The sequence below is a fragment of the Streptomyces polyrhachis genome (assembly GCF_042663125.1).
GTDB lineage: Bacteria > Actinomycetota > Actinomycetes > Streptomycetales > Streptomycetaceae > Streptomyces > Streptomyces polyrhachii.
Window position 1 is genome coordinate 18,197 of sequence record NZ_JBHSZO010000004.1, and the last position, 57,257, is coordinate 75,453.

At 71.0% G+C, this 57,257-nt stretch carries 50 protein-coding genes and 4 pseudogenes (1 of these 54 cut by a window edge); 17 read left to right on the forward strand and 37 right to left on the reverse strand.

Translation table 11 applies throughout. The features are described from left to right. Positions 1–84 precede the first annotated feature (84 nt). The 20 genes from ACFQLX_RS03475 to ACFQLX_RS03570 all read right to left on the reverse strand — a co-directional run bounded on the left by ACFQLX_RS03475 (position 85) and on the right by ACFQLX_RS03570 (position 15,938). Positions 85–666: a hypothetical protein gene (locus tag ACFQLX_RS03475; RefSeq protein WP_386411770.1), complete on the reverse strand. Its 582-nt coding sequence runs from the start codon at positions 664–666 to the stop codon at positions 85–87. Positions 667–701: 35 nt separating this feature from the next. Then, a complete protein-coding gene (locus ACFQLX_RS03480; RefSeq protein WP_386411772.1) occupies positions 702–2,381 on the reverse strand; it encodes a hypothetical protein in 1,680 nt (559 codons plus the stop codon). A 159-nt stretch (positions 2,382–2,540) separates the two neighbouring features. Next, positions 2,541–2,966 (reverse strand): DUF3592 domain-containing protein, encoded by a 426-nt coding sequence (locus ACFQLX_RS03485; RefSeq protein ID WP_386411774.1) that lies wholly within the window; start codon positions 2,964–2,966, stop codon positions 2,541–2,543. A 199-nt stretch (positions 2,967–3,165) separates the two neighbouring features. Then, positions 3,166–3,483, reverse strand: a complete 318-nt coding sequence (locus ACFQLX_RS03490) for a hypothetical protein (RefSeq protein ID WP_386411776.1) — start codon at positions 3,481–3,483, stop codon at positions 3,166–3,168. Between the two features lie 61 nt (positions 3,484–3,544). Then, complete coding sequence (locus ACFQLX_RS03495; RefSeq protein ID WP_386412107.1) at positions 3,545–3,808, reverse strand: XRE family transcriptional regulator; 264 nt, start codon at positions 3,806–3,808, stop codon at positions 3,545–3,547. Positions 3,809–3,886: 78 nt separating this feature from the next. Then, positions 3,887–4,540: an OmpA family protein gene (locus tag ACFQLX_RS03500; RefSeq protein ID WP_386411778.1), complete on the reverse strand. Its 654-nt coding sequence runs from the start codon at positions 4,538–4,540 to the stop codon at positions 3,887–3,889. Then, a complete protein-coding gene (locus ACFQLX_RS03505; RefSeq protein WP_386411780.1) occupies positions 4,540–5,136 on the reverse strand; it encodes a hypothetical protein in 597 nt (198 codons plus the stop codon). Before ACFQLX_RS03505 ends, ACFQLX_RS03500 begins: the two co-directional genes overlap by 1 nt. 30 nt (positions 5,137–5,166) lie before the next feature. Continuing rightward, positions 5,167–5,796, reverse strand: a complete 630-nt coding sequence (locus tag ACFQLX_RS03510; protein ID WP_386411782.1) for a pilus assembly protein TadG-related protein — start codon at positions 5,794–5,796, stop codon at positions 5,167–5,169. An 11-nt stretch (positions 5,797–5,807) separates the two neighbouring features. Then, positions 5,808–6,005, reverse strand: a complete 198-nt coding sequence (locus ACFQLX_RS03515; RefSeq protein ID WP_386412109.1) for a hypothetical protein — start codon at positions 6,003–6,005, stop codon at positions 5,808–5,810. 261 nt (positions 6,006–6,266) lie between these two features. Beyond that, positions 6,267–7,136 (reverse strand): response regulator, encoded by an 870-nt coding sequence (locus ACFQLX_RS03520; protein ID WP_386411784.1) that lies wholly within the window; start codon positions 7,134–7,136, stop codon positions 6,267–6,269. Then, positions 7,133–8,497, reverse strand: coding sequence for a sensor histidine kinase (locus ACFQLX_RS03525; RefSeq protein WP_386411786.1), 1,365 nt, complete (start codon positions 8,495–8,497; stop codon positions 7,133–7,135). Before ACFQLX_RS03525 ends, ACFQLX_RS03520 begins: the two co-directional genes overlap by 4 nt. 4 nt (positions 8,498–8,501) lie before the next feature. Further along, complete coding sequence (locus ACFQLX_RS03530; RefSeq protein WP_386411788.1) at positions 8,502–9,392, reverse strand: DUF5936 domain-containing protein; 891 nt, start codon at positions 9,390–9,392, stop codon at positions 8,502–8,504. Positions 9,393–9,407: 15 nt separating this feature from the next. After that, complete coding sequence (locus tag ACFQLX_RS03535; RefSeq protein WP_386411790.1) at positions 9,408–10,346, reverse strand: type II secretion system F family protein; 939 nt, start codon at positions 10,344–10,346, stop codon at positions 9,408–9,410. 3 nt (positions 10,347–10,349) lie between these two features. Beyond that, a complete protein-coding gene (locus ACFQLX_RS03540) occupies positions 10,350–11,690 on the reverse strand; it encodes a CpaF family protein (protein ID WP_386411792.1) in 1,341 nt (446 codons plus the stop codon). A gap of 19 nt (positions 11,691–11,709) precedes the next feature. After that, entirely contained in the window at positions 11,710–12,144 is a 435-nt protein-coding gene (locus ACFQLX_RS03545) for a TadE family protein (RefSeq protein WP_386411794.1), read from the reverse strand. A 3-nt stretch (positions 12,145–12,147) separates the two neighbouring features. Next, positions 12,148–12,585 (reverse strand): TadE/TadG family type IV pilus assembly protein, encoded by a 438-nt coding sequence (locus tag ACFQLX_RS03550; protein WP_386411796.1) that lies wholly within the window; start codon positions 12,583–12,585, stop codon positions 12,148–12,150. A gap of 40 nt (positions 12,586–12,625) precedes the next feature. Continuing rightward, positions 12,626–13,786, reverse strand: coding sequence for a CpaE/TadZ family protein (locus ACFQLX_RS03555; RefSeq protein ID WP_386411798.1), 1,161 nt, complete (start codon positions 13,784–13,786; stop codon positions 12,626–12,628). Between the two features lie 94 nt (positions 13,787–13,880). Then, complete coding sequence (gene cpaB, locus ACFQLX_RS03560) at positions 13,881–14,582, reverse strand: Flp pilus assembly protein CpaB (RefSeq protein WP_386411800.1); 702 nt, start codon at positions 14,580–14,582, stop codon at positions 13,881–13,883. Between the two features lie 124 nt (positions 14,583–14,706). Next, positions 14,707–15,579, reverse strand: a complete 873-nt coding sequence (locus ACFQLX_RS03565; RefSeq protein ID WP_386411802.1) for a hypothetical protein — start codon at positions 15,577–15,579, stop codon at positions 14,707–14,709. A gap of 224 nt (positions 15,580–15,803) precedes the next feature. Next, the gene (locus ACFQLX_RS03570) at positions 15,804–15,938 is read right to left on the reverse strand and encodes a hypothetical protein (protein WP_386411804.1); all 135 of its coding nucleotides are present in this window, start codon (positions 15,936–15,938) and stop codon (positions 15,804–15,806) included. A gap of 81 nt (positions 15,939–16,019) precedes the next feature. Between ACFQLX_RS03570 and ACFQLX_RS03575 the strand changes: the two genes are divergently transcribed. Beyond that, positions 16,020–16,982: a helix-turn-helix domain-containing protein gene (locus ACFQLX_RS03575; RefSeq protein WP_386411805.1), complete on the forward strand. Its 963-nt coding sequence runs from the start codon at positions 16,020–16,022 to the stop codon at positions 16,980–16,982. Between the two features lie 72 nt (positions 16,983–17,054). Then, positions 17,055–17,639 carry a Uma2 family endonuclease gene (locus ACFQLX_RS03580; RefSeq protein WP_386411807.1) on the forward strand — a complete coding sequence of 195 codons (585 nt, stop codon included), beginning with the start codon at positions 17,055–17,057 and terminating at the stop codon, positions 17,637–17,639. A gap of 22 nt (positions 17,640–17,661) precedes the next feature. Here ACFQLX_RS03580 and ACFQLX_RS03585 read toward each other — a convergent pair whose 3' ends face one another. Beyond that, entirely contained in the window at positions 17,662–19,998 is a 2,337-nt protein-coding gene (locus ACFQLX_RS03585; RefSeq protein ID WP_386411809.1) for a serine/threonine-protein kinase, read from the reverse strand. Between the two features lie 183 nt (positions 19,999–20,181). Between ACFQLX_RS03585 and ACFQLX_RS03590 the strand changes: the two genes are divergently transcribed. The 6 genes and pseudogenes from ACFQLX_RS03590 to ACFQLX_RS03615 form a co-directional block, all read left to right on the forward strand. Continuing rightward, a complete protein-coding gene (locus ACFQLX_RS03590; protein ID WP_386411811.1) occupies positions 20,182–21,423 on the forward strand; it encodes an alanine racemase in 1,242 nt (413 codons plus the stop codon). An 80-nt stretch (positions 21,424–21,503) separates the two neighbouring features. Then, positions 21,504–22,715 carry a pyridoxal phosphate-dependent aminotransferase gene (locus ACFQLX_RS03595; protein WP_386411813.1) on the forward strand — a complete coding sequence of 404 codons (1,212 nt, stop codon included), beginning with the start codon at positions 21,504–21,506 and terminating at the stop codon, positions 22,713–22,715. Between the two features lie 233 nt (positions 22,716–22,948). Beyond that, positions 22,949–23,182 (forward strand): annotated as a pseudogene (locus tag ACFQLX_RS03600) (Fic family protein); the annotation flags it as partial. Continuing rightward, a complete protein-coding gene (locus ACFQLX_RS03605; RefSeq protein WP_386411814.1) occupies positions 23,179–23,526 on the forward strand; it encodes a Fic family protein in 348 nt (115 codons plus the stop codon). The pseudogene ACFQLX_RS03600 and the gene ACFQLX_RS03605, both read left to right, overlap by 4 nt. Before the next feature lie 178 nt (positions 23,527–23,704). Beyond that, on the forward strand, positions 23,705–25,978 hold the full coding sequence (locus ACFQLX_RS03610) for a tetratricopeptide repeat protein (RefSeq protein WP_386411816.1): 2,274 nt from the start codon (positions 23,705–23,707) through the stop codon (positions 25,976–25,978). A gap of 126 nt (positions 25,979–26,104) precedes the next feature. Continuing rightward, positions 26,105–26,281: pseudogene (locus tag ACFQLX_RS03615) on the forward strand (DUF255 domain-containing protein); the annotation flags it as partial. 389 nt (positions 26,282–26,670) lie between these two features. Here the strand turns inward: ACFQLX_RS03615 and ACFQLX_RS03620 are convergent. The 8 genes and pseudogenes from ACFQLX_RS03620 to ACFQLX_RS03655 form a co-directional block, all read right to left on the reverse strand. Beyond that, positions 26,671–27,475, reverse strand: a pseudogene (locus ACFQLX_RS03620) (IS5 family transposase). Positions 27,476–27,698: 223 nt separating this feature from the next. Continuing rightward, positions 27,699–28,046 (reverse strand): hypothetical protein, encoded by a 348-nt coding sequence (locus ACFQLX_RS03625; RefSeq protein WP_386411818.1) that lies wholly within the window; start codon positions 28,044–28,046, stop codon positions 27,699–27,701. A 99-nt stretch (positions 28,047–28,145) separates the two neighbouring features. Next, entirely contained in the window at positions 28,146–28,895 is a 750-nt protein-coding gene (locus tag ACFQLX_RS03630) for a type I-E CRISPR-associated protein Cas6/Cse3/CasE (RefSeq protein WP_386411820.1), read from the reverse strand. After that, positions 28,892–29,791 carry a type I-E CRISPR-associated protein Cas5/CasD gene (gene cas5e, locus ACFQLX_RS03635; protein WP_386411822.1) on the reverse strand — a complete coding sequence of 300 codons (900 nt, stop codon included), beginning with the start codon at positions 29,789–29,791 and terminating at the stop codon, positions 28,892–28,894. Before cas5e ends, ACFQLX_RS03630 begins: the two co-directional genes overlap by 4 nt. After that, positions 29,788–31,140, reverse strand: coding sequence for a type I-E CRISPR-associated protein Cas7/Cse4/CasC (locus tag ACFQLX_RS03640; RefSeq protein ID WP_386411824.1), 1,353 nt, complete (start codon positions 31,138–31,140; stop codon positions 29,788–29,790). Before ACFQLX_RS03640 ends, cas5e begins: the two co-directional genes overlap by 4 nt. A 55-nt stretch (positions 31,141–31,195) precedes the next feature. After that, positions 31,196–31,750 (reverse strand): type I-E CRISPR-associated protein Cse2/CasB, encoded by a 555-nt coding sequence (casB, locus tag ACFQLX_RS03645; RefSeq protein WP_386411826.1) that lies wholly within the window; start codon positions 31,748–31,750, stop codon positions 31,196–31,198. After that, on the reverse strand, positions 31,743–33,374 hold the full coding sequence (locus tag ACFQLX_RS03650; RefSeq protein WP_386411828.1) for a type I-E CRISPR-associated protein Cse1/CasA: 1,632 nt from the start codon (positions 33,372–33,374) through the stop codon (positions 31,743–31,745). The genes casB and ACFQLX_RS03650 overlap by 8 nt, the downstream gene beginning before the upstream one ends. 768 nt (positions 33,375–34,142) lie before the next feature. Then, the gene (locus ACFQLX_RS03655; RefSeq protein ID WP_365071779.1) at positions 34,143–34,319 is read right to left on the reverse strand and encodes a hypothetical protein; all 177 of its coding nucleotides are present in this window, start codon (positions 34,317–34,319) and stop codon (positions 34,143–34,145) included. Positions 34,320–34,543: 224 nt separating this feature from the next. Between ACFQLX_RS03655 and ACFQLX_RS03660 the strand changes: the two genes are divergently transcribed. Beyond that, positions 34,544–38,503, forward strand: a complete 3,960-nt coding sequence (locus ACFQLX_RS03660; RefSeq protein ID WP_386411830.1) for a helix-turn-helix domain-containing protein — start codon at positions 34,544–34,546, stop codon at positions 38,501–38,503. Between the two features lie 359 nt (positions 38,504–38,862). Beyond that, positions 38,863–40,910: pseudogene (locus ACFQLX_RS03665) on the forward strand (thioredoxin domain-containing protein). An 81-nt stretch (positions 40,911–40,991) separates the two neighbouring features. Here the strand turns inward: ACFQLX_RS03665 and trhA are convergent. Then, positions 40,992–41,657 carry a PAQR family membrane homeostasis protein TrhA gene (gene trhA, locus ACFQLX_RS03670; protein ID WP_386411832.1) on the reverse strand — a complete coding sequence of 222 codons (666 nt, stop codon included), beginning with the start codon at positions 41,655–41,657 and terminating at the stop codon, positions 40,992–40,994. 340 nt (positions 41,658–41,997) lie between these two features. Here trhA and ACFQLX_RS03675 point away from each other — a divergent pair, with 340 nt between their 5' ends. Together ACFQLX_RS03675 and ACFQLX_RS03680 are read left to right on the forward strand one after the other, a co-directional pair. Then, on the forward strand, positions 41,998–43,821 hold the full coding sequence (locus ACFQLX_RS03675) for a phosphoenolpyruvate carboxykinase (GTP) (protein WP_386411834.1): 1,824 nt from the start codon (positions 41,998–42,000) through the stop codon (positions 43,819–43,821). A 199-nt stretch (positions 43,822–44,020) separates the two neighbouring features. Beyond that, the gene (locus tag ACFQLX_RS03680) at positions 44,021–47,365 is read left to right on the forward strand and encodes a tetratricopeptide repeat protein (protein WP_386411836.1); all 3,345 of its coding nucleotides are present in this window, start codon (positions 44,021–44,023) and stop codon (positions 47,363–47,365) included. A 417-nt stretch (positions 47,366–47,782) separates the two neighbouring features. Here the strand turns inward: ACFQLX_RS03680 and ACFQLX_RS03685 are convergent, their stop codons facing one another. From ACFQLX_RS03685 to mca, 3 genes are all read right to left on the reverse strand, one after another. Next, on the reverse strand, positions 47,783–48,499 hold the full coding sequence (locus tag ACFQLX_RS03685) for an ANTAR domain-containing protein (protein ID WP_386411838.1): 717 nt from the start codon (positions 48,497–48,499) through the stop codon (positions 47,783–47,785). A 100-nt stretch (positions 48,500–48,599) separates the two neighbouring features. Further along, a complete protein-coding gene (locus ACFQLX_RS03690; protein WP_386411840.1) occupies positions 48,600–48,830 on the reverse strand; it encodes a hypothetical protein in 231 nt (76 codons plus the stop codon). A gap of 4 nt (positions 48,831–48,834) precedes the next feature. Then, the gene (mca, locus tag ACFQLX_RS03695; RefSeq protein WP_386411841.1) at positions 48,835–49,707 is read right to left on the reverse strand and encodes a mycothiol conjugate amidase Mca; all 873 of its coding nucleotides are present in this window, start codon (positions 49,705–49,707) and stop codon (positions 48,835–48,837) included. A 161-nt stretch (positions 49,708–49,868) separates the two neighbouring features. On the opposite strand from mca, the gene ACFQLX_RS03700 reads away from it, so the two are divergent. Next, complete coding sequence (locus ACFQLX_RS03700; protein WP_386411844.1) at positions 49,869–50,279, forward strand: DUF4307 domain-containing protein; 411 nt, start codon at positions 49,869–49,871, stop codon at positions 50,277–50,279. 217 nt (positions 50,280–50,496) lie between these two features. Then, positions 50,497–50,994: a transcription elongation factor GreA gene (greA, locus tag ACFQLX_RS03705; RefSeq protein WP_386411846.1), complete on the forward strand. Its 498-nt coding sequence runs from the start codon at positions 50,497–50,499 to the stop codon at positions 50,992–50,994. 145 nt (positions 50,995–51,139) lie between these two features. Here greA and ACFQLX_RS03710 read toward each other — a convergent pair whose 3' ends face one another. The 3 genes from ACFQLX_RS03710 to ilvA form a co-directional block, all read right to left on the reverse strand. Next, positions 51,140–51,967 (reverse strand): ABC transporter permease, encoded by an 828-nt coding sequence (locus ACFQLX_RS03710; protein WP_386412111.1) that lies wholly within the window; start codon positions 51,965–51,967, stop codon positions 51,140–51,142. Positions 51,968–51,990: 23 nt separating this feature from the next. Continuing rightward, on the reverse strand, positions 51,991–53,025 hold the full coding sequence (locus tag ACFQLX_RS03715) for an ATP-binding cassette domain-containing protein (protein WP_386411848.1): 1,035 nt from the start codon (positions 53,023–53,025) through the stop codon (positions 51,991–51,993). 194 nt (positions 53,026–53,219) lie between these two features. Beyond that, complete coding sequence (gene ilvA, locus ACFQLX_RS03720; RefSeq protein WP_386411850.1) at positions 53,220–54,440, reverse strand: threonine ammonia-lyase; 1,221 nt, start codon at positions 54,438–54,440, stop codon at positions 53,220–53,222. A gap of 169 nt (positions 54,441–54,609) precedes the next feature. Between ilvA and ACFQLX_RS03725 the strand changes: the two genes are divergently transcribed. The 3 genes from ACFQLX_RS03725 to ACFQLX_RS03735 all read left to right on the forward strand — a co-directional run bounded on the left by ACFQLX_RS03725 (position 54,610) and on the right by ACFQLX_RS03735 (position 56,159). Continuing rightward, positions 54,610–55,176 carry a MarR family winged helix-turn-helix transcriptional regulator gene (locus ACFQLX_RS03725; RefSeq protein WP_386411852.1) on the forward strand — a complete coding sequence of 189 codons (567 nt, stop codon included), beginning with the start codon at positions 54,610–54,612 and terminating at the stop codon, positions 55,174–55,176. Between the two features lie 207 nt (positions 55,177–55,383). Next, on the forward strand, positions 55,384–55,914 hold the full coding sequence (locus tag ACFQLX_RS03730; protein WP_386411854.1) for a sigma factor-like helix-turn-helix DNA-binding protein: 531 nt from the start codon (positions 55,384–55,386) through the stop codon (positions 55,912–55,914). Continuing rightward, positions 55,911–56,159, forward strand: coding sequence for a hypothetical protein (locus ACFQLX_RS03735; protein ID WP_386411856.1), 249 nt, complete (start codon positions 55,911–55,913; stop codon positions 56,157–56,159). Before ACFQLX_RS03730 ends, ACFQLX_RS03735 begins: the two co-directional genes overlap by 4 nt. A gap of 105 nt (positions 56,160–56,264) precedes the next feature. On the opposite strand, the gene ACFQLX_RS03740 is transcribed toward ACFQLX_RS03735, so the two are convergent. Next, on the reverse strand, positions 56,265–57,257 hold the 3' portion of the coding sequence (locus ACFQLX_RS03740) for a cystathionine gamma-synthase (RefSeq protein ID WP_386411857.1). The gene runs 162 nt beyond the window's last position; 993 of the gene's 1,155 nt are visible here — the last part of the coding sequence; its start codon lies beyond the right edge, outside the window — the gene reads right to left on this strand; it ends in the stop codon at positions 56,265–56,267.

Genomic DNA, 57,257 nt, shown 5'->3' on the forward strand with positions numbered 1-57,257 from the left:
GTAGCCGTGCTGTGCGTGTGCTGTAGCCGTGCTGTGCGTGTGCTGTAGCCGTGCTGTGCGTGTGCTGTAGCCGTGCTGTACGCGCTACTTGACGGTGATGCTGTCGATGATCTTCCGGGTGTCCCCGGCGCTGAGGCTGCCCTCGCCCGCCTCGATCCGCACCGCGAAGATCTTCTTCTTGGAGTCCAGCCCGGTGAGGACGAGGCCGTTGACGACGGTCCCCTCGGGCGCGGTCCCGTACTCACCGGAGGACTTGTAGGTGAAGTCGACGCGCTTGGCCTCGGTGCCGTGCAGGTCGACCGTCTCGGTGCCCTCCTTGACGGTGGTGGTCTGCATGAGGCCGGCGGTGGCGACCCCGGCGGCCTCCGTCACGGTGGACACCTTCTGGAAGTCGCTCTGCACGGAGATCGCACCGGTGTAGCGCCCGCCCGCCTTGAGGTAGACGAACACGTCGTTCTCCTCGGCGCGTTCGCCCGCGGGCTGCTCGCTCCAGGCCGGCGGGTAGGCGAGGGTGACGGTGGGGGCGCTCACGCTCTTCCAGCCCTCGGGCACGGGGGCGTCGGCCGCGTCCTTCGCGCCGGAACCGCAGGCCGAGGTCAGGGCCGTCGCGGCGAGGAGGGCGGCCGCGGACACCAGGGGGCGGCGCGGGGCCGGTCGGTGCTTCATGGGTGGTTCCCTACTTCCGTTTCGCTGCTGCCGTCTCACTTCGCGCAGTACGAGGAGGGTACGTACGCGCGTTCCCCGTTGCGGGGCGCCCCCAGGAACTCCGTCTTCTCCAGGTTCTTCTCCTGGCCGGAGGTCGTGTAGTAGCCGCCGATCCCCGCGACGCCCACGTCGACGCCCAGGCCGGTCTCGTCCGAGGTGGAGACGTTGGAGTAGGTGCTGCGGCTGGTGACGCCCTTCTCGAAGAGGAGGTGCCCGAGGGGGTCGCCGGGGCCGGGGTCCTTCGTGACGGCGGGGTTCTGGAACATGTACGTGAACGCGCCGCCCGGTCCGCCGCCGACGAACAGCAGCGCGCGCAGCTTGTTGGCCTCGGCGCCCGACAGCTCACCGGGCTTGAAGCTGACCGTGGTGGTGACGACCTCGATGTCGGTGGAGCCGGCCTTCTCCTTGGCCTTCTCCTTGCCGCCGCGCCGGTCCTCGTCCTCGGAGTCCTTGCCGTTGCCGACCTGGACCTTGCCGCTCACGTCCCCGTTGGCGCCGGTCTCGACGGTCTGCGTCATCGTGAGGCCGATGATGTTGCCGTCCTTGTCCTGCTTGAGGGTGAAGGCCCCGGCGCGCGATCCGGTGAGCTCGCCGTTGGCGCCGACGCCGACATCGACGGTGTTGGGGACCTTCACGCCCGCCTCGGCCTTCCCGTAGAGCGAGCCCTCCAGCTTCGCGGTCCAGGTGAAGGACTGCTCGCCGGTCTTGTGGTTCTGGGTGAAGGCGACGTCCTCGGACACCTTGCCCTTGATGCCGCCCTCGACGGTGAAGTAGCCGCCGGGCTCGGGATCGGCGGCGGGCGCGCCCTCCTCCGGCTCGGGCTTGCCCTTGGGGCCGAACTGGATGCCGGCCTTGCCGTTGATGTTGCCGCTCACCTTGTACGTGGAGGAGGTCTTGCCGCCGAGGGCCTTCTCCAGCTTGGCGCGCAGGCGGTCCTCCTCGGCCTCGGGCCCCTTGCCGAACCAACTGCCGACCTCGGTGACGACGTTGACGCCGGGAACGTCCGTCATCCGCTGGAGGTTCTTGTACCTCTTGAGGTCCGCGCGGAACTCGTCGGCCTGCTCGGGGCTGTCGAACGTCCAGGAGTCCCCGGCGGACAGCGAGACGCCGGCGCCGATCTCCAGCTCGGGCGTGGCCTTGGCCTTCCCGATCTCGACACCGGGCTTCTTGAGCCCGACGGTCCCGCCCAGGCTCCCGGTGTCGGTGAAGGTGAGCGTGACCTTGGTGTCCGGCTTGCCGTCGCCGTCCTTGTCCTCCTTGGTCTGCGTGACCGTCTGCTCGAAGCCGTACTCCAGACCGGCCTCGACGCCGAAGCGCAGGAAGGACACCTCGGCCTTCCCGCCCTCCGTCGCGGCGGTCACGTGGGTGTCGCAGCTCGCGGGCTCGAAGGTCGCGTCGGTGGTCTTGGCGACCTCCTCCGCGACGGTGCAGTCGCCGCCGGCTACCTGGCAGACGAGCGCCCGGATCGAGGCGTAGATACGGGTGCCCAGCTCGCTGCCCGTGAGGGCGGCGATGAGCACGGCGACGAGGACGATCGTGCCCAGGTACTCGGTGGCGGTGGCACCTCGGTCGCCGCGCGGGCCGCGCAGGGCGCCGTGCGGGCGCGCCGGTACGCGTGTGCCCGGCGTCCGTGCGCCCGGTATCCGTGTGCGTCGTCCCGCTGCTGGTCTCGACATCCTCGCCCCATCCCCTGGCCCCAAGGTCTGTGAGCGTAAGGGGAGGTGACGTATCCGGTCATGGGCCCCCGGGCCCAATTACGGGCCCGGCGCGCAGACCCGGCGGCGGGCGGGCAGCGGGTGGCTCAGCTCAGGGCGCAGGTCAGCCCAGGGCGCGGATCAGCTCAGGGCGCGGACCAGGAAGAGCGTCGCCGCCGCCGAGACGAGGAGGAGCACGGCCACGATCGCGCGCGGGCCGGCGAGGCCGTACTGGTCGGTGGTGGCGGTGGCGCGCGGGTCGGCGGCCAGGTAGTACACGGTGACGGCGTCGCCCTCGCGCAGGGAGAGCGAGGACTCCTCCTGGAACTCCGTCCACTGCCCCCGCGCGTCCGTGAAGCCGATGCGGTGCCGCAGCTCGGCGCGCTCGTCACCGAAGTGCGAGGTGCGCCGGTGGACGCGGGCCAGGCAGCGCCCGGGCGCGCTCAGGCCCTCGCGCCGGATCCGCCCCCGGCGGCGGATCTCACGGCCGTACACGAGGGCGATGAGCGCCGGGAAGAGGGCGAAGCCCGCGGGCAGCGCGATCGGTATGACGGTCTTGAGGTCCATGCCGCCCCTTCGTTCTGCCGGTCCGGCCGGTCCGGACCCGGCGCTGGGCGGCCCAGCGTAGCGTCCCGGCCTAAGCTTCCCGGCCGCCGCAGTGGTTACGGCAGGAGGGTCAGCGTGGCATGTTTCGGCTTGACGGCACGGAAGTGCCTGTGGTCGATGGTGGCGATGCGGTCCACGCCGTACCGTTCGGCGATGGTGATCACAGAGGCGTCGGTCGCGCCGAGCGGGAAGTCGGCGTAGAGGTGCGCGGGTGGCGCCGTTCCATGCGCTCGCGGAAGTAGTCGTCGTGGTTCTCGGCCACGTCGGTGCGTCCGGTCTCCACGGAGCCGATGAGAGCGAGCAGTCCCGCCGGAACCTCCTCGGACCCCTGGGCGGAGGGCTCTACCTCGGCAAGGGCGTCGGCGACCTGGGAGAGCTCCTCGTCCTGGCTGATGATCAGCCGCAGTCGCCGCACCTGGGGCGGGCTGAGGTGCTCCAGCAGGTGCCGCATGTCCTCGTAATCGCGTGCTGCCGTCATGACTCACGTCTGGCACGGTCACGGCCTGGCTGTCCCGGGTCCCCACTATGGGTCTCTTCGTTCACGCCACGGTGTACTCGGTGTCGCCGAAGTCGGCGACGACCCGGAGCCTGCCGCCGAGCGCCTCCACGTAGGACCGAAGGGTCGCCACCTCGGTACGGTCCACCTCGCCGTGCTCGATCGAGGAGACGCGCGGCGCCGAAACCCCCATCGCCGCGGCGACATCACGCTGCGTGAGCTCCTGGTCGCGCCGCACCTCGGCGGCCAGCCGGTCCATGGCCGCCCGCTTCTCCTCCGTTAACTTCGGGGAGCGGGATACGGGCAGCTCACGCCTTCGAGTGAACGCGGTCGCAGCCCGTATCCGGGTGCCCGTACCTGAGGTCCGTGGCACTTCTCAACAACGTCAGGGGGCGGACCTGGGGAAGGAGACCTCCACCCTGCGGTTCTTCTTGCGGCCCTCCTCGGTCGCGTTGGACGCGATCGGGTAGTCCTCGCTGTAGCCGCGCACCTGGTAGGTGACCCCCGAACCGAGGATCTTCGCCAGCTCGCGGTTCACCGCCATCGCACGCTGCTTGGAGAGCACCTTGCCGTGCTCGTACGAGCCCAGGTTGTCCGTGAAGCCGAACACGTTGACCTTCGTCGCGTTCTGCTTGCCGATCTCCGCCGCGACCTCCGCGATGAGGCCCTTGGCCTTCGCGCTCAGCTCCGCGCTGTCCTTGCCGAAGAGGACCTCGGCCTGCAGGGAGAACTTCAGCGTCGTGTTGGACTCCTCGCGGCGCTCGTCACCGCCCTCGACCTCCACGACGGACTTGATGTCCAGCACCTTCGCCGGCGCCAGCACCGCGCCGTCCGCCAGCTTCAGGCCCTCGGCCTCTCCGTCCACCTCCACGGGCGGGCTCGCGGACTCCACCGCGTTGGGGTCCGGCTCGTCCTGCGCCAGCGCCGTCGAGGGGACGAGCAGACCGGCCGCCAGCACGGTCGCCAGTACGGACGCGCGGACGCCGGTGCGGGTCAACTGTCGTGACGCCGGGGTGAGTTCGAACGTTGCGCGCCCCATCAGGAGAGCTCGATCGTCGCGGTGGGGTACGTGGGGATCTGGAGGCCCACCTTGGTGGTGGAGTCGGGGGGTGCGGGGAACTGCATGTAGACGGGGATGGACTCGCCCGCCTTGATGGACGAGGAGAACTTCGTCGCCAGCGGGCGGCCTTCCGTGTCGCGCAGGATGTAGTAGCGCTTCTTGCCCGCGCTGTCTACGAGGGTAGCGCCGCCCAGGGTGACGCCGTGCTTGATGATCTCCGTCTCGTCGCCATGCAGCGCCACAGCAGGGCGCTCACTCCTACCGGTGGTGTTCTTCATCTGCCCCATGACGGTAATGAAACCGCCTTCATCACGCGTGGCCGAGTTGACGATGACGTCCAACCCATCCGACCCCTTGATCGTCACCAGCACCTGGCTCGTGTCCGGCACCGTCTCGCCGCCGCCGTCGTCCGAGCCGCTGCCCTTGCCCTCCGACTGGGCGGTCTTCTTCTTGTCGTCCGTCGGCGTCTTCCCGGCGTCGTCGCTGCAGCCCGCCGTACCGGCGAGCGTCAGTCCGGCGGCGAGCAGGGCCGCGAGCGCCGTGCTGCGCGCTCCGGTGCGGCGGATGGTCGTCATACGGGCGCTCCTTCGTCGGGTCATGCGCGGTCAGTCCTTGAGGTGTACGGAGAAGAGGTCCTCGGCGCTCGGCAGCAGGGCGCGGACGGCCTCCGGCGGCATGGTCGCCAGGATCTCCAGGTCGATCGGCGGCCAGGGCACACCGTGGCAGACCAGTTGCATGAGGGGCAGCACGCGCGGGGCGCCGGTGGCGCCGATCGGCGCCGGGATGGGCACGAAGCTGCAGCGCGGCTCGATGACGGCCGTGGCGGCGGACTTCACGGGCGCGTTCTCGGTCCCGGGCACGAGGGAGTCGCCCACCCGCTTGTCCGCCAGGGTCTCCACCCGTATACCGGTGGGCCAGAATACGCGCTCGCAGGCGGTGACCCGGGAGTCGTTCTCCGCCGCGAACTCACTGGCGCGCGCGCAACCGCTCTCGGGGCTGCGGGCGTTGAGGTAGTGGTCCCACTGCTCGGCACGGGTGATGTTGTTGATCCAGCCGAGGTGGAGGCCGCGCCTGGCGTCCTGGGCGGCGGCGAGGGCGGCGGCGTCCGCCGCGCCCTGGTCCTTGTTCTTCCCGACCGCGCTCTGCGCGACGGCGAAGAAGACGAACGCGAGGAAGAGCAGGCCCCCCACCGCCGTGAGGTAGATGGGAAATGCCTGCCCTTCGTCCTTGCGCATGGTGCTCCGGCTCAGTTGCCGGCGACCTCGTCGACCTTCTTCTGGATTGCTTCGAAGATCGTCTCGCCGATGTCCGTGCCGACGATCACGGCGATGATCGCCGCGACCACCGCGATGATGCCCAGGTACTCCACGGCCGTCTGGCCCTTGTCCGAGCGGCGCTCGGCCGCCGCGGTCAGGGCGAGCTGCCAGGCGACGACTGCCTTCATCGGGTTGATCGACTTCATGGTGTGCCCCTCCGTCAGCGGCCGGCCGCTGGTCGGCCGACACGTGCGTGTACGTCTGCTCCGCAGCGCCCCCGCCCACTCGGTCCCCCGTGGCGGCCGGGTCGCTGTCGATGACGTAAACGTACGTGCGACCCGGGGTCCCGGTGCAGGGCCCATGGGCCCAATCCCGGGCCCAAAGGCCGGATTGGGCCTGCGGGTTGGGGAGGGCCCAGACCTCGGGCCCGGCGGTTCTCCTGTGCGTACTCACCAGCGGGACCCCCGTCCTCGACCGTCCGTGATGCCCAGCCAGCGGGCGACCGCCTCGCTGCGGCTTGAGCTCTGCAGTTTCGCGAAGATGCGGTTGATGTGGTTCTTGACCGTCTTCTCGCTGATGAAGCAGGTGGCGGCGATCTGCGCGTTCGCCATACCCGAGGCGATCAACTCCAAGATCTCCACCTCCCGTTGGCTCAGTCCGTAGCGGTCGGCCTGCGACTGCCGGGCCGCCCCCGACGCTCCCCCCGCTCCCCCACCGCCTGCTACAGACGCGGAGTCTGCCATATCCGGTTGCACGTGCGAAGGGCGTACAGGTGAACCTGCGGGGTGCCGGGCAGGCGGATCGGGAGCGGGCGGGTGCTGGTCCGGGAAGCCCGGCGGGAGGGGCGCCGCCGGGGCGCCCCGCAGGTGGGCGAGCAGCGCGGTGGCCGCCGTGGGGCTGAACTGGGCCTGCCCGGCGCGGACGGCGGCGAGCGCGCCGACCAGCTGCTCCACGGTGAACTCGCCGTGGACGAGGTAGCCGGAGGCGCCCCGGCGCAGGGCCTCGCGCACGATGGCGTCCTCGCTGCTGTAGGTGAGCATCAGCACGGGGGCGAGGGGCGTGAGGTGGGGCAGCGCGGAGAGGCCGTCGACGCCGGGCATGCGGACGTCGAGGAGGACCACGTCGGGGCGGTGGGCCTGCACGACCTGCACCGCCTCGCGGCCGTCGGCGGCCTCCGCGACGACGCATATGTCAGTGCGGCCGGCGAAGAGGCTGGTCAGGCCGGCGCGCACCACGGGGTTGTCGTCGGCGACCACCACGCGCAGGGGGGCGGGGGGCGGGAGCGGGGGGAGCACTCCGGGGAGTTCGCCGGCCGTCACGGTCGGTCTCCTTGCGTAGGCGTGGCTGCGGGTGCGGCTGAGGGAGCGGGCGTCAGTGCCGCCAGGGGCAGGTCGAGGCGCACCTCGGTGCCGGAGTCGGTGCGGCCGCGGCCCAGGCGGATGCGGGCGCCCACGGACAGGGCGCGTTCCACGACGCCCACGAGGCCGAAGTGGCCGGCCTCGCGCAGCTGCCGCAGGTCGAGGCCGGCCGGGAGGCCGCGGCCGTCGTCCAGGACGCTGATCCGCAGCAGGCCCGTCTGGGGGACGAGTCCGGCCTCGACGACGACGTGGGAGGCGCGGGCGTGGCGGCGGGCGTTCTCCAGGCACTCGCCGACGATGACCGTGAGCTGGCGGGCGACGGCGTGCGGGACGGCGGGCAGCGCCGCGCCCTGGGCGGACAGGCCCGCGAGGCGGAACTCGGCGGGGGGGTCGCCCCGGCGGCTGAAGTCCTCGGTGGCGGCGCGCAGTTCGGCCGTCAGGTCGGTGGCGGTGGCGGCCTGCTCCGACTGGCGGCGCAGGTCGGCGAGGAGTTCGCGGGACTCGGCGGCGGCGCGGCGGGCCGCGCGGGCGACCAGGTCGGCCTGGGAGGCGACGGCGGCGTGGTCGGTGCGGGGGTCGCCGGCGCGGGCGGCGAGGCCGTCGGCGGCGAGGGCGACGCCGTGCAGGGTCTTGGCGACGGAGTCGTGCATCTCGCGGGCCAGGCGGGCGCGTTCGTCCGCCACGGCCCGGTCCACGGCGAGGCGGGCGCGGGTCTCGGTGAGGGCCTCGCTGGCGGCACCGAAGCGCAGCAGCAGGTTGCGCAGGGTCACGCCCAGCGCGCCGGCGACGACGCACAGTCCCGGCAGGAGGACGGCCGTGGCGGGGGAGACGGGGCCGGGGACGGCCCCCTCCGCGAGGAGGATGAGGAATCCCTGGGCGGCGGCGAAGAGCGCGGCGACGCGCCAGCCGTAGCCGAGGCCCGCCAGCAGGGGCGTGCACAGGCAGACGAAGGCGATGCCCGAGCGGGGGGTCGCGGTGATGAGGAGGAGGCTGCCCAGCAGCATGTCGGCGGCCAGCAGCCAGGGGTGGCGCAGCAGGAGGGGCCCCACGCGCTCCCAGTCGCGAAAGCCCGCGTAGCCGCCCATGAAGGTGGCGAGCACCGCTGCCGCCACCAGCCAGGTCGCCGGGCCCGGGCGGGCGCCGCCCAGCGCCAGGGGGGCCGAGAGCGCGGTCATGACCAGGCGCAGGCCCAGGATCTGGCGGCACATGGCCTGGAGGGCGGAGACCTGCAGGCGCAGGGTGGGGGCGGTGGCCGCGCTGTCGTCGTCCGGGTCGTGCCGGCCGGCGTCGAAGGCGGTGAGCGGGGCTGCTGGCGGGGGCACGGGGTCAGCCGCCCAGGATGCTGCCGAAGTCGACGTCCGAGCCGTAGATGAAGCCCGCGACGAGCAGGATCATCGTGGCGGGCACCATGATCGAGGTGATGACCATGGTGGACTTCGGTACGGCCTTCGCGGCGGCCCGGCGGGCGAGCTGGGCGTCGGTGCGGCGCATGTCGTTGGCGAGCTGGATGAGGGTGTCCACGATGGGCGCGCCCAGCTCCTCGCCCTGCTGGAGGGCGGTGACGAACATGGCGACCTGCTCGGAGTCGTTGCGCTGGCGCAGCTCCTCGAAGGCCTTGCGCCGGGACATGCCCATCTCCATCTGCCGCAGGGTGATGCGCAGTTCGTCCGACCAGGGGCCCGAGTACTTCTCCGAGACGCGGGCCAGCGCCTCGCGGAAGCCCAGGCCGGCGGAGACGACGACGGCCAGGACGTCGAGGAAGTCGGGCAGGGTGCGCTCGATGTCGGCGCGGCGCTGGCGTACGGCCGACCAGATGCCGACCTCCGTCCACACCGCGCCGAAGGCGGCCATCATCAGGGCGAGGAGGACGTTGCCCTTGCTGAGCATCGACAGGAAGCCCAGGACGCCGAGGATGGCGTAAACGGCGCGGCGGGCGGCGTAGCGGTCGATGGTGAGGCCGCCGGGGTTGCCCGCCATGTCGATGCGGCGGCGGGTGGCGTCGACGCGCTTGGGGCCCATCAGGCGCAGCACGGTGGGGGCGAAGCGCATGCCGAGGCGGTCCACGAGGGAGCCGGCGGCGTTGACGCGGCTCGCGCCGACCTCCAGGGCGACGGCCAGGTCGGCGGGGAGTTTCGCGTCCGCGCGGTACATGCGCAGGCCGGCGAAGGCGCCGTACACGGCGAGGCCGACGGCCAGGGCGAGGGCTAGGGCGAGCATGGGTGGCGTTCTTCCTTAGACCTTGATCTTGGACATGCGGCGGATGATGAGGAAGCCCAGGCCGTAGAGGGCGAAGGAGACCACGACGCAGGTCTGGCCGACGAAGGAGCCGGTGAGGCGGTCCAGGGCGCCGGGCATCGCCGCGTTGAGCAGCAGGAGGGTGCCGACGCCGAGCATGGGGACGGCGTAGGCGGTCATGGTGACCTGGGAGAGCTGGGTACGGACCTCGCGGCGGGTCTCCTTGCGCTCCTCCAGGGTGATCGTGAGGTTGCGCAGCGAGCCCACGACCGTGCCGCCGGCCCGGTTGGAGAGCACGAGGGTGGAGACGAGGACGACCAGCTCGCGCGAGGGCAGGCGCTCGGCCAGCTCGGCCAGGGCGTCGTCGATGCTGCGGCCCATGTCCAACTGGCGTGTCACCCGGCGCAGTTCCTCCCCCGCCGGGGCCTCCATCTCCTCGGCCGCCATCGCCAGCGCGGAGCGCAGCGCCAGTCCGGCCTGGGTGCCGTTGGCGAGGACCCGGGAGAGCTCGGGGAGCTGGGCGATGAACTTCTCGGTGCGGCGGGTGCGCTGCCAGGTGAGGAAGTTGGAGCCGCCCCACAGGGCCAGCAGGCCCGCGATGGGGCCGAAGAACGGCGCGAAGACGGAGGAGGCGGTGAACCACAGCAGGGCGACGGCCGCGACCACGTAGACGAGGAACTCGCCCGGGGTGAGGTCCAGGCCGGTGGCGGCGAGGCGCAGTTCGATGCGCTTGCCCAGGGCCGTGCGGCGCAGTCGGCGGTCCACGCCGGTGAAGCGCTTGCGGCGGCCGGTGAGGTTCTCGAAGACGCCGGTGTTGGCGAGGCGGTCCTCCAGCGCCTGGCGGGCCGCGCGGCCCTGGCTGAAGGCATGGGTGCCCGCCACGGCCAGGGTGCACGCCACGAGGGCGGCGCCGATCGTCAGCAGGGATATGTCCACGGCTTACCGTGCCTCTCGGATGGCGAGCTGTTCCTCGTACTGGGCGACGCCGAAGGCCGCCGGGATCGCCTCGCCGCGCATGCGCAGGCGCTCGGCGGCGCGCGGCGGCAGCGGGAGGTGGGTGAAGTGGCCGGGCACGCGCCCGTCCGCGCCCATCGGTCCGGCGTCGAAGCGCGCCAGCGACACCAGGCGGTACTCGTCGCGGCCGTGGCTGTCCAGCACGGCGATCTCGCTGATGCGGCGGGAGCCGTCGGCGAACCGCGTCAGCTGGACGAGCACGTCGACGGCCGAGTTGATCTGGTCGTGGAGCGCGGCGAAGGGGATGTCGACGTCCGACATCGACGCCAGGGTCTGCAGCCGGGTGAGGGCGTCGTCGACGTTGTTGGCGTGGACGGTGGCCAGGGAGCCGTCGTGGCCGGTGGACATCGCCTGGAGCATGTCCAGGGTCTCGCCGCCGCGGACCTCGCCGACGATGATGCGGTCGGGGCGCATGCGCAGGCTGTTGCGTACCAGGTCGCGGATGGTGATCTGGCCGTTGCCCTCGACGTTCGCGGGGCGCGACTCCAGGGTGATGACGTGCGACTGCTGGAGCTGGAGCTCGGCGGAGTCCTCGATGGTGACGATGCGCTCGTGCTCGGGGACCAGTCCGGACAGGGCGTTGAGGAGGGTCGTCTTACCGGAGCCGGTCGCCCCCGAGACGATGATGTTGAAGCTGGCGCGCACCAGCGACGACAGCAGCATCACCATGTGCTCGTCCAGGGAGCCCAGCGCCACCATCTCGTGCAGGGCGTAGGCGCGGGGGAAGCGGCGGATGGTGAGGATGGGGCCGGTGAGGGACAGCGGCGGGATGATGACGTTGACGCGCTCGCCGGTCTTGAGGCGGGCGTCGACCATGGGCGTCGACTCGTCCACGCGGCGGTTGACGGTGGAGACGATGCGCTCGATGGTCTGCATCAGCTGCTCGTGGGAGGTGAAGCGCACGTGGTGCAGGCGCTCCAGGCGGCCCGAGCGCTCCACGTAGACGTGCTCGGGGCCGTTGACCATGATCTCCGTGATGGAGGCGTCCTCCAGCAGCGGCTCCAGCACGCCCAGGCCCAGCGCCTCGTCGACCACGCGGCGCACCAGCTGGGCGCGTTCGGCGGTGGACAGGACGGGGCCCTCGCGGCTGATGATGTGGCCCAGGACGCGCTCCAGGCGCGCGCGGCGCTCGTGGAGGGAGAGGGTCGACATCTCCGCGAGGTCGATCTCCTCCAGGAGCTTCACGCGGTAGCCGGAGACGAGGTGGCTGTCGTCGAGCCGGCTGCTGTTGTCGCCGTGGTTGGCGATACGCGACTGGAGACTCATGGTGTGGGTTCCTTACTCCCTAGCGCTCGCTCTTGGGCATGACGGCGGTCTTGGTCGTCGTGCCGAAGCCGACGCCGGGGATGATCGAGGGGATGGTGACGGTGACGGTCGCGCTCGTGCGGTCCAGGCCCCTGTCGCAGGAGGCCGGCCGCATCCCGTCGCGGACGTAGTCGCTGACCGCCGCGTAGGCCGCGGCCTCGCAGCTCTTGAGGAACCCGTCGCGGGTGTCCGCGCGGGCGGCGGCGCGGGCGGCGGTGCCGGCCTGCTGGACCGTGTAGGCGGCGATGCCCAGTTGGATCACGGCCAGGGCGACGGCCAGCAGGATGGGCAGGAAGCCCAGGAACTCCAGGGAGACCTGGCCTCTGTCCCGGGTGGCCCGGGGGGCTCGGGTGGTCCTGGTGTCCCGGGGGGCTCGGGTGTCCCGGGTGTCGGTGCTGCGCGGTGTCTCGGTCATCGGTCAGTCCTCCCGTACCGCGCCGGCCGTGCCCGTCACGTGGCCCCAGGGGAAGTCGACACCCGGGAAGAGCACGGGAACCGAGAGGGCGACGCGTACCTTCACCAGCTGGGGGTCGGACTCGTCCACTCCCACACCGCCCACGCTCCAGGCGTCGGGCAGGTCCTCCAGCACGGCGGCCCGCGCGGCCGTCCCCCGGGCGTAGAAGGGCTCCACGGCCGCCGCGCGCGCCGCCTCGTCGGCCGCGTGGCCGGCGAGGGTGTAGGTGTAGCCGACCAGCACGAACTGCCACAGCAGCACCAGCACGGTCAGGATCAGCGGCGTCATGCCCAGGAACTCCACCGACACCTGGCCGGCGTCGCGCCGCCGCCGCTCGCGCCGCCCCCGGCCCGCTCCCCGCGTGCGGGGGACGCCGGGTATTCGGGTCCTCTCCCGTGCCATGTGCCTCACCCTCCCTGGTGCCGTCTGCCGATGTCCGTGCTCAGCGCTTGGCGCGTTTCCCGCCGCCCGACGCCGGTTTCGCCGGTCCCGCCAGGCCCAGTTCGCCCGCCAGGGCCCACAGTGCCTGCTTGATGGTGCTCTTCGCCTCCAGCTCGTACATGCGGCCCGCGTCCAGCACCCCCTGGAGCTCCTTGAACGCAGCCGGGACCGTGGTGCGGGCCATGTGCGTGCCCACCGCCCGCTGGATCAGCGGGGGTTGGATCTCGGTGGCGCGGTTGTGGCGGTTGACGACCGTGAGGACCTCCTCCGCCTTGCGTACCCGCAGCCGGCCCCACATCCGCACCATGCGCTTGGCGCCGCGTACCGACACCACGTCGGGGGTCGTGACCAGGACGGCGATCCCGGCCATCTCCACGGCGGCGGCGTTGGCCGCGTTGAGCTGGCTGCCGACGTCCACGACGACGACCTCGTAGCGCGAACGCAGCGCCGAGACGATCTGGCGGGTGGCGCGGTCGGTGACCGCCTCGCCCCGCTCACCCTCCACCGGGGCCAGCAGCAGCGCCAGACCGGTCGGGTGGGAGAAGGTCGCGTCCTGCAGGATGCGCGGGGAGATGTCGCCCTTGACGCCCGCGAGGTCGGCGATCGAGCGGCGGAACTGCACGTCCAGGTAGGAGGCGATGTCACCGGTCTGGAAGTCCATGTCCACCAGGGCCGTGGCGCGCCCCGACGCCTGTGCCGCCAGGGCCAGTTGGACGGCCGTGACGGTGGCGCCCACGCCGCCCTTGGCGCCCGCGACCGTCACCACCGTGCCGGCGACCCCCGCGTACTCCTCACCGCTGCCCAGGTGGCGGCGCACCCCCGAGGCCCACTGGGCGGCGGCCTGCACGCGGGCGGACAGCTCCTCGTAGTTCAGCGGGAACGTGATCAGGCCGCGCGCGCCCGAGTCCATCGCCTGCGCGTACAGCCCGGGGCTGGTGTCGGCCGTCACCAGGACCGCCCCCACCGCCGGGAAGCGCAGCGCGATCTCGCGGATCAGCTCCAGCGCCGGGACCGGGGCGATGGCCTCGTGGATGAGGACGACCTCCGGAAGGTCGACCAGGCTCTCCGCCGCGACCCGCGACAGCAGGTCCACGAGCTGGGTGGAGTCCGCCACCGGCGGCAGCGGCTCGATGTCGGCGAGCTGGCTGAGCAGCGTGGTCATGGACCGTGCCGCGTCAGGAGCGCTTACCGCCGGAAGTACCCGAGTGATCGCCATGCTGTTCCTGTCCCCCTCGTCCGTGCCCTGTCCGACCCGCTCAGCTGTCCTCGTCGAGGGTGTACGTGCGCTCGCTGCCGGAGATGCTGGCGTCGCTGCCCGGCGCGACCAGCGCCAGCCGCACGTGGCTGGCGAAGGACTCGGCGTAGGCGACGCGCTGGGCGTCGGTCGTACCGAGCGCGAACGTGATCGGCACCGCCTCGCCGCCGCGGCCGCGCTCCTCGGTCGGCTCCAGCGCGGTCAGCCGGCCCACGTCGATGACCTGGGCGTTGCTGACGATGACCTTCGAGGCGGGCTTCGTCCTCTGGTTGTCACCGGCGAAGGTGGCGTAGATGTTGACGGTGGAGCCCGGGTTGATCTTCCCCGCGACACCCGTCTCCGCGTCGATCATGATGGCGATCTCCTGCTGGCCCGGCTTGAGCGCGGGGCGCTCGGCCATCATGTCCTGCTGGAGGAGGGAGCCCTTGCGCAGCGGGTTGACGGCTATCTTCCCCTCCAGCTCCTTCAGGTCGGTCACCGCGGTGCTGGAGAGCCAGCGCTTGGGCAGCTTGATCTTCTGGACCTTCGACTCGTCCAGCGCCTGGTAGGCCGGCACGTCCGTACGCAGCTCGTAGGCGGTGACCTCGGGGCCGACCTTCGACTCTGCGTCGCTGATCACTGACAGCACCCCGGCGAAGGCGGCGAAGGCCACCAGGACGGAGACGAGCAGCAGGATGATGCCGCGTCGCTGGCGTGAGTTCATGGCGCGTGGTTCCTCGTTCGCTCGGGGGGACTGTTTTCCACGGGGCTTGCTGGACTTGCCGGATCTTGCTGGGTCTTGCCGGATCTTGCCTGGTCTTGCCTGGGCTGCCTGTGGGGCTGCGTGCTCAGGCGCTGTGATGGGGGACGCTGTCCGAGACGGCATGGTTCGCCGCGGACACGACAGGTGTGTCACACAGCACGCAGTGCTCGCCGATCAACTCCACGCCGCACCAGGGGCACTGGACGCGCATCACCCGGGCCACCGCCTGGTACAGCACGGCGGGGTCGGCGATGAACGCGGCGAACTCCGTCAGCTTGGACGTACCCCACCAGCGCACGGAGTCGCTGGGCAGGTGCACCCGGTCGACGGCCCGCACCCCCCAGGCCGGGGCCAGCGACTGCACCACCCAGTCCGTCTTCACCTGCTGGCCGCCGGCGTAGACGAGCTGGGTGGGGAAGGCAGGGCCGGGGAGGCGGGCGGCGGCCTGCGCGTCGAGCTTGAGCAGGACGGGCTGGGGGGAGGCGAGCGCGGCGTACTGCGTGCCGGGCGCCCAGCCCTTCAGATGGGACTTCAGGTCCACGGGGACGCGGTCGAGCTTGGCGACGGAGGCCAACTGGGCGCCGGTGTGGATGTAGTGCGCGAACAGCCGGGCCGCCGAGGCGATGACGCCGGGCCCGAAGTCGTACACACTGAGCTGGCGCAGCTGGCGGGCGAGCACGGCGTTGGCCAGCGGGGGCAGACCGGTACGGATCGGCACGATCCGGCCGCTCTCCAGCACCGAGCGCAGGGTGTGCAGCCGGAGCAGCCGCTCCCGCGGCACGGCGTCCGTCACGGGTACGAGCACGTACGTGGAGCGCTCCAGCAGCGCGCCCATCTCCGCCAGCGCGGCCTCCAGCGGAAGCTGGTCGGGCGCGCGCAGGACGACACCCGGCGGTGCGCTGCCCTGCGGGAGGGGAAGCTCGTCCTCCTCCCCCAGCACGGCGACTATGACGCCCATCCCGTTCCCCCGTGTCTCACTCGACCACCGATCACCCACACGTGATTGGTTCGTTCCGGTCGCGGGACGACACTATCGGGGACATCTCCACATGGAAACCGCCCCCCACTGATCACTGCGTGACCAGCCGGTTCCACTGGGCGAACCGGGAGGGGCGGGAGGGGGCGGGACAGGGGCCGGGACGGGGGCGGTGCGGTGCGGTTGCGGGATCCGCCGCGGTGGTCCTAGTTCCGCGCGGCGGCGCGCAGTTGGCGGTCGATGCGGAGCTCGCGGATCGCGCCGGCGATGGCCGGGGCGCCGACGGCCGCGGCGAGGGCGAGGGCGAACAGGGAGCCGAGGAGGTTCTGTACCGAGGTCATGGCTCAACCCTCCCGGATCCATGCGAAGTCAACCAGTGGCAGGACTGTCGCCGAGCATCGCATTACTGCCACACTGGGGGCATGCTGCAGAACATCGCCTGCGTCCTGGTCAACGGCGTCAACACCTTCGAACTCGGCGTCGTCTGCGAGGTGTTCGGCGTCGACCGCACCGACGCGGGGCTGCCCGGCTACGACTTCGCGGTGGTCGCCGCCGAGCCCCCGCCCCTGCTCCTCAACCCGGGCCTGCGCATCGACACCCCGCACGGCCTGGAGCGCCTGGAGAGCGCCGACCTGATCGCCCTGCCCGCCGGCGGCGACTTCCACACCCGCGACTACCCGCCCGAGCTGCTGGCGGCGCTGCGCCGGGCCGCCGACCGGGGCGCCACCCTGCTCAGCATCTGCTCCGGCGCCTTCGTCCTGGCCGCCGCCGGCCTCCTCGACGGCCGCCGCTGCACCACCCACTGGCGCTACACCGACCTCCTCGCCCGCGCCGTCCCCGGCGCCCTGATCGAGCCCGACGTGCTGTACGTGGCGGACGGCGGGATCGTCACCTCCGCCGGCACGGCCGCCGGCATCGACGCCTGCCTCGCGCTCGTACGGGAGGAGCAGGGCACGAGGGTCGCCAACGGCATCGCCCGGCGGATGGTCGTCCCCCCGCACCGCGAGGGCGGCCAGACGCAGTTCATCGAGACCCCGGTGATCCCCTCCTGCCGGGACGACGTGATCGGCGCGGCGCTGCGGCACCTGCAGCAGCACCTCGCCGAGGAGCACACCGTCGAGCAGCTGGCCGCGCGGGCGCACGTCGCCCCGCGCACCTTCGCCCGCCGCTTCCAGCAGGAGACGGGCACCACGCCGTATCAGTGGCTGCTGGGCCAACGGGTGCTGCTGGCCCAGCAGTTGCTGGAGGAGTCGGACCTGCCCATCGAGTCGATAGCCTCCCGCACCGGCTTCGGCACCGCAGCCGCCCTGCGCCAGCACTTCACCCGCCGGGTGGGGACGACGCCGCACGCCTACCGACGCACCTTCCAGGGGGTGGCGGGGTGACCCCCGTACGGCCGGACGCGCTCCTCGGGCATCGCCTCGCTCGACGGCCGCCGACGTCGTTAGAGTGGACGTATGACCGTCTTGCCCGAGTGGATGCACCCGCCCCGCGAGGAAGGCTGGTTCGCGGAGGATCTGGACCGCCTGCCCGAAGCCCCCCGCCACACCGAACTGATTGACGGAGCCCTCGTCTTCATGATGTCCCCCCAGCGCCGGTGGCACGGCCGACTCGTCACCCGGCTCACCGTGGCCCTTGAGACGCTGGCCCCGGAAGGTTTCGCCGTCGAGCGCGAGATGACCGTCCGCCTGGACACCCGCAACCGCCCGGAACCGGATCTCCTCGTCACCACTGCCACGGCATACGACCCCGACCGCACCTGGTTCGCCCCGGAGGAGGTCGAGCTGGTGGTGGAGGTCGTCTCCCCCGAGTCCGCGCACCGCGACCGCACCGTCAAGTTGCGCAAGTACGCGGAGGCCGGCATCCGGCACTACTGGCTCGTCGAGGACGAGGACGGCGCCCCGGTCGTCCACGTCTACGAGCTGGACGAACCCACGGGCTCCTACACCTCGGCCGGCATCTTCCGCGACGCGCTGCGCCGCCCCCTGCCGTTCGACGTCGACCTCGACCTCACGAAGCTGGTGCCCGCCCCGCCGCGCTGAGAGCACGCGGCGGAACCCGCTCTCACCCCTCCACCGCCGCCAGCCGCTCGCGTGTCGCCCGGGTCAGTTCGTGGTGGACGCCCAGCGTGTCCGTGAGGTCCGGGTACAGGGCGCGCCACAGCCGCAGCCCCTCCGCCTCGCGGCCCACCGCGTCGTAGCCGCCGGCCAGGGCGAAGCGGCCGTGCAGGTTCAGCGCCTCCTGCGCGCCCCGGAGGACGATGCGGCGGCGCAGGGCCGTGTCGAGCAGGGACAGCGAGTCGTCCGCCGGGGCGACGGAGGCGCTGTGGACGGCGAGGTGGAAGCGGGCGTCGACGGCCAGCTCGTGCCCCTCGCCGTACGTGTGCTCCAGGTCGCGCACGAGGCGGTGCCAGTCGGGCAGCGAACGCGAGACCTCCTCCCGGTCGCCCGGTAGGCAGGCTGCCCGCAGCGCCGCCAGCCGGGCCGTCAGGGTCAGCTCGTGCTCGTCGCCGAGGACGGCGGGGAACGTCCGGCACAACTGCTCGAACTGCCTGCGGGCCGCCTCGTGCTGCCCGGCCTCCTGCGTCGCCTCCGCCAGCCAGAAGCGCACCCGCAGCGTCAGCTCGTGGTCGGGGCCCAGCACCCGCACCAGGTCCGAGCACAGCACCCGCCAGGAGGGCAGCGCCTCCTGCGCGCCGCCCGTCTCCGCGACCCAGCGCACCAGCACCGAACGGGCGGCCAGCCCCTGCTCCGACTCGCTGTCGAGCAGGTTGACCAGCCGGGGCACCGCCTCGCGCATCCGGCGCGCCTCGACCGTGCCGTACGCCTCCAGCAGGCAGGCGGCCAGCTCCCGTTGGGCCTCGGGGAGCATCCCCCCGGGCAGCTCCTCCCGCGCGGTGCGCTCCCGCAGCAGGGGGACGAGCGCCTGCCAGGCCCGCACGGCGCCCACCGGGTCACCGGCCGCGCGCAGCTGCACGGCCTGCTGGAAACGTACGCCCGCGGTCACGCCGTGGGTGTCGCCGAGCACCGAGCGCAGGGTGGGCAGCACCTCGCCGAACAGCTCCACCGCCTGCTCGGGGCGGCCGGCCTGCGCCCAGTACCAGGGGTGCAGCGTGGCCGCGTACAGGGTGCGCTCGTCGAGCTGCCCGTAGCTCTCGCGCATCGCGGGGACCAGCTCCGCCAGCATCCGTGCGGCCCGCTCGGGGCTGCCGTGGCGGGCGGTGGCGCAGGCCAGGTCGAAGGCGACCTCCAGCAGGAAGGCGTCCTGCGGTTCGAGGAGTTCCTCGGAGCGTACGAGCAGGTCCTGCAGCTGCAGCACCGCGTCCCAGGCGGCGGAGGCGGCCAGTGCCTCCCGGTGCGCGCGCCGCAGCTCCTCCCGTACGGGGACGCGCGGGTCGTCGGCCTCCGGGGTGCGGCCGTCGGGGCTCGGCGGCTCCTCGTCCTCCGTCCACTCCTCCAGGACGATCACCTCGTCCGGGTCGAACGCCTCTGCTCCCTGGCCGACTTGGCCCGTACCCTCCCCGGTCGGCGGGGGCGCGGCCGGGGCGCGCCGCAGCATCGTCCGCAGCCGGTCGACGACCTGCGAGGCGCCGTCCGGGCGGCCGGCCGGGTCCTTCGCCAGCAGTTCGAGCACCAGCCGGTCGAGGGCCTCGGGCACCTCGGGCCGCAGCAGGCTCGGCGGCTCGGGCAGCTCGTGCACCTGCTGGTACATCACCTGCAGGACGCCCCGGTCCTGCGGGAACGGCGGCTGCCCGGTGAGCATCGCGAAGAGCAGGCAGCCCAGCGCGTACAGGTCGGTGCGGCCGTCCACGGGGCGCGCCATGCACTGCTCGGGCGCCATGTAGGACGGGGTGCCGACCATCCGGGCGCCGGTAAGCCTGGTGTGCTGGGTGTCGTTGCCCTCCATGAAGCGGGCGATGCCGAAGTCGCAGAGCTTCACCAGGCCGCCGTGGGTGATCATCACGTTGCCCGGTTTGAGGTCGCGGTGCACCACCCCCACCTCCGGGGCGTGGGCGGCCTCCAGTGCGAGCGCGATCTGCGCGGCCCACTCCACCGCCCGCTCCACGGGCGGGAGTTCCCCGCTCAGCTCGGCCGCCAGGGAGCGTCCGCGCACCAGCTCCATGACGATGTAGACCAGCGGCTCGTCGCCGCCCCCGGTGCTGTTGTAGTCGTAGACCGCGACGATGTGCGGGTGGGCGAGGCGCCCGGCCGCGGTGGCCTCCCGGCCCAGCCGGGTGACCAGCTCGTCCAGGACGGCCGGATCGGCCTCCTCGCGCATCATCTTCACCGCCACCGGCCGCCGGATGCGCCGGTCCACGCCCTCCCAGACCTCGCCCATCCCGCCCGCGTCGAGCCGCCGGACGAGTTCGTAGCGCCCGTCGAGCACCTCACCTGCCTGCAATGCCGCCCCCTCGCCGCATCCGCCGGCCCCCTGCTGACACACTTTCCAGCGCCGACGGTCAGCAGGACCCTAGCGCTAGGCGCCCGGAAAACCACCCCTTCCCCCCGCCTCGCCCCCTCGGTAGCATCCTGCGCCCGGCCCGTCGCCACGGCGGCCGGGTCGCCGCGACAGGGGAGCAGCGCCTTGGACGAGCTGGTCGACTACCGCTTCAAGGGGCTCCCCCCGGACGCCGACGGGTTGACGCTCGGTGAACTCGCCGCACAGCAGCGGTCGTTGTTCACCGGCGGCTTCACCACCCCGGTGCTCGCCCTGTCCGCCGAGGCGCTGGCGCACAACCTCGCCGCCCTCGCCCGCTACTGCGCCGCGCACGGGCTGGCCTTCGCCCCGCACGGCAAGACCTCGATGGCGCCGCAGCTCTTCCAGCGCCAACTCGACGCCGGGGCCTGGGGGATCACCGTCGCCGTCCCGCACCAGGTGCGCGTGGCGCACGCCCACGGGGTCCGGCGGATCTTCCTGGCCAACGAGCTGGTCGACCCGGCGGCCCTGCGCTGGCTGCGCGAACGCCTGTGTGCGGAGGCGGACTTGAGCGTGGTCTGCTACGTCGACTCCCCCGCCGGCGTGGACCTGATGGCGCAGGCGCTGGCGGGGACGGCCCGTCCGCTGGACGTCGTGGTCGAACTCGGCGGCGGTCCGGGGGCGCGCACCGGGGCCCGTACCGAACAGGAGTGCTTCGCCACCGCCCGCGCCGCCGCAGCCTCCCCCGCACTGCGGCTGGTCGGCGTGGCGGGCTACGAGGCCGAAGTCCCGGGCGCGGACGGTGAGTCGGTACGGGCCTGGCTGGCCCGGCTGACCGCGCTGGCCGCCGACCTCGACGCCGCCGGGCTCTTCGCCGACGCCGGGGAGATCATCGTCAGCGCGGGCGGCAGCGCCTGGTTCGACGCGGTCGCCGAGGTCTTCGCCGCGCTGCCGCCGCTCTCGCGCCCGGTGCTGAGACTCCTGCGCTCGGGTGCGTACGTCAGCCACGACGACCTGCACTACACCCGCCTCACCCCCTTCAACCGCGTCCCCGCCGAAGGCACCCTGGAGCCGGCCTTCCGGATCTGGACACAGGTCCTCTCCCGACCCGAGCCGGGCCAGGCGTTCGTCAACGCCGGCAAGCGGGACCTGGCCTACGACCTGGACCTGCCCGTCCCGGTCACCGTCCGCGGCCGCGACGGACGCCCGCGCCCGGCCGCCGGCCTGAGCGTGCGCCGCCTCTCCGACCAGCACACCTGGCTGGACGTGGCGCCGGGCACGGAGCTGGCGGTCGGCGAGTGGGTCGCGCTGGGCATGTCGCACCCCTGCACGATCTTCGAGAAGTGGCAGGCCATCCCGCTGGTGGCGGCGGACGGGACGGTCACCGACTTCGTACGGACGTACTTCTGACCACCTTCTGACCACGTGAGGTCCCCCTCACTCCCCGCCAACCACGCGCGTACGCCGGACCGTGCCCGTAAAGTGACGGCATGCCCGAGGTGATCCAGTCGACCAAGCTCGCGAACGTCTGCTACGAGATCCGTGGCCCGGTGATGGAGGAGGCGACGCGGCTGGAGGCGGCCGGCCACCGCATCCTGAAGCTGAACATCGGCAACCCGGCCCCGTTCGGCTTCGAGTGCCCGCCGGAGATCCTGGAGGACTTCCTGCGCGCCGCCGGCGACGCGCACGGCTACGGCGACTCCAAGGGCATCCTCCCGGCGCGGCGCGCGGTGATGCAGCACTACCAGACCAAGGGCGTCGAGCTGGACGTCGAGGACATCTACCTCGGCAACGGCGTCTCCGAGCTGATCCAGATGTCGATGCAGGCGCTGCTCGACAACGGCGACGAGGTGCTCGTCCCGGCTCCGGACTACCCGCTGTGGACGGCGTCCGTCGCCCTGGCCGGCGGCACGGCGGTGCACTACCGCTGCGACGAGGGCGCGGACTGGATGCCCGACCTCGCCGACCTGGAAAGCAAGATCACCGACCGCACCAAGGCGATGGTGATCATCAACCCGAACAACCCCACCGGCGCCGTCTACAGCAACGAGATGCTCCTCGCGCTGACGGAGATCGCCCGCCGCCACGACCTGGTGGTCTGCTCGGACGAGATCTACGACAAGATCCTCTACGACGGCGCCACCCACACCTCCACCGCCGTGATCGCCCCCGACCTGCTGGTCCTCACCTTCAACGGGCTGTCGAAGTCCTACCGGGTGGCCGGCTACCGGGCCGGCTGGCTGGCCCTCAGCGGCCCCAAGGAGCACGCCCGCTCCTACATCGAGGGCCTCACCGTCCTGGCGAACATGCGCCTGTGCGCGAACGTCCCCGCCCAGCACGTCGTCGCCACCGCGCTCGGCGGCCGGCAGTCGGTCAAGGACCTGGTCCTCCCGGGAGGCCGCCTCCTCGCCCAGCGCGACGCGGCCTACGAGGCGCTGTCGGCGATCCCGGGCGTGAGCGTGGTCAAGCCCAAGGGCGCGCTGTACATGTTCCCGCGCCTGGACCCGAAGGTGTACCCGCTCAGAGACGACGCCCGCATGGTCCTGGACCTGCTGCGCGCCGAGAAGATCATGGTCGTCCAGGGCACGGGCTTCAACTGGCCCGCCCCCGACCACTTCCGCATCGTCACCCTCCCCCACAAGGACGACCTGACGGACGCGATCACCCGCATCGGGCACTTCCTGGAGGGGTACGCGCAGTAGCCGGCGTCGCGGCGGCCGGTGGAGCACGCGCCGCGCGGACATCGTTCGCGGGGGTCGAATCGATCAGGAACCGACCGCTCACAGCTGTGACGGCTGCTCGAATCTGCTCCGAGCCGCAGGGTCGGGACACGGCAGTTCACGCAGTGCCGGACACCCGGATCGCAAACCCGGCCACACGGAAGATCGTGTAGGCACCGCCCGAGGGAGCCGACCTCACCCGCAAGAAGCTCGCTACATGGAAGCGTTTCGTCCACGCCGGGGACGGTCTTGATTCGCTGGTACGCATGGCGGTGGCCCACTGCCGGTTCGAGGCGATCCACCCGTTCCACGACGGAAACGGGCGCACGAGCCGCGTGATCAACATTCTGATGCTGATCGAGGCCGGCCTGCTGCGCGACCCGATCCTTATCTTTCACGCGCGATCATCGCCCGGACGGGCGATAACTACCGACTCCTGCGAGCGGTGACAGCCGAAGGCTCGTGGATCGACTGGATCCTCTACATGCTCGACATCGTCCGCGAGTCGGCAACGTCGACGACGCGGAAGATCGGCGCTATCCGCACGTGTCAGGACGACATTGCCAAGCGGGCTCGCGCCGTCACCCCGGGTGGACGGGACGCACGGTTCCTGGCCGTCCTCTTCGAGCAGCCGTGCTGCCGCATCAGCACTGTCGTCAACCGATGCGACGTCTCACGTCAGACCGCGTCGTCCTGGCTGCACGCCTTGGTCGAGACAGGGATCCTCTTCTCCTCCCCCGGCAGCGCGATGCGCCCGAATGCAGTCGGCTGGCGGCCCTCGAACGCGCACTAGCCCCACCTCCTCTGCGGTCTCCTGCAACTCCGAATGGACGCCGACTGGTTAACGTTTCCGTAGGCCTCGGTTTCCTGCTGGAACGCCGAGTCAGCAAGGACAGGGCATGGCAGGCTGATCGGTGCCGGACGCCGCTGCGGATGGTCCGGGAGTCGAACTTCCGAGAAACGGGGCTATCGTGATCGATCCGACATCGCCGGAGGCATTCGGCGCGGCTCTTGGAGTACTGGCTACGAGCATGGTGACCGATCTCGGTCGGCGGGGCATGGACGAATTCCACATATTGGGGCACACTCTGCTGAAACGGCGCATATCAGTTCCATCGGGCCCCATGGAGCGGATCCGGTTGTCTGATGAGCTCAGCAGGGCCGCGTCCCAGGGGCTGCCTCAGAACTTGTGCGGCGCCACCTTCAGTCGTCGCTTCAGCCCGGATCGGTTCGAGATCACGGTGCCGCGCATGCTTCCCACCGGCATTCGGTACTGGACCAACCGGACCCACGTGTTCGACTGCCTCCTGGAGGAACGCGTGCGCCCGGGCCACGGGTGCCGCGGCGCGGTCCTGCACGGACCCATGGGTGTGGGAGTAAGTTCCTGCGCCATCGCATTCGGTTTCCAGCACAAACATCTGTTCACCGATGGTCAGTTGTACGCCGACCTACGCGGATCGGGGCACGTAACGATCTCGGCTGGCGAAGTGCTTCACCTGTTCCTCAAGAAGCTCGGCATGCCTGAAGACGCTATCCCGCCCACCCCCGGCCAGCGCGCGGAAGAATTCCGTCAACACATCGCCGGTAGACGCCTGTTGGTGATCCTGGATCATGTCAGCGATGTCGAGCAGGTCACTCCGCTGCTGACCGACGACGAGAACGTCTACACGTTGGTCGTCTCCTCTGACGGCCCGATGCCCGGACTACCGCTGAAGGAGATGGAAATCGGCCCGCTGGACGGCAGGCATCCGACCAAGTTGGTCACCTCGATCACCAGCGAGAAGCACGTCAAGGCCAACTGCCGCAAGGCCCGCACCGCAATCCGGCTGTGTGGTGGATATCCGTTCGCCCTGCAAGCCCTCGGTGAACACATGTGCCGCCATCCGCAGCGCAGCTGGGCAGAGGTCGGAGAAGAGCTCCGCACCCTCGCCGCCGACGTACCTGACGGCGACTCGTCGGCGCTGATGGTGCGATGGCTCTATCAGCAACTCGATGTGGCAGCAAGACAGTTGCTCATACCACTTGTCGTGTGCCCTTGGCCCTCGTTCACCAGCGCGATCGTGGCTCAGGCCGTCGGAATCAGTGAGACCGAGGCCGAGCGCATCATGAGCCTCATAGTGGACTGCGGCCTTGCAGCGTCTTGTGGATCAGCGCGGTACACCATCCGCGAGTCCGTCCGTCGACACCTGTCCGACGTCCTGGACCATGACACGGACCGGCAGGAAAGCACCGTACGCACAATGCTGGATGCTTACCTGCGCCTGGCCGTCCACTTCGACTACATCGCGCTCCCGGACCGGTGGTACCTCAACACCTTGTACGACGAGGCCAAGAATCGGGCGCACACCGAGCACCGTCGGCTCACTGTCCAGGAAGCACTTGAGGGCGCCCGCCAAGAGTTGCCCAACTTCCTGGAAGCCGTCCGTACCGCGCATGCTCTGGGTGAGTGGGATACGACCTGGCAGTTGATCGACGGCCTGTGGGCTCTGCAGCTGAAAGTCGGCTTCCCCGATGTCCTGCTCCCGGGCATATACCTGGCCATCGATGCCACCCAACGCTGCGGTCACAAACGCGCGGAGTCACGGATGCGTTTCCAGGCCGCCTTCGCGCACATGTCCCTCGGTCAGTTCGAGCAGGCCGACGGCCAACTGGTGGCCGCGCTTGCCGCGGCCGAAAGCGAGGGCAACCTCCTCAGCAGGGCTAGCGTTCTGGAGGGCATGGCCCTGCTGAATCTGAATCGCGGTACGCCCGGTCCGGTCCAAGACCTGATCAGCCGGGCACTGGACCTGCTGGATGGTGTTCCCGAGGGCACTCCGGATGTCATTCATACGCTCCGGGCCCGCGCGCTTCTCATTCAACTCACCGGCCGCGAGCGCTTCGCTGCCGGTGAGTACAACGAGGCCCTCCGCGCCTACCGTCGTGCTCTGGCCGAGTTCGACAAGGCCAAGGACTCCTACAACCAGGCGCGGGTGCGTATGCGCATGGCGACGGTCTACCGAGCACTCCAACAGCCGGCCACCGCAGCCAAGGAGCTCGACCTGGCCCTCGGCGTGCTGAACAGCCAGCAGGCCAGCCAGATCCGCTCGGAGGCCGCCGAGCAACGCGCTGCCTGCGCACGGGAGCTCAACCGGCCGGACGAGGCGATCCAATTCCTCAAGATCGCCTTGCGAGACCATGATGTCGGCCAACGCCCTGCGGCCGCCACAAAAGTCCGGGACGAGATCGAAGCCCACCTCCACCGATAGGTCGACGCCGACTCAGAGAGGAGGGGGCCGCCCCTCACATGATGGCCCGTGGGTGCAATTCAGTCGGCCGTGGCGGGCCGTGAGGATTTCACCGGTCGCGGGAACCCTTGTGAGAGGCCGGCTCGCATGAACCGGCTAGCTGGCGCGACCTCGCCGTATCTGCTTCAGCACGCTGACAACCCGGTCGACTGGTGGCCCTGGACGCCGGAGGCTTTCGAGGAAGCGAGACAGCGCGACGTCCCCGTTCTGCTGTCGGTCGGGTACTCCGCCTGGCACTGCTGGACAAGCCACGGCGGCTGGTGCGAGAGCGGAGCTCGCTGACCAACTCGGTGGGTATGGACACGGAGGTGTTCTCAGTGGTTCCGGCTCGGATCGACTTCATATCCAGAGTGCAGGACAAGCTCTATTACACCGCGAGGCTGTTCATGCGTGTGGCTGTTGCGAGTCGAGTGATGACCCGCGTTTCATGATCGGGAACCCCGAGCCAGGCTCGACGAATCGCACTTCGATATTCAGTTACGACAGGTTCGGGGGACGACGTGGGTGCTGTACGGGCCTGGATGGTGCGCACAAGAGCGGATGACGAGAGAGACTACCTCCCTCTCCGAAGGCTTGACGATCGCTGGCTGGCCCGAGATCGGTGACCTGTCAGGCTGCAAGGCGCCGGGAGACCTTAAGAGTTCGTAACACGATCATGGTGCGGTCTTCTTGAGGTGTTTCCAGTAGATGAGGGTGCAGCCGAGTGAGACGAGGGCCTGGTGGAGGTCGAGTCGGCGTTCCCAGCGGACGGCGAGGCGTTTGAACTGGTGGGGCAGGGCGAGGGTCTGCTCGACGACGTAGCGGAGCGTGTCCAGGCCGTGGATGTCCGGGTGGCCGCGGCGGGAGATCGCTGGGAGGATGCCGCGGTGCCGCAGGGCCCGGCGGACGCGGCCTGGCTGTCGTAGCCCTTGTCACCCAGGAGCGCGTCGGGGCACTTGCGGGGGTGGCCGACCCGGCCGGCGACGGGCGGGACGCCCGTCGACCAGGGTGAGGGTCTGGGTGATGTCGTTGACGTTGCCTGCGGTGGTGGTGACCTTGAGTGGGATGCCGTTGCCGTCGCAGATCAGGTGGTGCTTGCTGCCGGTCTTCCGGCGGTCGACCGGCGACGGGCCCGTCGCGGCTCCCCTTTTTCGCGCGCACGTGGGAGGCGTCCACGCACGCGCGGTTCCAGTCCAGCTCACCGGCCGCGTTCAGCTCTGCCAGGAGTATCCGGTGCAGCTGGTCGAAGACGCCCGTGCCCTGCCAGCGCTCCAGGCGTTGCCAGCAGGTCTGCCCGGAGCCGAAGCCCAGCTCCAACGGGAGCTGCCGCCAGGGGATCCCGGTGTAGAGCACGAACAGGACGCCTTGCAGGCACAGCCGGTCCGACACCGGGCGAGGGCCCGGCGACCGTTCCGGCCACGGCGGCAGTACTGGCTCGATCTGTGCCCACAACTCGTCGCCCACGACCCACGGCTTCACACTCACACCATCACGAACGGCCCAATCGTCCTACCGGTCACGCCCGACCAGCACCGAACAGCATGATCGTGTTACGAGCTCTGAAGGTTCGGTCAACCTCGCCTATTCACCTACACGTTGACCGGAGTTGCAGCGACCTCACTGACCAGCGGCGTTTGACAAGATGTCACAAGTTGCCCCCCGCACCCAACGGGCGCACCCCACATCCAGGACAACGCGCGGGTCATCGGGTTTCTGACGGATCGTTCTGAATAATCGATGCTGATGCATGTGAAGGAGATTCATGGTGAATACGGCCCCCCCCGGCGATCCCGCAAGAATCGTCAAGCTCACCGAGTAGGGCATGAATTTTTCCGACTACATCGCTTTGCTCAAGCGGAATGACGTTTGGCAGGAAATAGGTTGACAGTTCCCGCAGCAAATCTTCGCCGAACGCATGGACCGGGTTCGAAAGACCCGTAACGAGACCATGCGCTTCCACACAAGTGGCAATGACTGCACCAGTGCGGTCGAGGAGATCCAGGTCGCTCTGCAGATGCTCAAAACTGTTCAGCCGCAAGCCTGAGCGCACGGCAGGTTCGGTGCCGTCGCACCCTGGCCTGCCGTTCCGGGACATCGAGCCGTCCGTCCGAGCGAGCGGCCGTCCGGTTCGCGCCGTTCTCGCAATGGTTCAGCGTACGAGAATCAACCCGCAGCTGTACGCGCGTGCGTGGCCGATGCCCTGGGCAAGGGCCGCGACGAAGGCCGCGGGGTCGGTGACTGTGAGAGCTCCCTTGATCTCCGCACGAGCGATGCGCAGTCCCTTATGGGGAGCTGGGCTCGAGACGTTCGGGAGCATGCGTACGGCGATCCGATCGGTATCGGCGTCGGCTCCGATGCGGGTGACACCGTCCGGGGCGATCGCAGGTTCGCCGGGTGGTTGGAGACGACGCGTGAACCATCCCTTCACGTGTTCGGGGCGTGTGTGGGGGACGCGGGTGCCCCGGGTCTTCGGCGGAGAGCCTGGCGGAGGGGGAATGCTGCGGACGGGATTGACGATCGTGCGGAAAGCGACCCGGTCGCCGAGGCGGAAGGTGCGATCGACGGTCAGGAGCTCCGGCCTCTCGGTCAGCGCCGCACCGGGAATGCCGCTCCAGTCGGCGGGGAGTGACGACTGGACCACCAAGTTGAGCCGCGCCTGCCGGAGGTCGACGGTCCAGGTCGACAGGATGCCCATCTGGGCACGAGGGTCCGGGCTGCCGTCGTCCACCCAGCCGGGGAAGCCGCTCATGACGGTCCGGTGCATGTCCTGTGCGTCGATGAGTGATTTGCCGACGAAGGGATGCCGGGCGTCCAGGGTCAGTAGAGTCTGCGCGGCGACGAATCTGGCGGCCCGACCCGCGCCCGACGATACGTCCGCCGCAGTGATGTTTGTGTTCACAGGATGATGTCCCATCCACGGGCGTGTGCGGCGATGGTGATGCGGTAGCGGGTCTCCCAGCGGAGGCTGTGAGTCCCTCCGTCCGCTCCGAATTGCACGGGTTGGTCGGACAGGGGGCCGACGCCGGGGAGTGGCCGTCTGCTCTCAATCCAAGCCCACGGGCGTCTGCGCTGCGCGGTTGCCGACGGCTCGGCTTCGGGGCCGACGGCATCGGGAAGCAGGGAGTGTGTCTCGAAGACCTCCTTGAGCGAGCCCGGAGCGATACCGACGGCGAGGTCACCCGACGGCGGACAGGCTTTGCGGCCGAGCCAGAGCAGCCGCTTCGGGTACTCCAGGGCGTGGGCCACGCGCTCCAGGAGAGCTCTGTCCTGATGCTCCAGACCGACGAGGAAGGCGGCGTCGGCGAGATACCAGCGCTCTGTGATCAGGCTGTGGCGGCGGACCTCTCTGGAGACGAGCCCTCCTGACCTCGGGTCGGCGATGACGTACTTCGGTGAGCCGTACCAGGCATGCAGCTCGGTGCGTCCGAACGGACCGGGCTGCAGGGCGTTGTCCGGCGACGACGCCGGCAGTGGGTCCGTGGTTGCTTTGGCGGCTCGCTGGTGGTCGGTGATCAGGTCTCGCGGACGCAGCGGATACTTTCCGCCGCCAACCGTGTGGTAGTCGCGAAGCGACGTGCCGGGCCGGTCGGCCCGCACTCCGAAACGCACCTCGGCGAGTTCCCCGAGGGGTTCTTCCCGGGGCAGTCCTAGGGCTGCGGCGCACAGGCCGATCACGCCCGACTTCGTCGGACGACTGTGCGTGTCGCGACGGGCGAACCTGCCGGCGATGCCCCAGGACTGCAGGGGGCCGGCCAACCGGATGAGGAGGACGTGCGAGGCGTTCGTGCCGCTCACGGTGCGAGGTCCTCGGCTCGCTGCACCACGGACAGCGACTCCGGCAGTTCCAGCTCTCCCAGGAGCAGATCGATCTCGGGGTCGTACGTGAGCAACCGCGTGGTGCGTAGATCGCCGCGACGGCGGCTGACGAAGGTGTGGTGGCGCAGCAGTCTGCGTACGGCGGCGGGTCCCGCCGGTCCTTCCCCGCCGGTCGACAGGGGCCCCTCGTCGACCGGCCTCTGAAAGGCGGATGCGTAGTTGTAGGGACGTTCCCCTTCGAAGGCGAGGACGAGCGCTGGCAGCGATCCTGTGGACGCGGTGGAGTTCTTCTTCGCCTCCGGAAATGCCTCCACGAAGGAGTTCACGAACTCCTTCTCGGCATCGGACGCCACCTGTTCGGCCTCGACCTCGTCCATTCCGGCAACCCTCAGATTGACGCGAAGCTGCTTACGGTCGAGGGCTGCGTGCCGGTAAAAGGTACCGGAGATCAGGGACTGGTACCCGGTCATACCCGCGCCCGCATCGTCCGCGGCATCGAGGAAATCGAGAGCATTGCGTTTGCGATCGAGCTTTGCGTCATCGGCGGCTGCATAGAAATCTTCGATTTGTTCTGCTTCGTGCACCGTGAAGGCATGTCCCGTCTGGACGGCACCGTCAACATTGGGCGAGTCGGGGATCTCGGCGAGGAACCGACCGTAGAGAGCGATGTCCACGGCGTCCCGGGGGGCGAGGGCCAGCAGAACTGCGTCGCGGGTGGCCTTGGGCAGCGACGGCAGGGCGACGGCCCTGACAGTTTCCACGGAGGTCTCCTCCGCATCCGGTTCTGCCGCGTCCTTGCTCCTCGCCCCGCGGCGCGTCTTCTTCGTCGCCTCGATACGAGCCTGGGCTTCGAGGTAGGCGTCGCGCCACTCCTCGACCTCCGCCGACCGGTCGACGATGTGGCGCGCGATCTTCGCTCCGGCGTCAGACGGCGCGAAGATGAGCACCTTGGTCAGATTGGCCACGGTCTTCTTTTTCGGATCGCCAAATTTGAGACCGCTGGCTTCCATCACCGCGCGGGCCGTGACCAGCGCCCTGTCCCGGTGCCAGCCGTGGGGGGACTCAAGTTCACGTGCGGCCAGAAGGGCCCACTCCCGGGTACGGACGCCCATGCTTCGTCCCTTGAGCTCCCCCAAACCGGCATTGGCCCGGTTGCGGGCGTGGACCCGCTCGGCACGTCTGCGGGCCTGGCTCGTGATCATGTGGCGTTCCACACCCCCGAAGACCAGGGACTTGGGCTGCCCGTTCTCGTCACGTACCGGAAGGACGGCGGCCAGGGTCTCGATGAGATGCAAGGAGAGGAACTGGCTCCGAGGTGGCTCGGTCACGAGATGGTGTCCCTTCGAGTCGTCGGTGAAATCGCTGGTGGAGGAGTCGCTCGCGTCATGGATTGGTTCCCCGTTTCCCGGTTGCTCCCGGAGGGGTGTGGAAATGGACCGACCACTCGTAGGCGATGCGCGCCTTACGGTCGTTCCACCGGATGAGGTCTTCGGTCAGGGTGGCCCAGGACGGTGGAGGCTGTTCGCAGGAGCGGAGCCGAGTGATCGCGTGCTGGAGGTGCCGCCAGGGCACGCGTCGGCTCGCGACGACACGGTCCAGAAGCCGCTGAGCACCGGGGTTGTCCGGCCCGCGCCCAGTTCCGTCCCCGATCCTGCGGGCCGCGGCGCCGAGGCTGCCGTGGCCGTAGGAGGGTGTAGGGCACCCCTGGTGGTAGATCGCGAACAGGAAGGCCACCCGCTCGAAGAGGTCACGGTGGTCGTCGCCTCCGTACCAGCCTGCGCGGATGTGCGCGTTGGTTCGAACCCGGGACCGGCGGAGTTCGGCGAGCGTCCCGTACTCACGGTTGTGGACGAGGGTGGTGAGCCAAGTGGTGAGTGCCGCGCTGTCGTGCGGGAGGTCGGACGCTCCCGTACCGGCCGACGGATCCTGTTCAGACAAGTGCTGTCTCCCCTCGGAGTTCGGCCGGCGCCCGGCCGCCGGACACAGCTTCCTCGAATAGCCGTACGGCCCGAGCTCGCGCTCGGTTGTAGCGGTCGCCGGGCGGCAGGGTGTCGAGGAGCTGGAGCAACCGGGTGCGAGCCGTGATCATCAACTCCAGCGCGTAGGCGACCAAGGGAGCGGAGACGGGGTCGTCGTCCTCGAACCCCTGGTCGACCACCTCGTCCAGCAGTTTGAGGAAAGGGTCCTCGGCTGCTGGCCAGAAGTCGTACCGGGCATCGAGACGTGCCACCTGGCCGACCTCGTCCGCAGCCCTCATGGCGGGGAACGCGGTCTCCGCGGCCACGATCGCCGCGTTCTTGAGGGTCTGCGCCAGGTATTCGGCGATGTCCGAGCCGCGGCGGGAAGCGCGGTAGAGGTGCGCGGCCATGCCCGGGGCATAGGGGTAAGCGCCGTGGGTCCAGATGACGGGGAGCGCCTTGTTGGCCAGGAGGCCGACAGCCCAGAGATGGTACGGGGCACCCTGCTGCGTTTCCGGGTCCCCCCCATCCGGCTCCCGTCGCCGGTACGGGAGAAGGGACCGCAGCCGCGCGTACATCCCTCCCCGGCCGTCGTTGACGGCGCCGTACAGAGCATGGGCCTGTTGCCAGAGGGCCCGGCTGGGCGAGGGCCACAGAGGCTTGGACACGCCGTTCGTCGTCGTGCTGTACACGGCGTCCTGAAGATGACGCGCCGGGTCGAGATCCAGCACCTCACCGGCGCCGATCAGAACCCGGTCGACCATGAGCTGCCCGTGTGGACCGTGTGCTGGACGCAGCAGTACGGAACGCCCCAGGGTGCTGTGCAGGTCCGCGGAGCTCCGCGGTGCCCGGGGCTTCCGTGTCTCTTCGAACCTGCGTTGCTCAAGGACGGACGTGGTCCAGGAGGTGTTGAGCGACTGTCCCGGCCCCTCGGGCGGATAGAGATTCAGGCGCAGCGTCTCGCCGAGCGTTCCCCCCAGGGCAACGACTCGGATCCTGCCCGTCAGACGGCCCGCCGCGAGATTGGTGACCCTGGCGCCGAGCTCCCCCCCGGACATGCGTGCCCGTCCGTAAGGGCCGTAGACATGCTGTGTGAGGGTGGCGCGGAACGCGTCCGCTGCCGGGAGAGGGTTGTCGCGTTCGAGATGATGGTGGTCGAAGTGCTGGTTGTAGTCACCGGAGTGCTCAATGATCAGCTGAGCGGTTCCGGTGCCGCTCTTGCGGAGATCCTTCGACAAGTCTGAATTCTGGGCCAGGGGATGCGTGGGATGGAACAGGTCCCAGGAGTCCGCTGGTTGCTTCAACAGCCACTCGGCGGCCGGTGTGAGGGGCCTTTGGCCAAGGATCCAGGCATTCCAGTCCTCGTCGGAGGACGGACAGGTGCCGGAGGCGAAGCAGATGGCCAACAAGTATTCGATGACGGCGACCGTCTCACCCGGCGAGGTGCAGTCAAGGGCGGCCAGATCGTCGGCCCGATTGAAGACCGCGCTCAGGGAGTGGTGCGCGGTCGCCCCGTCGAGGTCGACGGCGGGTATGCACGGCTGCAAGCGAGGGTCCCAGCTGACGTGCTGTCTGGCGGGAATCGGCGGTCGGGCCTCGGACAAGTCTGTGCCACCTCCTTCTGTTCAATAGCCGGAAAACCAACAGGTGGCAGCTCGGACGAGGGCGGCGTCCCCGCCATCAGGCCGCACTCCGGGCCCGTCCGTGGAGACCGGAAGTGACGGGATGCCCCCGCCCACGCGGGGAAAGCCCATTCCAGAGCTCTGCAGGCTCCCGACGGGCCACTCCCGCGACGAGCGGGAAACGCTTAGCCGACCTTGATGGTCCTTGCTGGTTCAAACACTCGATCACCCGGCCGGATGGCGTCTGCGCAAAGGTCTAAACTCGGGAGTTGCCGATGTATCGGCGCCCCTGGCAGTACCTCACCAGGAGACCGGCGAAGTAAGAGTGGTTCCCGCCCCGTGCGTGCGGAACGGGGACCACTCACTGCTGGGGCCGACCGTTCTCGACGCGTAGGCTGCGTCGAGAACGGTCGCTTACCAGAGGTGGTCGACCGCGTTGGCCATGACTGCGCTGACCACTCCGGCTACCACGATGAGGAACAGCTCCTCCTTGCGGTGCCCCAGCCACTTGCGTCCTGCTTTCCCCATGACACTCCTTCCGCCCTTCCGCATCGGGGGGCTGCACAAGACCTTTTCGTATGAAGCCCGCTCCGGGTAGACGAATTCAAGCCATCCATGGTGGTGAAGCAGTAGCTCCAATGAAGCGCACTTCAAGCACCCGAGTTCCCGCTCGAAGCCACGCACTCGTTCCACGTGATCAGGCCCCGCCACAAGCACCGGTGCGCGCGGCATCGGACTCCTTCCCCACCCTCAACGCGGTCGCCGACGCACAAGGATGCTGAGCGTCGTCCGCGCGTCCTTGCGGCGATCCTGTGCGGAGGCGAGGACGGAGACGAGGGCCACGGCGAGCAGGGCGACCACATAGAGTAGACCGGCTGTTCCGCTCAAGAGCAGGGTGTAGGGCAGGAGTTCGGGGAGCTGCGACATGGTACGTCCTTCTGTCGGGAGCCGGTTTCGGCTGCTGGGGTGATGGCTCCAGACTGACGGCGGCGGCCTTGTGCCGAGAAGTTGCACCGACCATCGCATGACGGTTTCCGCAGGTCGAGCGCCTGAGGTCGTACGGCGGCAGCCGAGTTTTCCGCGCAGCGAACACGGACGGGAGCGGGCCGGTGAAGGGTTCGGACCGACGCGCAAGGAACGAGCTGCGCAGAATGCTGCAGGAGGTGTGGTCCCCCGAGCGGCTCACTTATAGCGGCGTGGCAGAGGAGTTGGGCGTCTCTCGCTCGACGCTGCAAAGCTGGATCGAGGGGAAGACGGTCCCCTCGCCGGATCGATTGCGTGACTTCTTGGCCGTAGTGGCCAGGTCGCAGAGCGGACACAGCACTCCGACGTACTCGGACGCCGAGTGGGAGGCTGCCTCGCGGGCGGCGAAGGAGGAGGCAAGGAGCGCGCAGCACGGGCAGATTTCCGTGAACCGGCGGCGGGCGGACCCCAGCCTTCGCTTCATCGGGTTGCATCGTTCGGCCCCCGACGTTTCCGCGACCGAGGTCCGCGTGCGGGCGAACGAACGAACGGAGATGAAGGCGTTTGCCCAGGACTCCCGTCCCGGGGCACCGTCCTACCTGTGCTGGCACGCCGACGGCCCCGTGGGCAAGACGACGCTGCTGGCCGGTTATGTCCGTCAGAAGCCCCCGATCGGTAGCGACATCCTGACCTTCTTCGTCTCCGCGGCCCACGACACCGACACACGAGCCGAGTTCGAGAACGAGATTGCCGACCAGATCGACCGTTTTCTCGGCAGGTCCGGTAGCCCGGTCCCCAAGGGCACCCGGGCGTGGAACGCCCTCTTCGCCGAAGCCGCCGAGAAGAGCGCGAGGCACGGACGGAACCTCCTGCTCGTGGTCGACGGACTCGACGACGACGCGGCCTGGTCGGGCGACTTGGCCGGATCGAGTCAGGAAGACAAGAGCGGGGCTCCGAAGTCGAGGGCCCGCTTCGGTGGCGACCCCGAAGGCCCGGATCGAGTCGTACGGAGATCCGCGCGCGAGAGCATCGCCGCGCTTCTGCCCTCCCCTCCACCACCCAACATGCGCGTCATCGTTTCTCTCCGCCGCTGCGCCCCCGTTCCCCACGACGTTCCCGAGAAGCGACATCCACTGCGTCAGAGCCATCATCTGCGAACGCTCCTGCCCATTGCCGGGGTACCGAGGTTCCGACAGCCACCACCCGACGCCATGGCGCTGGGCGAACCGGTCGCGGGGCTGCTGGCCGTGGCGGACGGCGGCCTGCGGATCACGGACCTGGCGGAGCTGACCGGGCTCTCCGCAGACCATCTCGACCGCCTGGTCCAGGGCCCGACGGGGCGAGCCCTCGTGACCGAGGATCCGGTACTCGGGACGTACGCCTTGGCGGACTCCCGTCTCGTACGCGCGGTGCGCGAGGACTTGGGAGGGGCTGCGGTCCTGCGGTACACCGAGGAACTACTGCTCTGGTCGCGGAGGTGGTGCGCGGCCGGCTGGCCGGACGGAACTCCTCCGTACCCCTTGGCGCATCAGCTCCGCCTGCTGAGCAGTACCGCCGAACGTACTTCGTACGTCCTCGACTTGCTCCGCCTGCGTCGGCTCGCCCGCACGGCCGGGCCGGACATCCCGCTCGCCCAGCTGGATGCATTCGAGAAGGAGATCGGTGCGGCGGCGGACGTCACGTCCGCCGACCGTCTGGCGGCACTCACCTCCCTCTACGGTGCGCGGTCCCTACTGCGCCAGGCACACGACACGTACGTGCCCGACGGAGCCCCGGCTCTCTACGTCCGGCTCGGGGACGTGGAGCGCGCACGCGGCCTGGCCCGCTCCGCGCCCACGGCTGTCGACAGAGCCGTACACCTGGCGGACACGGCGGTGGAACTGGCGTACGCGGGGCAACACTCCGTTGGACAGACCCACCTGAATGTCGACGCCCTCGTGCGGGAGGCGGCGGAGTGGTTGGCCCGGGACCGTGCGCATCAGGGCTTTCCCGGTCCCTTCCGAGAACCCGAGCGGTATGTACGACTCCTCTGCGGAGCCGGGACGCTCGCCCGTCTGAACGGTCCCGGCGCTGCCCGGCCCGTATTCCGCGCGGTGCTCCGGGACCCGGCGGCCGGGACCGCGGCGATCACCGAGGCGGCAGGGAAACTGGATGCCGTCATGACGCTGCACTCCCGGGCGGAGACGCTCAGCGCGGGAGACGTGCGCGCCCTGACTGCGGCAGTGGAACTCTACGGAGCGTTGGCGCAGGTGGCGCCCTACCTTGGCCCGTACGCCGGCGATCGCATCGAGGCTATCTGCGAGGAACTCGGCGACACGGAAGGACTGGGAGCGGTCGGCGTCCTGGCCACTGCGGCGTCGGTGCTCGCCGCTCTGCCCGCGAAGCGACACCGCCGAGCGGCCGAACAGCTGCGGAAGGCCCGCGCCCGGACGCATCAGGCGATCAAGGCGCTGAGGGACTCCGATTCCCCGTCCGATGCCTTGTCCGAAGCCGATCATGCCCACCTGCGTCGCGAACTCGCCGGGACACTGGAGCGTCTGGCCGAGGCCACAGTGGCCATGAAGGCGATGGGCGACCATGACGGCGTCAGACGCCAGATGGAGGCAATACCGGAAAGCCAGCGCGTTGGGATTCTCGGAGACCCTCTGCTGGAACGGGCGCAATCGATTCTTGACGCAGCTGAGAACGAGAAGGCGCGACGGGCCGACGAGGCGGCGCAGGAGGCTGTCGAGAAGAGCGAGACAGAGCGCAAGGCGAAGCGCCGGAAAGCTGACGCCGAGCGGGCGGCGCTGCACGAAGCGCGGATGACCCGCGGTGTACAAGCCACCCGGGCACCACAGCCCACTCGAACAGAACCCGAGGGCACGCGGGCCTCCTCCCCGTCCCGCCGCCCCGACCCGCACCGGCGATCGACCGGCCTGCTGCGCCCCGGCGACGGCCTGTACCCCGATCGTCCGGAGCAGTCTCTCCTCCCCCTGCTTCTGGAGGTGGACGAGGAGGTGGGTGCGGGGCATCTGCTCCGCGGCCGGGAACTTCTGGAGGCGGCCCTGCGGAGCCGACCTGCGGCACAGCCCGCGAGCACCCCGGATCTCCCTGAAGGCTGGACTGCGGAACTCTGCCAGGCCATGGGCGCGGCAGGCTCATCGGACGAAGCCGAAGCGTTCGTGCGGCACCTGCCCGGCACACATGCCCGCGCGTGGCACCTGGCAGCCCTCTCCCTGGGCTGTTCCCTCGCCGGACACGACGACCCGGGCACCCGTCACGCCCGGGCAGCGGCCCGGCTGCTGCCCACCGGAGCCGACCCCGTTCTGACCAACGTCGTGGCCCAAGCCCTCGCCCATGCCGGGGACGGGGATACTGCCACGGCGATGGTGGCGGGAGACACCGCGCAACGGCTGCAGGCACTGACAGCCGTCGCCGCCGGTCTCGTACGACACTGCCCGGAGGCGGCGGCACGCGTCGCCGAGCCGCTGGTGGAGGTCCTCGCACGGCGAATGGAGACGGGCACCCCACGCGTCCCTCTCCCCGAGCTGGTGGCGCTGCTTCTTGCCTCCCCCGACGTCCGGAACCCGGCTCCCCGGCTGAGCGACACGCTCGGCCGGGCCGTGCTGCGCGTGGCCGCCCCCTCCATGGCTGCGCCGGAACGATCGATGGCTGTCCTCGCCCTGCTGGAACGACTCCGTTGTCTTCCCGACGAAGCCGTGAACGCCGCCGAAAGTTCGGTCGGCAGATGGCGGCGCGCCCGTCAGCCGGGACCGCAGCCCTCTGCGGAACTGGCACTCCTGGCAGCGGTGAACGGCGACACCGCTGCCGTGTGGCGGCACGCAGACGCGGCGCGGACGCCGGACGACCGGGCGACGGCGCTCGGTACCGCCGCCGCGCACCTGGCGGGCGCCCAGGTGGCGCCGACCGCGGACAGCGGTGCCCACGACCGGGTGATCCGGACCTGCCTGGCACTTGCCCGAGCCGTCGACCATGACAGTCCCCCCGCCGAGGAGACGGCCCGGGACATCGCACTGGGGCTCTTGCAATCCGACGCGTGGACTCGCGCGATCCCGCTGCTCCCCTCATGTGCACCTGGGGCGTTGGGGCACCTGACTGCCATGGCGAGGGACATGACCGTCCTACGGAGGGATTCGCTGATGTAGGCCGTCGACTTGAGGGTGAAGAGTCCTGAGGCATGGTCGCCTCGGGGCGCCTCCTCCGATGGAGCCTGTGCGGGCATCCCCGGACGGATCGGGCGCTGTGAGAACCCCGGGTAGATGAGCCGGTCAGTGCGGCCTCGCCTTGCCCTTCAACGTGCCGCCGACCGGGTCGACACATGGCTTCCGCGGAGCTTCCACCAGTCGTTGCGGCCGGAGTTCAAGCCGACCACGGGTCGGGTTCGGAACGCGGGCCGTCGGGGCTTCTTGGCCGGCCGATTCCACCCGCAGGGTGGTCCATGGAGGCCGTGCTTCGTGCCCGCGTGATCACTCCTGCACGGTCCTCGTCGTGCAACGATGGAGCTATGAATCGACTGGCAAGCTCCCAGTCGCCCTATCTCCTCCAGCACGCCTCCAATCCAGTGGACTGGTGGCCATGGGGAGAGGAGGCGATGCATGAGGCCAAGCGGCGCGACGTACCCATCCTTCTCTCGGTGGGCTATTCGTCGTGCCACTTAGCCTGCTGATTCACTGGTGTCACGTCATGGCGCACGAGTCCTTCGAGGACGAGGCCACCGCCGCGTACATGAACGAGCACTTCGTCAACATCAAGGTCGACCGCGAGGAGCGGCCCGACGTCGACGCCGTGTACATGGAGGCCGTGCAGGCCGCCACCGGGCAGGGCGGCTGGCCGATGACGGTGTTCATGACGCCGGACGGGGAGCCCTTCTACTTCGGTACGTACTTCCCGCCCGTGTCCCGCCAGGGCATGCCCTCCTTCCGGCAGGTCCTCGAAGGGGTGCACGGCGCGTGGGAGACCCGGCGGGAGGAGGTCGGCGAGGTCGCCGCGCGTATCTCGCGGGATCTGGCGGCCCGTTCGCTGGACGTCGCCGGGGGCTCCGTGCCCACCGGGGCCGAGCTGGACGCCGCGCTCACGACGCTGGGCGGGGAGTTCGACGGCGCGCACGGCGGTTTCGGCGGGGCGCCGAAGTTCCCGCCGTCGATGGTGCTGGAGTTCCTGCTGCGCCACCACGCCCGTACCGGAGCGCCGCAGGCGCTGCGGATGGCGGAGGAGACCTGCGACGCCATGGCGCGCGGCGGGATCTACGACCAGCTGGGCGGCGGCTTCGCCCGCTACTCGGTGGACGCGCGGTGGACCGTGCCGCACTTCGAGAAGATGCTCTCGGACAACGCGCTGCTCTGCCGCGTCTACGCCCACCTCTGGCGGGCCACCGGCTCCGAGCAGGCCAAGCGCGTCGCGCTGGAGACCGCCGACTTCCTGGTGCGCGAGCTGCGGACGGCCGAGGGCGGCTTCGCCTCCGCGCTGGACGCCGACAGCGAGCGCGCCGACGGGACGCACGCGGAGGGCGCGTACTACGTGTGGACGCCCGCCGAGCTGCGGGAGGTGCTCGGCGAGGAGGACGCCGCGCTGGCGATGCGGCACTACGGGGTGACCGGGGCCGGCACCTTCGAGGAGGGCGCCTCGGTGCTCCAACTCCCCGATGAGGGCGGTGCGGACGAGCCCGACCGCCTCGCCTCCGTCCGGCAGCGGCTGCTCGACGCGCGCGACCTGCGCCCCCGTCCGGCCCGCGACGAGAAGGTCGTCGCCGCCTGGAACGGCCTGGCCATCGCCGCGCTCGCCGAGGCCGGCGCCTACTTCGACCGCCCGGACCTGGTCCAGGCCGCCATCGACGCCGCCGACCTGCTGGTCCGCGTCCACATGGACGCCCCCGGGGGGCGCCTCGCGCGCACCTCCCGCGCCGGGGCGGCCGGCCTGAGCGCCGGGGTGCTGGAGGACTACGCGGATACGGCGGAGGGCTTCCTGACGCTGGCCGGGGTGACGGGCGAGGGGGTGTGGGTGGAGTTCGCGGGGCTGCTGCTGGACACCGTGCTGCGCCACTTCCGCTCGCCGGACGGCGCGCTGTACGACACGGCGGACGACGCCGAGGCGCTGATCCGCCGCCCCCAGGACCCCACCGACAACGCCGCCCCCTCCGGCTGGAGCGCGGCGGCCGGGGCGCTGCTGTCCTACGCCGCCTACACGGGCAGCGCACAGCACCGCCTGGCCGCCGAGCGGGCGCTGACCGTGGTCGGGGCGCTGGGGCCGCGCGCCCCGCGCTTCACCGGCTGGGGGCTGGCGGTGGCGGAGGCGGCGCTGGACGGGCCGCGCGAGATCGCGGTGGTCGGGCCGTCCGGCGATCCGGCGACGCGGGCGCTGCACCGGGCCGCGCTGCTGGCCACGGCGCCGGGGGCGGTGGTGGCACTGGGCGCCCCGGGGGCGGACGAGGGCGTCGCGCTGCTCGCGGACCGGCCGCTGGTGGACGGGGCCCCGGCGGCGTACGTCTGCCGGGACTTCACCTGCGCGCTGCCGGTCACGGACGCGAAGGCGCTGGCGGAGCAGCTGGGTTCGTAACGGAGGGCCGCGGTGCGAAGGGACGGCGCGCGTCCCTTCGCACCGCGGCCCTTTCCGCTCGTACGACGGCCCCGGGGGAACTCAGGCGTGCTGGTAGGCCACCAGGGAGATCCCCACGTAGTGCACGACGAAGGCCGCCAGGGTGAAGCTGTGGAAGACCTCGTGGAAGCCGAACCAGCGCGGGGAGGGGTCGGGCTTCTTCATCCCGTAGACCACCGCGCCCATGCTGTAGAGCAGTCCGCCGACGACGACCAGGACCAGCACCGCGATGCCGCCCTGGCGCATGAAGTCCGGCAGGAAGAAGACCGCCGCCCAGCCCATCGCGATGTAGCAGGGCGTGTAGAGCCAGCGGGGGGCGCCGACCCAGAAGACGCGGAAGGCGATCCCGGCGAGGGCCGCGGCCCAGACGAACCACAGCAGGGCGTCGCGCCGGCCGCCCTCCAGGAGCAGGATCGTCAGCGGCGTGTACGTGCCGGCGATGATCAGGAAGATGTTGGCGTGGTCGAGTCTGCGTAGGACGGCGTGGGTGCGCGGGGACCAGTTTCCGCGGTGGTAGAGGCCGCTGACGCCGAAGAGCAGGCAGGCGGTCAGTGTGTAGACGCCGCAGGCGAGCCGGCCGCGCGGGCTCTCCGCGAGCGCGGTCAGGACGACGCCGGAGAAGAGGACGGCGGGGAACATGCCGGCGTGCAGCCAGCCGCGCAGCTTGGGCTTGACCTGGGCTATGGGCCCGGTCGAGGGTCCGTTCACAGGCTCGGTCGCGGGCCCCGCCGGCCTTGTCGCGGCGGCGGCTTCGGAGTCTGGGGCAGGTGCTGAGGGGCTCACCCGGCCCACTCTACCTACGGCACCGTAAGTTAGAGATCAGTAGGAATGGTGGCACTCCTCACGCTACGCGGACTGGACAGTTCTTCTGAGCTGCACCATCATCAAATGAGCGCACGGGCGGCACCGGGTGGGCTCCGATGAGCGGCGGCCGGGTCGTAGCCCCCAAGGGGCGGCGGACTTGAAAAGCGGATACAGCTGTACAGGTGTACGAAAACATCGAACGGTCGGTACCGCCCACCCCTCTCACCAGGAGCATCGCGGAGTCATGACGCCCCTTACGTCCCCCAGCAACGACGCCCCCACCAAGCACGAAGGACTCATCTCCTGGGTGCAGGAGATCGCCGAGCTGACCCAGCCGGACCGGATCGTATGGTGCGACGGCTCCGAGGCCGAGTACGAGCGCCTCGCCGAGGAACTGGTGGCGAAGGGCACGTTCAAGAAGCTCGACCCGGTCAAGCGCCCCGGTTCGTACTACGCCGCCTCCGACCCCAGCGACGTCGCGCGCGTGGAGAGCCGTACGTACATCTGCGCAGAGCGCGAGGAGGACGCCGGCCCCACCAACAACTGGATGGACCCGGCCGAGATGCGCGAGCTGTTCGCGGGCCCGCAGGGCATCTTCCGCGGCTCGATGCGCGGTCGCACCATGTACGTGGTGCCGTTCTGCATGGGCCCGCTGGGCTCCCCCCTCTCCGCGCTGGGCGTGGAGATCACCGACTCCGCCTACGTCGCCGCCTCGATGCGCATCATGACCCGCATGGGGCAGGCCGTCCTGGACGAGCTGGGCGACGACGGCTTCTTCGTCAAGGCCGTGCACACGGTCGGCGCCCCGCTCGCCGACGGCGAGGCGGACGTCCCGTGGCCGTGCAACGAGACCAAGTACATCTCCCACTTCCCCGAGACCCGCGAGATCTGGTCCTTCGGCTCGGGCTACGGCGGCAACGCGCTGCTGGGCAAGAAGTGCTACGCGCTGCGTATCGCCTCCGTCATGGCCCGCGACGAGGGCTGGCTGGCCGAGCACATGCTCATCCTGAAGCTGACCCCGCCGCAGGGCGAGGCCACGTACGTGGCCGCCGCGTTCCCCTCCGCCTGCGGCAAGACCAACCTCGCGATGCTCCAGCCGACCATCCCGGGCTGGACGGTGGAGACCATCGGCGACGACATCGCCTGGATGCGCTTCGGCCAGGACGGGCGGCTGTACGCCATCAACCCGGAGGCCGGCTTCTTCGGCGTCGCCCCCGGCACCGGCGAGGACACCAACGCCAACGCCATGAAGACGCTGTGGGGCAACACGGTCTTCACCAACGTCGCACTGACCGACGACGGCGACGTGTGGTGGGAGGGCATGACGGAGGAGACCCCCGCGCACCTCACCGACTGGAAGGGCAACGACTGGACGCCCGAGTCGGGTGTCCCGGCCGCGCACCCCAACGCCCGGTTCGCCGTGCCGGCCGCGCAGTGCCCGACCATCGCGCCCGAGTGGGAGGACCCGGCCGGCGTGCCGATCTCCGCGATCCTCTTCGGAGGGCGCCGCGCCTCGGCCGTCCCCCTGGTCACGGAGTCCTTCTCCTGGCAGCACGGCGTCTTCATGGGCGCCAACGTCGCCTCCGAGAAGACCGCCGCCGCCGAGGGCAAGGTCGGCGAGCTGCGCCGCGACCCCTTCGCGATGCTGCCCTTCTGCGGCTACAACATGGGCGACTACATGGCCCACTGGATCAAGGTCGGCGCCTCGGCCGACGCGGCGAAGCTGCCGAAGATCTACTACGTGAACTGGTTCCGCAAGGACGACGCGGGCCGCTTCGTGTGGCCCGGCTTCGGCGAGAACAGCCGCGTGCTGAAGTGGATCGTCGACCGCCTCAACGGCGAGGCGACCGGCGTGCAGACCCCGATCGGCGTCCTGCCCGTACGCGCGGAGCTGGACACCGAGGGGCTCGAACTCTCCGACGCCGACCTCGACTTCCTCCTCTCGGTCGACCCCGAGGTCTGGCGCGAGGAGGCCGCCCTGATCCCCGAGCACCTCAACACCTTCGGCGACCACACCCCCAAGGAGCTGTGGGACGAGTACCGCGCGCTGGTCCAGCGCCTGGGCTGACCCCATCCCGGGGGTGCCTCCACCCCCACCGCAGACGGGCCCCGGCCCCGGGCGCGCACTCGCCCGGGGCCGGGGGCTTTCGGCTGCGGGCGCGGCTCCCGCGGAGTTGTCCACAGGGGGATGCATGAACACCCCACGAGGCGGAAGACTGCCCACGAAGGGCCAGGACTCTCAGGACGCCCAAGGGGGACACGGAGCGATGACGTCGGACGCCACACGGACGCACCACCTGCAGGAGGCCCACCGCACGGACGCCGAGCGCCTGCTCGCCCGCGCGGTGGACGAGGAGGTGCGCCGGACCGGCGGCCGTACGGACGGCGCCGTCCTGCTGGCCCGCGCCCGGGCCGCCCTGGACGAGATGGCCCGCAGCGCCACCGACGAGTACGGCGCCTACCTGCGCGCGCTCGGCGAGGCCGGCGCCGGGCAGCAGACCTTCCGCGAGCACCTCGGCGCCGAGGCGCTGGCCCCCGCCCTCACCGCCGTGACCGTCGCGGCCTCCGTCGCGCTGCTGGTCTCCGCGGACGAGGGCCTGGCCCCGAGTGCCGCCCTGTGGACGGGGGTTGCCGCCGCCCTCGCCGGCGTCGTGGCGACGTTCCTCCAGCGCTGGACGGTGCACTGGTGGGCCTCGCACAGCCGATCCGGCGCCAGCGGCCAGCCCGGCGGCCCGGAGCAGCTGCGCCTGCAGTGGCTCACCGCGCTCGAACTGCGCGGCATCCGCCCGTACTTCGACCAGCAGCGGATGCTCGCCGCCGACAGCCGCGCCGGCACGGGCCCGCGCGCCGCGCAGAGCGCCGCCCGCGTCCCGGCCCAGAGCCCGCCGAGCGGCGGCGACCGCGAGCCGGCGATCCGCGGGGGCGACCGCAGCCAGGCCGCCAAGCGCCGCGCCGTCCTGGAGGGCTCCTGGCGCCAACTCCCCGACACCACAGGGGCGTTCACGGGACGACGCGGCGAGCTGGCCCGTATCGCCCAGTGGGTGCACCACGGCCGCGCCTCCACGGAGACCAAGCCGACGGTGGTCGTGCTGCACGGCCCGGCGGGCGCGGGGCGCACCACACTGGCGGTGCGCGCCGCCCAGCATCTGCGCGACCAGTTCCGCGGCGCCTGCGTGGTGGACCTGCGCGGTGGCGGCGAGGCGGCCGGGCAGGCCCTCGGCGCGGCCCCGCTGCCGACCCGCGACGCCCTGCTGCACCTGCTCAACCGCCTGGGCGCCCCCCGCGAGCAGCTGCTCTTCCGCGAGCGCCCCGCGCACGACGTCCATCTGCGCCGGCTCGTCGAGCTGTACCACCAGCATCTGACGGACATCCCCGTGATCATCGTGCTGGACGACGCGACGGACGCCGCCCAGGTGGGCACGCTGGTCCCGGAGCGCTCGGAGTCGCTGGTCATCGTCACCTCCCAGCAGCGCCTGGAGCTGCCCGCCGGGCTGGACGCCCGCGTGCACCACCTGGAGGTGGGCCCCCTGGAGCCGCCCGCCGCCGAGGAGCTGCTGCGCGCGGTGGCGCAGGAGGCGGACGAGGCGCCCTACGACGCGCAGTCCAGCGACGAGGTGATCGGCCTGTGCGGCGCGCTGCCGCTGCCGCTGCGGATAGCCGGCTCCTCACTGGGCCCGCGCAGCATGGGCACGCTGGCCGGCGACCTGGCGGCGTACGGGCCGGTGGCCCCGGTGGAGCGGGTGCTGTGGCTGCGCTACTCCGACCAGAGCGAGGACGTACGGCGGCTGCTGCGGCGCCTGTCGCTCGCCGGCCGGGCGAGCCTGGGCGCGGCGGCGGGCGCGGCCCTGCTGGGGACGACGGAGAGCGAGGCGGAGCGCCGGCTGGCCGAGCTGGTGCGGGCCGGCCTCATCGAGCACGTGCGCGGCTCGCGCTACCGGCTGCACGACACGGTGCGCCGCTTCGCCCAGGCGCGGCTGCTCGACGAGGAGGAGCCCGCCGAGCGCTCCGCCGCGCAGGACCGGCTGATCCGCAGCTACGCGGAGCTGGCCGACTCGGTGATCCGCCTCGTCGACGGCAAGACCTCCACCCGCGCCGACCAGTTCGGCCACCACGGCTTCGCCTCCCTGGACGCGGCGCTGCGCTGGCTGGACGACGAGACCAGCTTCATCACCTCCGCCCTGCGCCAGGCCGAGGGCCCCGAGCCGCACACGGCGCCCGACCAGGCCGCGGTGCTGCACCTGCTGGGCGCGCTGGCCGACTACTGCCTGCTGCGCGGCGACCTCTACCGCCTGGGCGAGCTGAACGAGCTGACCAAGGCCGCCGGCCAGGGCCTGCTGACACGCTCGGTGCAGTGGCGCACGGGCGTCGCGGCGCGCCAGCTCGGCGAGCTGGACAAGTCGCGCACCACGCTGTCGTCGGTGGTCGACCTCTACCGCGAGGCGCGGCACGAGGCGGGCGCGGCGCGGGCGCTGCGCGATCTGGGCATCACGCTGCAGCAGCAGGGCAGCCTGCCCGAGGCGCGGGCGCGGCTGCGCGAGGCGCTGCGGATGCAGCAGTCGGCACCGCTGCGCGGCGACCGGGCCTGGACGCTGCACGCGCTGGCGGCGGTGGAGCGCGACCGGGCCGATCTGCCCGAGGCGCTGCGGCTGCTCACCGAGTCGCTGGAGCTGCACCGGGAGAGCGAGAGCGTGCACGGCGAGGCGTGGGCGCACTTCCAGCTGGGCCAGCTGCGGCTGCGGCTGGGCGATGTCCCGGCGGCGGAGGAGGAGTTGAGGGCGGCGCAGGAGGGCTACCGCCGCACCCGCGATCCGCGCGGCGAGGCGTGGGCGCTCACCCAGCTGGCGCGGGCCCGCCTCGTCGCCGGGGACGCGGCGGCTGCGGCCGAGGGGCTGCGTACGGCACTGGGGCGCCATCGCGACAACGAGGACGCGCGCGGTGAGGCGTGGACGCTGTACTACCTGGGCCAGGCGCGGGAGGAGCGCGAGGACCACGACGGCGCGCTGCGGGCGCTGGAGCGCTCGCGCACGATGTTCAGCCGGATGCGCGACGTCTACGGGCTGGCCTGCGCCCGCCACCACTCGGCCCGGGTGACGCGCGACATGCGCGCCGAGCAGACGGGGTCGCTGCGCAACTCCGGCTTCGCCCGGCAGCTGCTGGACGACGCGCGCAAGGACTTCCACCGCATAGGCGTGCCGCACGGGGAGGCGTGGTCGGCGGTGGAGCTGGCGGTGATCGACGCCGGCAACGGGCGTGCTCCGCAGGCGCTGGCGCTGGTGGACGAGGCGGTCGGGCTCTTCGCGGGGTACGGCGATCGGCGCGGTGGGGCCTGGGCGCGGTTCCTGCGGTGCACGCTGCTGCCGTTCGCCTCGCCCGGGGGGTCCGAGGTGGGCAGCGCGGTGGCCCAGCAGGAACTGGGCGAGCTGATAGCGGAGTTCACGTCGGATGATGCGGCGGGGTACGCCGGGGATCCGGCGTTGGAGGACTACGCGGAGACGTACGCGTTGCTGCTGGAGCGGGGGGTCGAGCCGGAGACGGGGTGGCAGGCCTGGCGGCTGGGCATGGTTCCCAGCCGGCGGTCCCGGGAGGTCATGGGGGCTGCGGTTGTGGGGTGAGGGGGGCTGCTTTGCGTCGCTGGGGCGGGGCCTCTCCGCGACAACTCCGAAAAGCCATAGGGATTGACTTGCCATCGGTCGATTTGCTGCTCTGTCGGGGGCCTGCGTTGCGGAGGGTCTTTTCGGAGTCGTCGCTCCGGGCCCCTCCCTTGGGCGGCCGGCTTCCTGTCGCGCTCGGGGGCTGTCTCGCTCCGGAGTCCTCCCTTGGGCGGCCGGCTTCCTGTTGCGCTCGGGGGCGGTCTCGCTCCGGAGCCCTCCCTTGGGCGGCCGGCTTCCTGTCGCGCTCGGAGGCGGTCTCGCTCCGGAGCCCTCCCTTGGGCGGCCGGCTTCCTGTCGCGCTCGGGGGCGGTCTCGCTCCGGGCCCCTCCCTTGGGCGGCCGGCTTCCTGTTGCGCTCGGAGGGTTCTCGATCTGGGGGTCACTTCAGGGGGATGGTTAGGGTTCCTTCGATTACCTCGCGGGCCACCTCCCGCAGGGAGCGGCGGTGGGAGCGGGCGTGGTCGCGTAGGAGCTGGAAGGACTGGTCTATCGGCAGCGACAGGCGTGCGGCGAGCATTCCCTTGGCCTGCTCGATCAGTACCCGGCTGATCAGTGCGTGCTGCAGCTGGTCCGCCAGGGTGCGGCTCGCCGTCAGTTCCCGGACTCGCCAGAGGCTGAGCGCCGCCGCGTCTGCCAGGAGCTGGGCCAGGGCTGCCGTTCCCGCGTCGGGTGGGGGCTGGGTGTCGCGTAACAGGATCAGCGCGCCCAGGCGCTCTGTGCCGTACAGGAGGGGGAAGGCCGCCGCCTTGTGTACGCCCAGCTGCTCGGCCCGGGGGGCGTAGTAGGGCCAGCGGTGCCGGGCCACGGCGCCGGTCAGCCCCACCTCGGCCACCGCGCGACCCTGGCGGACGCAGAGCGCACCGGGGCCCTCGCCCCGGACCGCCGCCTCCAGCTCCAGCGCCGCCAGCCGCGGGTCCAGCGCGCCGGCCACCGCCGGCTCGTGCTCCCGACCCGTCAGCAGGACCACCGCGGTACGCGCGCCCAGCAGCCGCGCACAGCTGCCGGCGAACCGGCCCAGGAAGGCCGGTAAGCGATCGTGCTCCTCCGGGGCGGCGGCCAGCTCCACAAAAGTCGCCGCCAGTTGGTGCTCCGTCATGACGCCTCCGCCCACGCCCGCTCCACCGGGCCCGAGCCTACGCCCCATGGGCGGGGCCGCCGCGCGGCCGCAGGGGGGCGTCCGGCGGCGGCCTGCGGGATCAGAGGGGTCTGTCGCCCGTAGGAGCGACGCCGTTGCGGGCCTCCTCCTCGATCTCCTGCCGCTCCTCGAAGTCCACGCGCTTCATATGGGTGTTCATGCTCCTCAGCAGCTGCCACACCGCGAGGGCGAGCACCGCGAAGACGACGAAGCCGAGCAGGCCCGGCGTCACCTTGTCCTGGTCCAGCTCCTTCGCCAGGGGAAGCAGCCGGCCGGTCAGATAGCTATTCACGGAATCAATTGTCCCGGATGCCCGCGAAGAGGTCCGACTCGGGGAGGGAGGTCTCCACGAGGGACTTCACCAGCTCGTACTCCTCGGTCGGCCAGACCTCCTGCTGGATCTCCAGCGGCACCTTGAACCACGGGCCGTCCGGGTCGATCTGCGTGGCGTGCGCGATCAGCGCCTTGTCACGCACCGCGAAGAAGTCCCCGCAGGGCACGAAGGTGGTCAGCTCGCGCTCCGTGCGGTTCCACTCGTCCCAGCGCTTGAGCCACTCCCCGTAGGGCGACTCCATGCCGCGCTCCTCCAGGGCCCGGTGCAGCGCCTCGGTGCGCGGGCGGTTGAAGCCCTGGTTGTAGTAGACCTTCAACGGCTGCCAGGGCTCGCCGGCCGCCGGATACCTCGTCGGATCGCCGGCGGCCTCGAAGGCGGCCATCGTGATCTTGTGGGTCATGATGTGGTCGGGGTGCGGATAGCCGCCGTTCTCGTCGTACGTGGTGATCACGTGCGGGCGGAACTCGCGGATCAGCCGCACCAGCTCCCCCGCCGCCTCGTCCACGTCCTGCACGGCGAAGCAGCCCTCCGGCAGCGGCGGCAGCGGGTCGCCCTCGGGCAGCCCGGAGTCGACGAAGCCCAGCCACGACTGCTTGACGCCGAGGATCTCGCGGGCCTCCTCCATCTCCATGCGGCGCACCTCGTGGATGTTCTCCTCGATGTACGCGTCGCCCTGGAGCTTGGGGTTGAGGATCGAGCCGCGCTCGCCCCCCGTGCAGGTGGCGACGAGGACGTCGACCCCCTCGGACACGTACTTGGCCATGGTGGCCGCACCCTTGCTCGACTCGTCGTCGGGGTGCGCGTGAACGGCCATCAGTCGCAGTTGCTCAGTCAAGATCCGGTCCTCGAACGTCTCGTCCAGCGTGTGGCAGTCAGGTCGCTCACGATTACGAGCGGCTTCTATCGGCTTCTATAGTGACCGACAGGACTGACAATTAATTCCGCGCCCCCGGGACACCCCGCGGCGCACGTCCACCACGCGAAGGATCACCCCCGATGTCCGAAACCCAGGTACGCCGCCCGCCCGAGGGCCGCTACGGCCCGGCGCGGGCCGACGACGCCCGGGCCGACCGCCGGCTCAAGGTGCTCGGGGCGGTCCTCGGGGCACTGGGCCTGGGCGTGATCGGCTGGTTCGGCTACGACTACGTGAGCGGCTCGGAGGTCTCGGGCCAGCTCACCGCCTTCCGCGTCGAGTCCGCCGCCCGCACCACCGCCGAGCTGGAGGTCCGCAAGGACGCCGGGGCCGGCGGGGTGTGCACGGTGCGGGCGCTGGCGCAGGACAAGGCCGAGGTGGGCCGCCGGGACGTGCGGATCGCGCCGGGCCACGCCGCGGAGAGCGTGACGGCCGTGGTGCGGACGACGGCGAGGGCGACCAGCGTGGAGCTGGTGGGCTGCCAGCGGGGCTGAGGGCCCCCAGCGAGGCTGAGGGCTCCTCCTACCAGCAGGATTGAGGGCTCCTCCCCACCGTCCCCACCGCGCCGCCCGTTATCCCCTCCCGGTCCGCTGCCGGAATTGTTACGATCGTGGTTTCGCCCCACCCGTGACGGCGTAGGACCTCTACGGGTAGGGCGTTGGTCGTATCCAGCCCCCATCTTTCTTCGAGACATACCGACGAGGAGCATCCGTGACCCAGACCAGCGACAGCGTCACCTGGCTGACCCAGGAGGCGTACGACCAGCTCAAGGCCGAGCTGGAGTACCTGTCGGGTCCCGCACGCGTGGAGATCGCCACCAAGATCGCGGCGGCCCGCGAGGAGGGCGACCTGCGGGAGAACGGCGGATACCACGCGGCCAAGGAGGAGCAGGGCAAGCAGGAGCTCCGGGTCCGCCAGCTCACCCAGCTGCTCGAGAAGGCCAAGGTCGGCGAGGCCCCCGCGGCCACCGGCGTCGTCGCCCCCGGCATGCTCGTGACGATCGCCTTCGACGGCGACCCGGACGACACGATGACCTTCCTGCTGGCCTCGCGCGAGTACGCCTCCGCCGATATCGAGACCTACTCGCCGCAGTCGCCCCTCGGCCGGGGCGTCGCCGACCGCAAGATCGGCGAAGAGGCCACCTACGAGCTGCCGAACGGCAAGAAGGCCACGGTCAAGATCCTGGAGGTCAAGCCCTACACGGGCTGAGATCCCTCTCCTGGATCCCGTGGATCTCCCGGATCCCGTGGATCCTTCCGGACACGCGAAACGGCGGGGCGGCTGCGGTTCTCTTACGAACCGCAGCCGCCCCGCCGTCGTGTGCCGCGCGCTCGCGGGCCGCCGGGGCCGCCCCTCAGGCGGCGGCGTTGCGGTACTTGCGCACCGCGAGAGTGCGGAAGACCACGATGATCAGCAGCGACCACAGGATCGAGGCCAGGACCGGGTTCTGCATCGGCCAGGCGTCGGACTGCGAGACGCCCGGGTTGCCGAACAGCTCGCGGCACGCCTGGACGGTGGCACTGAACGGGTTCCACTCGGCGATGTGCCGCAGCCACGGCGTCATGTTGTCGGTGTCCACGAAGGCGTTGGAGATGAACGTCACCGGGAAGAGCCAGATCAGACCGCCGGAGGTGGCCGCCTCCGGAGTACGCACCGACAGGCCGATCAGTGCGCCGACCCAGGTGAAGGCGTACCCGAGGAGGAGCAGCAGGCCGAAGGCGGCCAGCGCCTTGCCGAGGCCCTCGTGGATCCGCCAGCCCACCAGCAGCGCCACGATCGCCAGCACGAAGAGCGTGAGCGCGGTCTGCACCAGGTCGGCCAGGGTGCGGCCGGTGAGCACCGCGCCGCGCGCCATCGGCAGCGAGCGGAAGCGGTCGATGAGGCCCTTGTGCATGTCGTCGGCGATGCCCGCGCCGGCTCCGGCGGTGGCGAAGGTGACGGTCTGGGCGAAGATGCCCGCCATCAGAAACTCGCGGTAGGCCAGCGAGCTGGTGCTGTCGCCGATCTTCATCGAGCCGCCGAAGACGTAGCTGAAGAGCACTACGAACATAATTGGCTGGATCAGGCCGAAAATGACCATCTCAGGAATCCTGCTCATCCTGATCAGGTTCCGCTGGGCGACGACCAGCGAGTCTCGGATCGACTGCGCCGCGCCGCCCGTGCCGCGCGGGGCGGAACTGATAGGCGCGACGGTGGTGTTGGCGGTCACTTGGCCCTCTCCTTCGAGTCCTTCGGGTCCTGCGCGTCCTTCGCGGCGTCCTTGCCGTCCGCCGTGGCCCCTGCTCCGTTGGCCGGGGCCACCTCGGCGGCGTGGCCGGTCAGGGAGATGAACACATCGTCCAGGGTGGGGCGGCGCAGGCCGATGTCGTCGATCTCCACGCCGCGGTCGTCGAGGTCGCGGATGACGTCCGCCAGCAGCTTCGCGCCGCCCAGGACGGGCACGGTGAGCTTGCGGGTGTGCTCCTCGACGGCGACCTCGCCGACGCCGCGGCCGCGCAGCACCTCGACGCCGACGGGGATGTGCGCGCGCTCGTGCACCACGACCTCGACGCGCTCGCCGCCCGTCTGGGCCTTGAGCTGGTCGGCCGTGCCGCGGGCGATCACGCGGCCGTGGTCGATGACGCAGATGTCGTGCGCGAGGTGGTCGGCCTCCTCCAGGTACTGCGTGGTCAGCAGCAGCGTGGTGCCGCCCGCGACCAGGTCCTGGATGATCTGCCACAGCGCCTGGCGGTTGCGCGGGTCCAGGCCGGTGGTCGGCTCGTCCATGAACATCACCGGCGGGCTGACGACCAGCGCGGCGGCCAGGTCCAGACGCCGGCGCATACCGCCGGAGTAGGTCTTGGCCAGGCGGTCGGCGGCGTCGGCGAGGTTGAAGCGCTCCAGCAGCTCGTCCGCGCGGGCCTTCGCGGCCTTGGCGTTCATCTGGTAGAGCCGGCCGACCATCGTCAGGTTCTCGCGGCCGGTCAGCAGTTCGTCCACCGCGGCGAACTGGCCGGACAGGCCGATGGAGCGGCGGACCTCGTTGGGCTGCTTGAGCACGTCGATGCCGGCGACCTGTGCGCGGCCGCTGTCGGGCTGCAGCAGGGTGGTCAGCACGCGGACCGTGGTCGTCTTGCCGGCGCCGTTGGGGCCCAGCAGTCCGAGGACCGTGCCCTCGGGAACGTCGAGGTCGACGCCGTCCAGTGCCCGTACGTCGCCGAAGTTCTTCACCAGACCTTCGGCGTAAATGGCGCCTGGCATGTCGATATCTCCCATGTCGTGGGTTTCTGCGCCGCTCGGCGCACATGTCTAGCCGAAGCCGGGTCGAGGCGGCAGCGGGATCGTGGGAAGACCGTAGGGCGACGCGATATATCGCGTCAAGGCGTGAGTAAGGGTTTCCACGCGGGCGGACGGCTGACTGCCCGCGCCACACCGCGCCCCTCGTTGCCCCCCTCTCACTCCATGACCGTGTATCCCGCGTCCCCCAGGGTCGCGAGCACCTGTGCGCAGTGCTCGGGCCCCTTGGTCTCCAACTGCAACTCGACTTCGGCCTCTGCGAGCCGCAGCCTGGGATCGGTCCGGGTGTGGCTCACATCGAGGACGTTAGCGTCCAGGTCTGACAACACCCCCAGAAGCTGCGCCAGCGCCCCGGGCCGGTCCGCCAGCGCCAGCCGCAGCGAGAGGTAGCGCCCCGCCGCGACCATGCCGTGGCGCAGCACCCGCTGCAGCAGCAGCGGATCGACGTTGCCGCCGGAGAGCACCGCCACCACCGGCCCCTCGAAGGCGCCCGGATCCGCCAGCAGCGCGGCGACGGAGGCCGCGCCCGCCGGCTCGACGAGCAGTTTGGCGCGCTCCAGGCACAGCAGCAGCGCGGCCGCGAGCTGGTCCTCGGTGACCGTACGCACCTCGTCGAGCAGATCGCCAATGATTTTGAACGGGACCGCGCCGGGCCGCGCCACCTTGATCCCGTCGGCCATCGTCGCCACCGACTCCAGCGCCAGCGGCCGCCCCGCCGCCAGCGAGGGCGGATAGGCCGCCGCCCCGCTCGCCTGCACCCCCACGATCCGCACGTCCGGGCGCAGCGCCTTGACCGCCACCGCGATACCGGCCGCCAGCCCGCCGCCCCCGACGCCCACCACGATCGTGCGCACCTCGGGGCACTGCTCCAGGATCTCCAGCCCCACCGTGCCCTGGCCGGCCACCACGTCCGGGTGGTCGAAGGGGTGGATGAGCACCGCGCCGGTCTCCTGCGCGTACTCCCGCGCCGCCCGCAGGCACTCGTCCACCAGGTGTCCGCCCAGGCGCACCTCGGCCCCGTACTCCCGGGTGGCGGCGACCTTCGGCAGCGGGGCGCCCTGCGGCATGAAGACCGTCGAGCGCACGCCGAGCAGCGAGGCGGCCAGCGCGACGCCCTGGGCGTGGTTCCCGGCGGAGGCGGCGACGACGCCGCGGGCGCGCTCGGCCGGGGTCAGCGCGGCGATGCGGGTGTAGGCGCCGCGGAGCTTGAAGGAGCCGGTGCGCTGGAGGTTCTCGCACTTGAGGTGGACCGGGGAGCCGACGAGGCCGCTGAGGATGCGGCTGCCCTCCAGTGCGGTGGTGCGGGCGACGCCGGCGAGGGTCTTCTGCGCGTCCCGGACGTCGTCCAGCGTGACCGGGGCGGGCGACTGGTCGTTCATGCGGCCAGTCTGGCACTTCCGCCCATACGGGGCAGGGGTGAGCGTCGAACGGACATGCGTGGGACGCCCTGCCTATACCGGCGTGTTCCGCTGCGGCAGACAGGGCACGGGGCTGCGCCCGGCCGCGTACCCTGTGCGCAACCGTCCCTCCGCGAAGTGAGCACCGGCCATGCCGTCCACCAGTGACACCACCGCTCCCCCCCACTCCCCCGCGGGTTCCGCGAACGCGGGTGCCCCCGTCCGGTCTTCGAGCGGCGCCCCGGGCATGCTGGACGAACTCCAGCACCAGGTGGCCGTCTTCGCCCGCCGCGCCGAGCAGACCCGACTCGGCGGACTGGGGCAGGTCAACAACTCCATGGACCGGGCGGCGTACCTCCTCCTCAACCGCCTTGACCAGGAAGGGCCGATGGGGGTCAAGGCGCTCGCGGAGGGGATGGGCATCGACTCCTCCACCGTCACCCGGCAGGTCGCCCCGCTGGTGGACTCCGGGCTGGTGGACCGGGCCACGCATCCCGAGGACGGCCGGGCGGTCGTGCTGCGGCTCTCCGCGCGCGGGCGCGAGCGGCTGGCGGAGGTGCGGTCCTCGCGGCGCGAGCTGATGGCGCTGCTGACGCAGGACTGGAGCGCGGAGGAGCGCGAGCAGTTCACCACGCTGCTGACGCGGTTCAACACCACTGTCTCCACGCTGCATTCACGCTTCGGCGGCGTGGGGACGGCGCCGTCCACCGGGTCCTGACGGCCGGTTGACCGCCGGCGGTCCCGGTCCGTCACCCGGGTTTTCCACAGGCTCACGGCCCCCTCTTGACCGGGTGTACGCACTGCCGTTGAGATGGAGCCGTACGAACGCAGCACATCGGACGGTGCGTCACACAGCACGGCAGGGTCAGGGGGTCTCCGCGGTCGGCGTGGTCCGGCGCGGGGCGGTGAGCCGACAGGAGCGGGCGTGGGCAAGCGGCGGGCGGCCCGCGAGCGGGAGCGGGCCCGGGAGTTCGAGATGTTCGTGGCCGGCGCCTCGGGCCGGCTGCTGCACACCGCGCAGCTGCTCACGAGCGAGCCGCCGACGGGAGCGCCGGCCGCCGAGCGGCTGCTGGTCACCGCGCTGGCGCGCACCTACGCCCGCTGGGAGGCGCTGCACGGCGAGGATCCGTACGAGACGGCGCGCCAGGAGCTGATATCCCGTTTCGCGCATCGGGCGTGGCGCCATCGCCGTTCGCAGGGCGGCCTGTTGGGGAGGCTGACGCCGCAGGAGCGGCTGGTGCTGGTGCTGCGGCTGTACGAGGGGGTGGCGGAGGAGCAGACCGCCGCCGCGCTCGGGCTGCCCCCCGACCGGGTCCACGCCCTCCTGCTCGGCGCGATGTCCGCGCTGCTCAGCCGGCCGCGGCAGATCGTCGGCGCGCGGGCGGGGGCGGGGGATCCGGTGGGGCCGGGGGATCCGGTGGGGCCGGTGGGGCCGGTGGGGGGAGCCGTGACATGAGCAAGGTCGACCGCAAGGAAACCGAGGTGCGGCGGCTGCTGGACACCCCGCACCCGCCGGTGCCGCCGTCGCTGGCCGAGCGCTGCGCGCACCGGGGGCGGCGGATCCTGCGCCGCCGCCGCCTGGTCAGGTGGGGTTTTTGGATCCTGGCCGCGGCGGTCCTCGTCGGCCTGGCGGTCTGGGCCGGCCTCACGGACGCCTGGGTCGGCTCACCGGACACGACGACGCCGGACTTCACCGGCTGACCGCACCGCCTGCCCGCACCGCCCGACCCTCTCCGGCGACCGCCCGCACGCGGGCCGCGCGGCTCGTACGAACCACGCGGCCCGCGCCCCTCGCCCCCGCCTCCCTCAGGCCAGGGCCTGGCGCAGGTCAGCCAGCAGGTCATCGATGTTCTCGATGCCCACCGAGAGCCGCACCAGGTCCGCGGGCACCTCCAGCGGCGAGCCCGCCGCCGAGGCGTGCGTCATGCGGCCCGGGTGCTCGATCAGCGACTCGACACCGCCGAGGGACTCCCCCAGCGTGAAGACCTTCGTGCGGTCGCAGACCTCGACCGCCGCCTCCTCGCCCGCCGCGACCCGGAAGGAGACCATGCCGCCGAAGCCGCGCATCTGCTTGGCCGCGACCTCGTGCCCCGGGTGGCTCGCCAGCCCCGGGTAGAGGACCTCGCTGACGGCCGGGTGCTCGGCGAGCATCTCCGCGACGCGGGCGGCGTTCTCGTTGTGCCGGTCCATGCGCACCGCCAGGGTCTTGATGCCGCGCAGCACCAGCCAGGAGTCGAAGGGCCCGGCGACCGCGCCCATCGCGTTCTGGTGGTACGCCAGCTCCTCGCCAAGCGCCTCGTCCGCGGTGATCAGCGCGCCGCCGACGACGTCGGAGTGCCCGCCCATGTACTTGGTCATGGAGTGCACCACCACGTCCGCGCCCAGCGCGAGCGGCTGCTGCAGGTAGGGGCTGGCGAAGGTGTTGTCCACCACCAGCAGCGCCCCGCCCTCCTTGGCCACCGCGGCGACCTGCGGGATGTCGGTGATGCCGAGCAGCGGGTTGCTGGGGGTCTCCACCCAGACGGCCTTGGTCCGGGGCGTCATCGCGGCCCGTACCGCCTCCACGTCGGAGGTGTCGGCGACGGAGAAGTCGACGCCCCAGCGCGAGGCGACCTTGGCGAAGAGGCGGAAGGTGCCGCCGTAGGCGTCGTTGGGGATGACCACGTGGTCGCCGGGCGCGAGCACCGTGCGCAGCAGGCAGTCCTCCGCCGCCAGGCCGGAGGCGAAGGCCAGGCCCCGCCGGCCGCCCTCCAGCGCCGCGAGGTTCTCCTCCAGGGCGGTGCGGGTGGGGTTCGCGGA

Bases quoted from the DNA above. Each gene is read 5' to 3' on its own strand.
- ACFQLX_RS03555 (WP_386411798.1), bottom strand. From the start codon at position 13,786: ATGACCACGCTGCTCAGCCAGCTCGCCGACATCGAGCCGCTGCCGCCG.
- ACFQLX_RS03575 (WP_386411805.1), top strand. From the start codon at position 16,020: ATGCTGCAGAACATCGCCTGCGTCCTGGTCAACGGCGTCAACACCTTC.
- ACFQLX_RS03530 (WP_386411788.1), bottom strand. From the start codon at position 9,392: ATGCTCGCCCTAGCCCTCGCCCTGGCCGTCGGCCTCGCCGTGTACGGC.
- ACFQLX_RS03480 (WP_386411772.1), bottom strand. From the start codon at position 2,381: ATGTCGAGACCAGCAGCGGGACGACGCACACGGATACCGGGCGCACGG.
- ACFQLX_RS03550 (WP_386411796.1), bottom strand. From the start codon at position 12,585: ATGGCACGGGAGAGGACCCGAATACCCGGCGTCCCCCGCACGCGGGGA.
- ACFQLX_RS03540 (WP_386411792.1), bottom strand. From the start codon at position 11,690: ATGAGTCTCCAGTCGCGTATCGCCAACCACGGCGACAACAGCAGCCGG.
- ACFQLX_RS03545 (WP_386411794.1), bottom strand. From the start codon at position 12,144: ATGACCGAGACACCGCGCAGCACCGACACCCGGGACACCCGAGCCCCC.
- ACFQLX_RS03485 (WP_386411774.1), bottom strand. From the start codon at position 2,966: ATGGACCTCAAGACCGTCATACCGATCGCGCTGCCCGCGGGCTTCGCC.
- ACFQLX_RS03505 (WP_386411780.1), bottom strand. From the start codon at position 5,136: ATGACGACCATCCGCCGCACCGGAGCGCGCAGCACGGCGCTCGCGGCC.
- ACFQLX_RS03490 (WP_386411776.1), bottom strand. From the start codon at position 3,483: ATGACGGCAGCACGCGATTACGAGGACATGCGGCACCTGCTGGAGCAC.
- cpaB (WP_386411800.1), bottom strand. From the start codon at position 14,582: ATGAACTCACGCCAGCGACGCGGCATCATCCTGCTGCTCGTCTCCGTC.
- ACFQLX_RS03700 (WP_386411844.1), top strand. From the start codon at position 49,869: ATGTCCGAAACCCAGGTACGCCGCCCGCCCGAGGGCCGCTACGGCCCG.
- ACFQLX_RS03475 (WP_386411770.1), bottom strand. From the start codon at position 666: ATGAAGCACCGACCGGCCCCGCGCCGCCCCCTGGTGTCCGCGGCCGCC.
- ACFQLX_RS03680 (WP_386411836.1), top strand. From the start codon at position 44,021: ATGACGTCGGACGCCACACGGACGCACCACCTGCAGGAGGCCCACCGC.
- ACFQLX_RS03570 (WP_386411804.1), bottom strand. From the start codon at position 15,938: ATGACCTCGGTACAGAACCTCCTCGGCTCCCTGTTCGCCCTCGCCCTC.
- ACFQLX_RS03655 (WP_365071779.1), bottom strand. From the start codon at position 34,319: ATGTCGCAGCTCCCCGAACTCCTGCCCTACACCCTGCTCTTGAGCGGA.
- ACFQLX_RS03685 (WP_386411838.1), bottom strand. From the start codon at position 48,499: ATGACGGAGCACCAACTGGCGGCGACTTTTGTGGAGCTGGCCGCCGCC.
- ACFQLX_RS03565 (WP_386411802.1), bottom strand. From the start codon at position 15,579: ATGGGCGTCATAGTCGCCGTGCTGGGGGAGGAGGACGAGCTTCCCCTC.
- ACFQLX_RS03735 (WP_386411856.1), top strand. From the start codon at position 55,911: ATGAGCAAGGTCGACCGCAAGGAAACCGAGGTGCGGCGGCTGCTGGAC.
- ACFQLX_RS03725 (WP_386411852.1), top strand. From the start codon at position 54,610: ATGCCGTCCACCAGTGACACCACCGCTCCCCCCCACTCCCCCGCGGGT.
- ACFQLX_RS03510 (WP_386411782.1), bottom strand. From the start codon at position 5,796: ATGCGCAAGGACGAAGGGCAGGCATTTCCCATCTACCTCACGGCGGTG.
- ACFQLX_RS03660 (WP_386411830.1), top strand. From the start codon at position 34,544: ATGCTGCAGGAGGTGTGGTCCCCCGAGCGGCTCACTTATAGCGGCGTG.
- ACFQLX_RS03500 (WP_386411778.1), bottom strand. From the start codon at position 4,540: ATGGGGCGCGCAACGTTCGAACTCACCCCGGCGTCACGACAGTTGACC.
- ACFQLX_RS03580 (WP_386411807.1), top strand. From the start codon at position 17,055: ATGACCGTCTTGCCCGAGTGGATGCACCCGCCCCGCGAGGAAGGCTGG.
- ilvA (WP_386411850.1), bottom strand. From the start codon at position 54,440: ATGAACGACCAGTCGCCCGCCCCGGTCACGCTGGACGACGTCCGGGAC.
- ACFQLX_RS03715 (WP_386411848.1), bottom strand. From the start codon at position 53,025: ATGCCAGGCGCCATTTACGCCGAAGGTCTGGTGAAGAACTTCGGCGAC.
- ACFQLX_RS03515 (WP_386412109.1), bottom strand. From the start codon at position 6,005: ATGAAGGCAGTCGTCGCCTGGCAGCTCGCCCTGACCGCGGCGGCCGAG.
- ACFQLX_RS03675 (WP_386411834.1), top strand. From the start codon at position 41,998: ATGACGCCCCTTACGTCCCCCAGCAACGACGCCCCCACCAAGCACGAA.
- ACFQLX_RS03595 (WP_386411813.1), top strand. From the start codon at position 21,504: ATGCCCGAGGTGATCCAGTCGACCAAGCTCGCGAACGTCTGCTACGAG.